61 protein-coding genes and 1 tRNA gene (2 of these 62 running past the window's edge) are annotated in these 56,307 nt (G+C 52.2%); 23 read left to right on the plus strand and 39 right to left on the minus strand.

Going from position 1 to position 56,307, the window contains the following annotated elements:
• On the plus strand, positions 1-31 hold the end of the coding sequence (locus CBW65_RS23560; protein ID WP_269768026.1) for a CynX/NimT family MFS transporter. Its footprint begins 1,214 nt before the window's first position; 31 of the gene's 1,245 nt are visible here — the last part of the coding sequence; the start codon falls outside the window, past its left edge; its stop codon occupies positions 29-31.
• A 95-nt stretch (positions 32-126) separates the two neighbouring features.
• Positions 127-2,010 (plus strand): lamin tail domain-containing protein, encoded by a 1,884-nt coding sequence (locus tag CBW65_RS23565; protein WP_198299711.1) that lies wholly within the window; start codon positions 127-129, stop codon positions 2,008-2,010.
• Between the two features lie 72 nt (positions 2,011-2,082).
• Here the strand turns inward: CBW65_RS23565 and CBW65_RS23570 are convergent, their stop codons facing one another.
• Both CBW65_RS23570 and CBW65_RS23575 read right to left on the minus strand, forming a co-directional pair.
• A complete protein-coding gene (locus tag CBW65_RS23570) occupies positions 2,083-2,751 on the minus strand; it encodes an NAD(P)H-dependent oxidoreductase (RefSeq protein ID WP_087458995.1) in 669 nt (222 codons plus the stop codon).
• Between the two features lie 23 nt (positions 2,752-2,774).
• Positions 2,775-3,068, minus strand: a complete 294-nt coding sequence (locus CBW65_RS23575) for a putative quinol monooxygenase (protein ID WP_087458996.1) — start codon at positions 3,066-3,068, stop codon at positions 2,775-2,777.
• A gap of 112 nt (positions 3,069-3,180) precedes the next feature.
• On the opposite strand from CBW65_RS23575, the gene CBW65_RS23580 reads away from it, so the two are divergent.
• Positions 3,181-3,537 carry a hypothetical protein gene (locus CBW65_RS23580; RefSeq protein WP_157722153.1) on the plus strand — a complete coding sequence of 119 codons (357 nt, stop codon included), beginning with the start codon at positions 3,181-3,183 and terminating at the stop codon, positions 3,535-3,537.
• 48 nt (positions 3,538-3,585) lie between these two features.
• On the opposite strand, the gene htpG is transcribed toward CBW65_RS23580, so the two are convergent.
• Positions 3,586-5,460 carry a molecular chaperone HtpG gene (htpG, locus tag CBW65_RS23585; protein ID WP_087458998.1) on the minus strand — a complete coding sequence of 625 codons (1,875 nt, stop codon included), beginning with the start codon at positions 5,458-5,460 and terminating at the stop codon, positions 3,586-3,588.
• Positions 5,461-5,609: 149 nt separating this feature from the next.
• On the opposite strand from htpG, the gene CBW65_RS23590 reads away from it, so the two are divergent.
• Complete coding sequence (locus CBW65_RS23590; RefSeq protein ID WP_087458999.1) at positions 5,610-6,182, plus strand: TetR/AcrR family transcriptional regulator; 573 nt, start codon at positions 5,610-5,612, stop codon at positions 6,180-6,182.
• An 82-nt stretch (positions 6,183-6,264) separates the two neighbouring features.
• Positions 6,265-8,358, plus strand: a complete 2,094-nt coding sequence (locus CBW65_RS23595) for an MMPL family transporter (RefSeq protein WP_087459000.1) — start codon at positions 6,265-6,267, stop codon at positions 8,356-8,358.
• 570 nt (positions 8,359-8,928) lie between these two features.
• On the opposite strand, the gene CBW65_RS23600 is transcribed toward CBW65_RS23595, so the two are convergent.
• Together CBW65_RS23600 and CBW65_RS23605 are read right to left on the minus strand one after the other, a co-directional pair.
• Entirely contained in the window at positions 8,929-9,150 is a 222-nt protein-coding gene (locus tag CBW65_RS23600; RefSeq protein WP_157722154.1) for a hypothetical protein, read from the minus strand.
• A gap of 157 nt (positions 9,151-9,307) precedes the next feature.
• Complete coding sequence (locus CBW65_RS23605; RefSeq protein WP_157722155.1) at positions 9,308-10,006, minus strand: hypothetical protein; 699 nt, start codon at positions 10,004-10,006, stop codon at positions 9,308-9,310.
• A gap of 435 nt (positions 10,007-10,441) precedes the next feature.
• Between CBW65_RS23605 and CBW65_RS23610 the strand changes: the two genes are divergently transcribed.
• The 3 genes from CBW65_RS23610 to CBW65_RS23620 all read left to right on the plus strand — a co-directional run bounded on the left by CBW65_RS23610 (position 10,442) and on the right by CBW65_RS23620 (position 13,628).
• Positions 10,442-11,620, plus strand: coding sequence for an FAD-dependent monooxygenase (locus tag CBW65_RS23610; protein WP_087459003.1), 1,179 nt, complete (start codon positions 10,442-10,444; stop codon positions 11,618-11,620).
• A gap of 27 nt (positions 11,621-11,647) precedes the next feature.
• The gene (locus CBW65_RS23615) at positions 11,648-12,475 is read left to right on the plus strand and encodes a YwqG family protein (RefSeq protein ID WP_087459004.1); all 828 of its coding nucleotides are present in this window, start codon (positions 11,648-11,650) and stop codon (positions 12,473-12,475) included.
• Between the two features lie 70 nt (positions 12,476-12,545).
• The gene (locus CBW65_RS23620) at positions 12,546-13,628 is read left to right on the plus strand and encodes a hypothetical protein (RefSeq protein WP_087459005.1); all 1,083 of its coding nucleotides are present in this window, start codon (positions 12,546-12,548) and stop codon (positions 13,626-13,628) included.
• Between the two features lie 44 nt (positions 13,629-13,672).
• Here CBW65_RS23620 and CBW65_RS23625 read toward each other — a convergent pair whose 3' ends face one another.
• From CBW65_RS23625 to CBW65_RS23635, 3 genes are all read right to left on the minus strand, one after another.
• Positions 13,673-14,167 carry a hypothetical protein gene (locus tag CBW65_RS23625; protein WP_157722156.1) on the minus strand — a complete coding sequence of 165 codons (495 nt, stop codon included), beginning with the start codon at positions 14,165-14,167 and terminating at the stop codon, positions 13,673-13,675.
• A gap of 165 nt (positions 14,168-14,332) precedes the next feature.
• Positions 14,333-14,668, minus strand: a complete 336-nt coding sequence (locus tag CBW65_RS23630; RefSeq protein WP_087459007.1) for a hypothetical protein — start codon at positions 14,666-14,668, stop codon at positions 14,333-14,335.
• A 24-nt stretch (positions 14,669-14,692) separates the two neighbouring features.
• Positions 14,693-15,982, minus strand: coding sequence for a helix-turn-helix domain-containing protein (locus tag CBW65_RS23635; protein WP_087459008.1), 1,290 nt, complete (start codon positions 15,980-15,982; stop codon positions 14,693-14,695).
• Positions 15,983-16,163: 181 nt separating this feature from the next.
• Here CBW65_RS23635 and CBW65_RS23640 point away from each other — a divergent pair, with 181 nt between their 5' ends.
• The 6 genes from CBW65_RS23640 to CBW65_RS23660 all read left to right on the plus strand — a co-directional run bounded on the left by CBW65_RS23640 (position 16,164) and on the right by CBW65_RS23660 (position 20,015).
• Entirely contained in the window at positions 16,164-17,447 is a 1,284-nt protein-coding gene (locus tag CBW65_RS23640) for a helix-turn-helix domain-containing protein (RefSeq protein ID WP_087459009.1), read from the plus strand.
• 11 nt (positions 17,448-17,458) lie between these two features.
• On the plus strand, positions 17,459-17,590 hold the full coding sequence (locus CBW65_RS25235; protein WP_269767981.1) for a hypothetical protein: 132 nt from the start codon (positions 17,459-17,461) through the stop codon (positions 17,588-17,590).
• Between the two features lie 229 nt (positions 17,591-17,819).
• Complete coding sequence (locus CBW65_RS23645; RefSeq protein WP_087459010.1) at positions 17,820-18,245, plus strand: hypothetical protein; 426 nt, start codon at positions 17,820-17,822, stop codon at positions 18,243-18,245.
• 17 nt (positions 18,246-18,262) lie between these two features.
• Positions 18,263-19,078, plus strand: a complete 816-nt coding sequence (locus tag CBW65_RS23650; protein ID WP_087459011.1) for a hypothetical protein — start codon at positions 18,263-18,265, stop codon at positions 19,076-19,078.
• A gap of 65 nt (positions 19,079-19,143) precedes the next feature.
• Positions 19,144-19,599, plus strand: a complete 456-nt coding sequence (locus tag CBW65_RS23655) for a hypothetical protein (protein ID WP_087459012.1) — start codon at positions 19,144-19,146, stop codon at positions 19,597-19,599.
• 26 nt (positions 19,600-19,625) lie between these two features.
• Complete coding sequence (locus tag CBW65_RS23660; protein ID WP_087459013.1) at positions 19,626-20,015, plus strand: hypothetical protein; 390 nt, start codon at positions 19,626-19,628, stop codon at positions 20,013-20,015.
• Between the two features lie 1,455 nt (positions 20,016-21,470).
• Here the strand turns inward: CBW65_RS23660 and tnpC are convergent.
• The 6 genes from tnpC to CBW65_RS23695 form a co-directional block, all read right to left on the minus strand.
• Positions 21,471-23,069 (minus strand): IS66 family transposase, encoded by a 1,599-nt coding sequence (gene tnpC, locus CBW65_RS23675; protein ID WP_087456260.1) that lies wholly within the window; start codon positions 23,067-23,069, stop codon positions 21,471-21,473.
• Positions 23,070-23,127: 58 nt separating this feature from the next.
• A complete protein-coding gene (gene tnpB, locus CBW65_RS25440; RefSeq protein ID WP_087456259.1) occupies positions 23,128-23,484 on the minus strand; it encodes an IS66 family insertion sequence element accessory protein TnpB in 357 nt (118 codons plus the stop codon).
• Positions 23,478-23,789 (minus strand): IS66 family insertion sequence element accessory protein TnpA, encoded by a 312-nt coding sequence (tnpA, locus tag CBW65_RS23685; RefSeq protein WP_087456258.1) that lies wholly within the window; start codon positions 23,787-23,789, stop codon positions 23,478-23,480. The genes tnpB and tnpA overlap by 7 nt, the downstream gene beginning before the upstream one ends.
• Positions 23,790-24,006: 217 nt before the next feature.
• Positions 24,007-24,147, minus strand: coding sequence for a hypothetical protein (locus CBW65_RS24485; protein WP_157722157.1), 141 nt, complete (start codon positions 24,145-24,147; stop codon positions 24,007-24,009).
• Between the two features lie 122 nt (positions 24,148-24,269).
• Positions 24,270-24,830, minus strand: a complete 561-nt coding sequence (locus CBW65_RS23690) for a hypothetical protein (RefSeq protein ID WP_157722158.1) — start codon at positions 24,828-24,830, stop codon at positions 24,270-24,272.
• 875 nt (positions 24,831-25,705) lie between these two features.
• The gene (locus CBW65_RS23695) at positions 25,706-26,089 is read right to left on the minus strand and encodes a hypothetical protein (RefSeq protein ID WP_087459016.1); all 384 of its coding nucleotides are present in this window, start codon (positions 26,087-26,089) and stop codon (positions 25,706-25,708) included.
• Between the two features lie 273 nt (positions 26,090-26,362).
• Here CBW65_RS23695 and CBW65_RS23700 point away from each other — a divergent pair, with 273 nt between their 5' ends.
• Positions 26,363-26,575 (plus strand): hypothetical protein, encoded by a 213-nt coding sequence (locus CBW65_RS23700; protein WP_087459017.1) that lies wholly within the window; start codon positions 26,363-26,365, stop codon positions 26,573-26,575.
• 57 nt (positions 26,576-26,632) lie between these two features.
• On the opposite strand, the gene CBW65_RS24670 is transcribed toward CBW65_RS23700, so the two are convergent.
• From CBW65_RS24670 to CBW65_RS23720, 3 genes are all read right to left on the minus strand, one after another.
• A complete protein-coding gene (locus CBW65_RS24670; RefSeq protein ID WP_198299712.1) occupies positions 26,633-26,893 on the minus strand; it encodes a hypothetical protein in 261 nt (86 codons plus the stop codon).
• 279 nt (positions 26,894-27,172) lie between these two features.
• Positions 27,173-27,364 (minus strand): DUF4177 domain-containing protein, encoded by a 192-nt coding sequence (locus CBW65_RS23710; RefSeq protein WP_087459019.1) that lies wholly within the window; start codon positions 27,362-27,364, stop codon positions 27,173-27,175.
• Positions 27,365-27,589: 225 nt separating this feature from the next.
• A complete protein-coding gene (locus tag CBW65_RS23720) occupies positions 27,590-27,826 on the minus strand; it encodes a helix-turn-helix domain-containing protein (RefSeq protein WP_087459021.1) in 237 nt (78 codons plus the stop codon).
• Between the two features lie 180 nt (positions 27,827-28,006).
• Between CBW65_RS23720 and CBW65_RS23725 the strand changes: the two genes are divergently transcribed.
• Complete coding sequence (locus tag CBW65_RS23725) at positions 28,007-29,023, plus strand: helix-turn-helix domain-containing protein (RefSeq protein ID WP_087459022.1); 1,017 nt, start codon at positions 28,007-28,009, stop codon at positions 29,021-29,023.
• A gap of 501 nt (positions 29,024-29,524) precedes the next feature.
• Positions 29,525-30,181: a hypothetical protein gene (locus tag CBW65_RS23730; protein ID WP_087459023.1), complete on the plus strand. Its 657-nt coding sequence runs from the start codon at positions 29,525-29,527 to the stop codon at positions 30,179-30,181.
• A 110-nt stretch (positions 30,182-30,291) separates the two neighbouring features.
• Here the strand turns inward: CBW65_RS23730 and CBW65_RS23735 are convergent, their stop codons facing one another.
• The 4 genes from CBW65_RS23735 to CBW65_RS23750 all read right to left on the minus strand — a co-directional run bounded on the left by CBW65_RS23735 (position 30,292) and on the right by CBW65_RS23750 (position 32,277).
• On the minus strand, positions 30,292-30,501 hold the full coding sequence (locus CBW65_RS23735) for a hypothetical protein (RefSeq protein ID WP_087459024.1): 210 nt from the start codon (positions 30,499-30,501) through the stop codon (positions 30,292-30,294).
• A gap of 99 nt (positions 30,502-30,600) precedes the next feature.
• Positions 30,601-30,697: transfer RNA gene (locus tag CBW65_RS23740), tRNA-Sec, on the minus strand.
• Positions 30,698-30,819: 122 nt separating this feature from the next.
• Positions 30,820-31,281: a cupin domain-containing protein gene (locus CBW65_RS23745; protein ID WP_087459025.1), complete on the minus strand. Its 462-nt coding sequence runs from the start codon at positions 31,279-31,281 to the stop codon at positions 30,820-30,822.
• 78 nt (positions 31,282-31,359) lie between these two features.
• Positions 31,360-32,277, minus strand: a complete 918-nt coding sequence (locus CBW65_RS23750) for a DMT family transporter (protein ID WP_087459026.1) — start codon at positions 32,275-32,277, stop codon at positions 31,360-31,362.
• A 111-nt stretch (positions 32,278-32,388) separates the two neighbouring features.
• On the opposite strand from CBW65_RS23750, the gene pdxR reads away from it, so the two are divergent.
• Positions 32,389-33,939 carry a MocR-like pyridoxine biosynthesis transcription factor PdxR gene (gene pdxR, locus CBW65_RS23755; protein ID WP_087459027.1) on the plus strand — a complete coding sequence of 517 codons (1,551 nt, stop codon included), beginning with the start codon at positions 32,389-32,391 and terminating at the stop codon, positions 33,937-33,939.
• 14 nt (positions 33,940-33,953) lie between these two features.
• Here the strand turns inward: pdxR and CBW65_RS23760 are convergent, their stop codons facing one another.
• The 4 genes from CBW65_RS23760 to CBW65_RS23775 all read right to left on the minus strand — a co-directional run bounded on the left by CBW65_RS23760 (position 33,954) and on the right by CBW65_RS23775 (position 37,619).
• Positions 33,954-35,162, minus strand: a complete 1,209-nt coding sequence (locus CBW65_RS23760; RefSeq protein WP_087459028.1) for a Bcr/CflA family multidrug efflux MFS transporter — start codon at positions 35,160-35,162, stop codon at positions 33,954-33,956.
• Between the two features lie 169 nt (positions 35,163-35,331).
• Positions 35,332-35,757 (minus strand): GNAT family N-acetyltransferase, encoded by a 426-nt coding sequence (locus CBW65_RS23765; RefSeq protein ID WP_232463403.1) that lies wholly within the window; start codon positions 35,755-35,757, stop codon positions 35,332-35,334.
• Positions 35,758-35,764: 7 nt separating this feature from the next.
• A complete protein-coding gene (locus tag CBW65_RS23770) occupies positions 35,765-37,252 on the minus strand; it encodes a methyl-accepting chemotaxis protein (protein ID WP_157722159.1) in 1,488 nt (495 codons plus the stop codon).
• A 163-nt stretch (positions 37,253-37,415) separates the two neighbouring features.
• The gene (locus CBW65_RS23775; RefSeq protein WP_087459030.1) at positions 37,416-37,619 is read right to left on the minus strand and encodes a hypothetical protein; all 204 of its coding nucleotides are present in this window, start codon (positions 37,617-37,619) and stop codon (positions 37,416-37,418) included.
• A 131-nt stretch (positions 37,620-37,750) separates the two neighbouring features.
• On the opposite strand from CBW65_RS23775, the gene phnD reads away from it, so the two are divergent.
• Genes phnD through CBW65_RS23790 form a run of 3 tightly spaced genes read left to right on the plus strand, consistent with a single transcriptional unit; the run spans position 37,751 to position 39,901 of the window.
• The gene (phnD, locus tag CBW65_RS23780) at positions 37,751-38,662 is read left to right on the plus strand and encodes a phosphate/phosphite/phosphonate ABC transporter substrate-binding protein (RefSeq protein ID WP_087459031.1); all 912 of its coding nucleotides are present in this window, start codon (positions 37,751-37,753) and stop codon (positions 38,660-38,662) included.
• 32 nt (positions 38,663-38,694) lie between these two features.
• Positions 38,695-39,465 (plus strand): phosphonate ABC transporter, permease protein PhnE, encoded by a 771-nt coding sequence (phnE, locus tag CBW65_RS23785; RefSeq protein WP_087459032.1) that lies wholly within the window; start codon positions 38,695-38,697, stop codon positions 39,463-39,465.
• A 31-nt stretch (positions 39,466-39,496) separates the two neighbouring features.
• Positions 39,497-39,901, plus strand: a complete 405-nt coding sequence (locus CBW65_RS23790) for a DUF2203 domain-containing protein (RefSeq protein WP_157722160.1) — start codon at positions 39,497-39,499, stop codon at positions 39,899-39,901.
• A 44-nt stretch (positions 39,902-39,945) separates the two neighbouring features.
• Here CBW65_RS23790 and CBW65_RS23795 read toward each other — a convergent pair whose 3' ends face one another.
• From CBW65_RS23795 to CBW65_RS23835, 9 genes are all read right to left on the minus strand, one after another.
• Complete coding sequence (locus CBW65_RS23795) at positions 39,946-40,188, minus strand: hypothetical protein (protein WP_087459034.1); 243 nt, start codon at positions 40,186-40,188, stop codon at positions 39,946-39,948.
• Positions 40,189-40,279: 91 nt separating this feature from the next.
• A complete protein-coding gene (dtd, locus tag CBW65_RS23800; protein WP_087459035.1) occupies positions 40,280-40,729 on the minus strand; it encodes a D-aminoacyl-tRNA deacylase in 450 nt (149 codons plus the stop codon).
• Positions 40,730-40,751: 22 nt separating this feature from the next.
• Positions 40,752-42,917 (minus strand): RelA/SpoT family protein, encoded by a 2,166-nt coding sequence (locus tag CBW65_RS23805; RefSeq protein WP_232463573.1) that lies wholly within the window; start codon positions 42,915-42,917, stop codon positions 40,752-40,754.
• Between the two features lie 94 nt (positions 42,918-43,011).
• Positions 43,012-43,524: an adenine phosphoribosyltransferase gene (locus CBW65_RS23810; RefSeq protein WP_087459037.1), complete on the minus strand. Its 513-nt coding sequence runs from the start codon at positions 43,522-43,524 to the stop codon at positions 43,012-43,014.
• A gap of 13 nt (positions 43,525-43,537) precedes the next feature.
• Positions 43,538-45,922 (minus strand): single-stranded-DNA-specific exonuclease RecJ, encoded by a 2,385-nt coding sequence (recJ, locus tag CBW65_RS23815; protein ID WP_087459038.1) that lies wholly within the window; start codon positions 45,920-45,922, stop codon positions 43,538-43,540.
• Between the two features lie 95 nt (positions 45,923-46,017).
• Positions 46,018-46,893 carry a protein translocase subunit SecF gene (gene secF, locus CBW65_RS23820; protein ID WP_232463407.1) on the minus strand — a complete coding sequence of 292 codons (876 nt, stop codon included), beginning with the start codon at positions 46,891-46,893 and terminating at the stop codon, positions 46,018-46,020.
• Positions 46,890-48,134: a protein translocase subunit SecD gene (secD, locus tag CBW65_RS23825; protein WP_087459040.1), complete on the minus strand. Its 1,245-nt coding sequence runs from the start codon at positions 48,132-48,134 to the stop codon at positions 46,890-46,892. Before secD ends, secF begins: the two co-directional genes overlap by 4 nt.
• A gap of 96 nt (positions 48,135-48,230) precedes the next feature.
• A complete protein-coding gene (locus tag CBW65_RS23830) occupies positions 48,231-48,920 on the minus strand; it encodes an HD domain-containing protein (protein ID WP_087459041.1) in 690 nt (229 codons plus the stop codon).
• A 68-nt stretch (positions 48,921-48,988) separates the two neighbouring features.
• Positions 48,989-49,246 (minus strand): post-transcriptional regulator, encoded by a 258-nt coding sequence (locus CBW65_RS23835; RefSeq protein WP_232463408.1) that lies wholly within the window; start codon positions 49,244-49,246, stop codon positions 48,989-48,991.
• Between the two features lie 151 nt (positions 49,247-49,397).
• Between CBW65_RS23835 and spoVB the strand changes: the two genes are divergently transcribed.
• Positions 49,398-50,981 (plus strand): stage V sporulation protein B, encoded by a 1,584-nt coding sequence (gene spoVB / locus CBW65_RS23840; RefSeq protein ID WP_157722161.1) that lies wholly within the window; start codon positions 49,398-49,400, stop codon positions 50,979-50,981.
• 34 nt (positions 50,982-51,015) lie between these two features.
• On the opposite strand, the gene CBW65_RS23845 is transcribed toward spoVB, so the two are convergent.
• Together CBW65_RS23845 and CBW65_RS23850 are read right to left on the minus strand one after the other, a co-directional pair.
• A complete protein-coding gene (locus CBW65_RS23845) occupies positions 51,016-51,702 on the minus strand; it encodes a DUF421 domain-containing protein (protein WP_232463409.1) in 687 nt (228 codons plus the stop codon).
• Between the two features lie 92 nt (positions 51,703-51,794).
• On the minus strand, positions 51,795-53,960 hold the full coding sequence (locus tag CBW65_RS23850; protein WP_198299713.1) for a sensor domain-containing diguanylate cyclase: 2,166 nt from the start codon (positions 53,958-53,960) through the stop codon (positions 51,795-51,797).
• 291 nt (positions 53,961-54,251) lie between these two features.
• Between CBW65_RS23850 and CBW65_RS23855 the strand changes: the two genes are divergently transcribed.
• Complete coding sequence (locus CBW65_RS23855) at positions 54,252-54,650, plus strand: TIGR04086 family membrane protein (RefSeq protein ID WP_087459045.1); 399 nt, start codon at positions 54,252-54,254, stop codon at positions 54,648-54,650.
• Positions 54,651-54,707: 57 nt separating this feature from the next.
• Here the strand turns inward: CBW65_RS23855 and yajC are convergent, their stop codons facing one another.
• The 3 genes in view from yajC to queA are tightly spaced (at most 29 nt apart) and all read right to left on the minus strand, a layout consistent with a single transcriptional unit that may run on beyond the window.
• The gene (yajC, locus tag CBW65_RS23860) at positions 54,708-54,968 is read right to left on the minus strand and encodes a preprotein translocase subunit YajC (RefSeq protein ID WP_087459046.1); all 261 of its coding nucleotides are present in this window, start codon (positions 54,966-54,968) and stop codon (positions 54,708-54,710) included.
• 29 nt (positions 54,969-54,997) lie between these two features.
• The gene (gene tgt / locus CBW65_RS23865) at positions 54,998-56,119 is read right to left on the minus strand and encodes a tRNA guanosine(34) transglycosylase Tgt (protein ID WP_087459047.1); all 1,122 of its coding nucleotides are present in this window, start codon (positions 56,117-56,119) and stop codon (positions 54,998-55,000) included.
• A 16-nt stretch (positions 56,120-56,135) separates the two neighbouring features.
• Positions 56,136-56,307, minus strand: partial view of a tRNA preQ1(34) S-adenosylmethionine ribosyltransferase-isomerase QueA gene (queA, locus tag CBW65_RS23870; RefSeq protein ID WP_087459048.1) — the final stretch only. Its footprint extends 851 nt past the window's final position; 172 of the gene's 1,023 nt are visible here — the last part of the coding sequence; its start codon lies off the right edge, out of view — the gene reads right to left on this strand; its stop codon occupies positions 56,136-56,138.

The following is a 56,307-nucleotide window of genomic DNA, read 5'->3' on the forward strand; positions in this document are numbered from 1 at the left end:
TGGTGCCGGACGCGATCGTAAAGTATCATAAATGCCTGCGACTATTTTCGCAGGCATTTTTACATATTTAAAACAAATCCAATGTGTGATACGGTATGGAGATAAACCATGCTGAGAGGTGTACTCATGAACCTGTTTCGACACGCACTGCCGAAAACGATTGCCCCGTTCCTGATCGCAACGCTTGCGCTCACTGCCGCCCCGGCACCGACGTACGCCAATTCGTACACCGTGCCCAAGCTTTTGATCACCGAAGTCACGCCCGATACCCAAAAGGTCGACGGCACCACCGGCACGCCGGACGCTTTTGAATTTATCGAGCTGTATAATAACACGAACTCATCGATCAACCTGCGAAACTATCGCATCATCTATGAAACGCCAACCGTTTACAACTGGACGATCACCACAGACAAATACATCCCGGCCAAAGGCACCTTTGTCGTCTGGATCAAATCGGACGATACGGCGACCTTGGCAGATTTTAACGCCAACTACGGCACTGCGCTTACTTCCAGCCAAGTCTTCACCGTCTCGGCAGCCGGGATGGCCAACACGGCCGACCGCACGATTTCTGTCGCGGCGTCCGACAATGTCAAAATCAGCACGCTCAGCTATGACGTCGATGATGTAGCGGAAAACATCGGCATTCCCTACCTCTATCCGACCGACGGCACTAACAAAATGCGCAAGTTGACCACCGACAAGCGCCTTGCCTCTCCAGGTTCTGTGTTCACCGGCCAAGTGCCCCCGGCGACGTGGGATGACATCGACCCGGCTCGTCCGACCGGCGTCACAGCAAAGCCCGGCAGCAATCAAGTGACGCTAAACTGGAGCGCCAACACCGAGTCGGACCTCGCTTTTTACCGCGTGTACGTCGACGGCGTGCATTATCACACCTATCGCAAAGAAACGAGATCGGCTGTGGTCACCGGACTGAACGATGAGCAAAACTACACGTTTGAAGTCGCAGCCGTCGACACCTCCAACAATCCGTCAGTCAAAACTGCGATCAGCTCCGCGCCGCTGTCGATCCCGGTGACGCAGCAGTCGGTCGTCGGCACCCCGAGCGGCAGTTTCCCGGAATACAGCACCTTCTTCAGCAAAAGCACCTCCGGCCCGCTCGTGCCCGCGCTGGCCCAAGACCTCGTTCCGCAAGGCATGACCTATGCAGCGTCGAAGAACTGGCTCCTCGTCTCCCATTACCGCGAAGACGGCAAGTCTTCCATGCTCACCGCGATCGACGCAGCGACGGGCAAGCTGGTCAAATCGATGACCCTGTACAACCAAAACGGCACGCCGAGCACCGGGCATGTCGGCGGCATCGCAGCCACCGGTACTGATGTCTGGGTCACCGTCGGCAGCACCTTGCGCCGCATTTCCCTGCAAGACATTGTCAGCGTCCCGAACCGCGGCCGCGTCTACTTGGGTGACTACGTCACCTTGCCGGCCAAAGCATCGTTTGCCATGTTTGCGGACGGCATCCTCTGGGGCGGCGAGTTCTACGAAGCCAACAACTACCCGACCGACACCGCCCATCACAAAACCACCCGCTCCGGCGCGGTCAACCATGCGTGGATGGTCGGCTATCAGATCGACCCGGTCACCGGACTCCCAACCGGCAAAACGATCAACTCCGCCACCCCGGCGACGCCCGATTACGTCCTCTCCATCCCGGACAAAGTCCAAGGCGCTGCCGTTGTGGCCGGCGGAAAATTTGCCTTGAGCTCGTCTTACGGCCGTGCCAACAACTCCAACCTCTGGTTCTACCAAGACGTGCTGAGCCAATCGCCGCACTACTACTCGACGATCAACGGCACCTCCGTCCCGTCCTGGTTTCTCGATACGACGTCCCGCACCTCCGCACTCGTATCCCCGCCGATGACCGAAGGTGTCGCCTTCTACAATGGCTACCTGTACACCCTCTTCGAGTCGGCCGCCACCCAATACCTCGACGGCGGCAAATACCCGCTCGACAACATCATGCAAGTCAACGTCACCGGCCTGTAACCACACAAAAACCCGACCTTCCGCGAGGAAAGTCGGGTTTTCTTATAATGTATTGCTTCTTGCAATCTGCTCCTACCGAACCCACTCCACCACATCTTCCATCGCCTGACGCGACTTCGGACGGCCGGGGTCTTCGGCACGGTAGCCAAACGCGACCATACACGCGATGCTCAAGTTCCCTTTCAGCACGCCTGCATCTGTCAAAATCTCCTCCACAGCCGCCCGGTCGAAACCTTCCACCGGGCAGGAGTCGATTCCGATCAGTGCGGCTGCCGTCATCATATTGCCAATCGCTATGTACGCTTGACGGCACGCCCACTCGAAAAACAGCCGGTCATGCTCGTTCAGCTTGAATTCGTTGTCCTGGAAGTTCCGATAGATCTCCTGAAAACGCCCAACGACCTCCTCCGGCATCTGATGCACCTCGCGCATCATATGCTGGATGAACGCCGAATCTGGCAGCAAGTCGCCTTTCGTACGCGCCAAAACGATCACAAAATGGCTCGCCGTCGGCAACTGCCCCTGTGCGCCCCACGAAACAGGCTTCAGACGTTCGCGCAGCTCCATATTCTGCACCACGACAAATTTCCATGGCTCAAATCCAAACGAGCTCGGCGACAACCGCCCCGTTTCCAGCAAAAAATTGAAATCCTCATCGGAAATCTTCTTCGCCGGATCAAACGCCTTGCACGCATGCCGAAACTGATAAGCCTCTAAAATCTGCTCTTTCGTGACTGCCACAACGTTCAGCCTCCTCAGGGAGCTTATTTTTTCTCAACCGCGTCAAACAGTTCCACCCGCGTCGGTTCTGCCAATAACTCCGGCACGGCGCTGATAAAGCTTTGGAAATGAGCGGTCTGGTTGTGGAAATCAACCGCCGCCTGATCCTTCCACTTTTCCACGATCACAAAGGAATTGGGATTCCCTGCTTCTTCGAACAACTGATAGGCCAAGTTGCCTGCTTCCGCCTGCGACCCTGCTACGATCCCCTTGGACAGTTCGAGGTATTCCTCGCGGCGTTCCGGCTTTACTTTGATGTACGCATGGATGATGATCACGCTCAACTCCACCTTTCGTAAGTTCCTGCATTATTATTTTGCGGCAACTGGTAAACATATGCAACCGCACGTGGTACGATAGTAAGCATCATCACGGAGGAGTTGGATGCTCTTGAAAAACAACCTGATCCTGCTCGCGGCAGGCATTGTCCTTTTTCTGCTCAACGAATATCTGCTCAAACCAAGCACCGCCAACACATTCGTCCACGGACATCTCAACGACGTCCTGATCATCTGGGTCTTCATTCCCTTTGTAAACGTGCTGCTCTCCCTGTATCGCAAACGCAATCTCCGCTTCGAATCCCTGCTCTCCTGCATCGTCTTGACCTTGGGGATCGGCATCACCTGGGAATATCTCATCCCGCTCTTCACTTCCAACGGCACCAGCGACCCGATCGACATGCTGATGTACGTCATCGGCGGCGTAACCTTCTGGCTGATGCACAAAACGCTGGCCCGACGCACTTAAAAGACAAACAGCACCCGCGCAGGGTGCTGTTTTTGTTGCCGAGTAAGCTTACACCATAATCTTGCAAATATCGTTCGTAAACTCCACCGGGTCTTCCACCTGCAAGCCTTCGATGAGCAGGGCTTGGTTGTAGAGCAGAGCGGTGTACAGATTGAGCTTCTCTTTGTCGTTTTCAAAAGCGGCCTGCAGCGACTGGAACACATCGTGCTGCGGGTTGATCTCCAGAACTTTGCTGGCCTTTACGCCAGAGCTGTTTGGCATCGCGCTCAAGATCTTCTCCATCTCAATCGTCACATCGCCTTCGGTCGTCAAGCAGACCGGGTGCGATTTCAGACGCTTGGAGGAGCGGACGTCAGACACTTTGCCGGACAGTTGTTCTTTCATGTAGGCGAACAGCTCTTGATTCTCCTGCTGTTCTTCCTCCGACTGGTTCTCCTCCGCTTCGATGCCGAGGTCGCCGCTGGAGACGTTTTTGAACCATTTTTCCTTGTAGTTGCGCAGCGACTTGATCGCAAATTCATCGATGTCGTCCGTGAAGTAGAACAGTTCATACCCTTTGTCGAGCACCACTTCCGCCTGCGGAGACTTCTCGATGCGCTCGATCGATTCCCCGGTCGCGTAGTAGATGTACTTTTGCTCCTCCGGCATTCTCGACACGTATTCGTCCAGCGTCACGAGTTGCTTGTCTTTCGAAGAGTAGAACAGCAGCAGGTCCTGCAGCGTGTCCTTTTGCGCGCCAAAATCGCTGTAGACGCCAAACTTCAGCTGGCGGCCAAACGAGGTGTAGAACTTTTCGTAGTTCTCCCGCTCGTTGTTCAGCATGCTCTGCAGGTTGCTCTTGATCTTGCTGGCGATGTTTTTCGCGATCAGCTTCAACTGGCGGTCATGCTGGAGCATCTCGCGGGAGATGTTCAAAGACAGGCTGTCCGAGTCGACCATCCCTTTGACAAAACTGAAGTGGTCGGGCAGCAGATCGGAGCACTTGTTCATGATCAAAACGCCGTTCGAGTACAACTCCAACCCTTTTTCAAATTCCTTGGTATAGTAGTCGTACGGCACATTTTCCGGGATGAAGAGGATCGACTGGTAGGTCACCGCCCCTTCCACGCTGAGGTGGATGTGCTTCAGCGGCTTGTCCCAGCCGTAGCGCTTCTCGTTGTAAAACGTCTCGTAGTCCTCGGGAGTCAGCTCGTTTTTGTTCTTGCGCCAGATCGGCACCATCGAGTTGACGACCTGTTCTTCCTGGTAGTCTTCAAACTCGGTGTCGCTGCCTTCCACCGGACGTTTGCCGGAGAAGTCCATCTTGATCGGGTAGCGGATGAAGTCGGAGTACTTTTTGATCAACGCTTTCAAGCGGTACTGATCGAGGTACTCGTCGTAGTTCTCGTCTTCCGTGTTGTCCTTGATCTTCAAGACGATCTCGGTGCCGACCGAGTCTTTTTCGCCCGGTTCGATCGTGTAGCCTTCCGTGCCGGTCGAAGTCCACTTGTACGCCTGGTCGCTGCCGAGCGCACGGCTGGTGACGGTGACTTCATCAGCCACCATAAACGCGGAGTAAAAACCAACACCAAACTGCCCGATCAGATCGTGGCCGTCTTGCGCTTGATGTTCTTTTTTAAAGGCCAAAGAGCCGCTCTTGGCGATGACGCCGAGGTTGTTTTCCAGTTCCTCCGCCGTCATCCCCACGCCCGTGTCGCGGATGGTAAGTGTGCGGTTGTCATTGTCCGGGGTGATCTTGATGTAGTAGCTGTCGTTATCGAAGACCAACTGCGAGTCGGTTAACGTTTTGTAGTAAATCTTATCGATGGCATCGCTCGCGTTGGAGATCAACTCGCGGAGGAAAATCTCCTTTTGCGTGTAGATGGAGTTGATCATCATTTCCAGCAGTCGTTTGGATTCGGCTTGAAATTGCTTTTTTTCCATGTCCATTCTCCCCTTTGAATCGTGAACGTTCTCCACTTGTTAGCACTCTGACAAAGCGAGTGCCAGTAATTTTTTTATAACATCTCACCCTTTTTATGTCAATATAGAGGAAGAACAGAGATTGTGTATCAGATCCAGGAGGTGCGCCAGTGGCACGGGAAAGAAAGTTTACGACAGAGCAATTATTTGAAGAAGTGCGACATCAGCTGCTCGCGCATGGCTACGAGAGCCTGACCTTTGGGACTCTGGCTGAGAAACTCGAAGTCTCGCGCGGTACGCTGTACAAATACTATCAGAACAAAGAAGATCTCATCTCCGACTACATGACCTACGAAGTCGACAAGGTGCTCGACCAGTTCCGCCAGATTCCCGAACAAGACGGCTTTGCGGCGCAGTTTGACTATCTGATCGACGTGATCTTCCAACATAGCATGATCCATCAGATCATGAGCCGTGTCCATCAGATGCCCCGTGAAGCCAACCCGCAAGCGACAGAGAACCAGAAAAAGATCGACGAATTCCATCACAGCTTATATCAAATGCTCCACGGTTTTCTCCAACTGGGACGTCAAGAGCAGTTATTGAACCCCAATCTGCCAGACGGACTGATTCTTGGCATGATTTTCCAGACGATCAACATCCCCAATCATTTTGGCATTCCGCATGAGGAGTGGATTTCCTCGATCAAAGAGATGCTCCGCCACGGAATGCTCACCAAATAGTAATTGACACTTGTGTCACCTTCGCACATAATAATGGTGACACAAGTGTCATTTTTTAAAATAAGAAAGGTGGACCGTACCGGTGAAGACCTTCCTGCGCAAGATCACCGACTATACAAGCACCCGCAAAGGCATGTGGACCACGCTGGCCCTTTGGCTGGTCATCACGATGCTCTTGGCCGTTTTTGTGCCAGGTGCCAAAGAATTTGAAGTATCCAATGTTGATTCCCTGCCGGAAGACGCCCCATCGGTCATCGCTCAACTGAAACTGGATGAGCAGTTCCAAGGCAGTGACGAGATCCCCGCCCTGCTTGTCTTTCAAGCCAAAACAGGAGAGCTACAGACGACAGACGTCTCCGCCGTGCTGGACGACATTCGCGCGAAAGGGATCGAAGGTCTGGAATCGATCATCTCCTTCGCCGAACTGCCGCCACCAGCGGCTGCCGGCTTTTTCTCGGAAGACAAAACGACCGCCGTCGTGCCGGTCACCTTTAACTCGGAGCTGGAAAACAGCGAGTTGCGCGACCGGCTCGAACAAGTTCACGCGGTGGCTGAGCAATCGACCGGCGTGACCACCTACATCACCGGCCCGGCCGGCATCGCCGTCGACACGCTGGACCTGTTCTCGCGCGCCGACATCGTGCTGCTGCTCTCGACGGTCGGACTGATTCTGGTGCTTTTGATCGTCATCTACCGCTCGCCGCTTCTCGCCCTGATTCCGCTGGTCGCTGCGGCGTTTGTGTACGAAGTCGTCAACCAGCTGCTCGGACTGTGGGGACTGGCCGGGTTGGAGATCGCCTCCCAGTCCTCCTCGATCATGTCGATCCTGCTCTTTGCAGCGATCACCGACTACTCGCTGTTCGTGTTGTCGCGTTTCCGCGAAGAATTGAAACATCACGACAGCAAATTCGACGCGATGAAGTTCGCGATGCGCGAGACGGGTCTCCCGGTCTTCTTCTCGGGCGGCACCGTGCTGATCGCCATGCTCGTGCTGTTCTTCGCAGAGTTTGGCGACTATCGCAACTTCGCCCCGATCTTTGGGACGGCGATGTTCGTGATCATGATCGCCTCGGTCACCTTGGTGCCCGCCCTGTTCACGCTCTTCGGCCGCAAATCGTTCTGGCCGAAAGTCCCGAAAGTGGGCGATGAGCTGATCACCCGCAACTCGCTCTGGAGCAAAGCCGGCCGTTTTGTCACCAAAAAGCCGCTGGTTTCCGCGCTGGCGATCCTGCTCCTGCTGGTCTTGTCCGCCTCCAACCTGTTCAATCTGAACTACGAATTCGACACCATGAAATCGTTCCCGGCCGACATGCAGTCCCGCGTCGGTTATGAAATCCTCGAAGACAAATTCGAAAAAGGCGACTTGGCTCCGACAACGGTGCTGTTCCAGTCAGATGCGAAGCTGTCGCCAGCCGACCAAGACAAACTGCGCGACCTCTTGGCCGACCAGCCCCTGGTGAACTCCGTCCGCGCGGGCGGCGTCACCGAAGATGGCCAAGCGGTGAAGTACAGCCTCACCTTCGCCGAAAGCCCGTATGCGGAAGAGACGATGGACGCCTTGGAGCAAATGCGCGATGATGCGCCCGCCCTGGTCAAGCAAAGCGGTTTGCAAGGCACCTTGTATTTCGCAGGCGAAACGGCGAACCAAGTCGATGACCGTTCGATCAACAACCGCGACCTGATCGTCATCGTACTGCTGGAGACGGTGCTGATCTTCGGGATGCTGATCTTCATCACCCGTTCGCTGAAAGTTCCGTTGCTGATGATGGGCACGATCCTGCTGTCCTTCCTGTCGGCGCTTGGACTCGGCATGTTCCTGACCGATCTCATCTTCGATATCGATGCGGTCAGCAACCGCGTACCGCTCTACTCCTTCGTGTTCCTCGTGGCGCTGGGGATCGACTACAACATCATCCTGATCTCCCGCTACATGGAAGAGCGCCGCAAACACCCGGTCAAAACAGCGGTCGAAATCGCCGTCTCCACCACCGGCGGCGTCATCTCTTCCGCCGGCTTCCTGCTCGCAGCGACATTCGCCGTGCTGATGACGATGCCGATTCAACTCCTGTTCGTGTTTGGCTTTATCGTCGCGATCGGGATTCTGCTCGACACGTTCCTGATCCGCGGGATCTTGATGCCGGCATTGCTCATGCTGTTCGAGAAAGAGAAATCATGATGCGTAGACCACCCTGTCACGTCATAGGGTGGTCTTTTTATGTCAAGATAGAGGGTATCAGGAGGTGTTGAAGATGAAAACAATTCAAACAGACGTCTGCATCGCAGGCGGCGATGTCTCCCAAGCACGCCTCCGCCGCGTGCAAGAGCTGCGCAGCGATCATCCGGCTGGTAACCATCATTAAGAAAAAGCCGAAAGCGTAGGATCGCAGAACATTGTGCAAAAGGACTTATGGATCGACGCGGGAACCGCCATCGCACTGAAACGCGTCATATGTACACCGTTCAACAACTCTGTTCGTATCAGAGTGTCACGAAGCGGTAATACCTTATTGCCGTAGGAAAGGCCAGGATCGTCGGCACCGGCAAGTGAAGGAGCAAATTCCGGCAGTGTTTCAGCAACGCAAAAAGGTATACGGATACCGCCGCATTCAGATGGTGAGGAACGAATACAACGAAAACGAAACAAGCTGACGCCTGTTGCGTACAGACGTCAGCTCATAGCCTAGCTAGGTGTTTTTTCTCTGTCTACAAATTGGGGTCTTGACCAAATCTCAAGACTTTCCTTTGTTTATCTCCTCTCACGGACAAACTCAACAAAAACCGGTTGCTCATTCTCTTTTTGAGTGTACGTGATGATGTAGGATTCGTTTTTGACGATCTGGTTCCATTCGCTTCGGTCTTCCATGAGTATTTTGACTTGTTTGTCCTGCATGTAATTCGGATTATAGCCGATGATCTCCAGTTTGCCTTGCGTCTCTACCTTATCGATCACTGTAAACATTGATGTCATTGATGTCATCCTCGGTCCGGGGATCAGAAAAATCCAAATCAATGTACAGACTACGACGAGGGGACCGATCACCTTCCAAGAGATTTTCATCATTACGTCAACTCCAATCAAAAATGAAGAAGGCAAGCCTGTTTAGGCTCACCCTCTTATGGGTCGATTAATACCAGATGGCTTTGGGAACGGTAGCCTCGTCCCAGGTAAGGCCGTTGACATTAAGCGTCAGCGGTCCGATATTCAGCCCCAAAGCTCCGGTCGGAGACGTGTTGTGGGCGTATTTGCCAAGGAGAGATGTGCTTCTGTCCCAGTTCGTGTTCGCTGTCTTCGCGATAATGTTCATGGAGGTCCAGCCGTAATCGTAATAATCCATCTTGATATCAACATTCCAACCAACTCCGCCATAACTCAAGTCGGAAGGACGCCCTCCGCAATCGCTCAACCACCAGTGATTGCCGCTCCACACGTACTTCCCATAGTGGTTGCACGTATAGCCGCCATTCGTGTACGGGTCAGCATCAAAGTCAGAGTTGTAAGCCATCCCCAGTTTGTCTGTCAGTTTCACGGTGCCGGCATTTTTCCATTCCCAATTCATGGTGATGGTGAACCGTCTTTTCTTATCGGATTGCATCGTCAGATTGGAGGTGGTGATGCTGAGCGAAAGGTCGGACGTGCTGATGGTTCCTTCCGGTGCAAGACCTCCATCATTGTTCACCTGCTCAACGAGAACTCCATCCTTATCGAACTTGAATTCTTTCTTTTCCGTGCCCACGTACCCGACTACGCCTTGGTCGATCAGGTACTGCTTTTGATCCGCTTGCATCCCTTCCAGTACTTCAGCAGGGAAGCCGACTTGTTGCAACTTGCGGTCTTCGTTACTGGATCTTTTTACCTTACTGGTAAGGGTAAAGCAATCAAGTAAACCCGTCAATAAGTTTTTAACACTTCCATCCATGTCGTAATACGTATTGTTGATGCTCTGTTCGTTTTTATTAAAAAATCTTATAAATGCGCAGGGTCAATCCTGGCTTATTTCCTGTACTCGTATACGAGAGGTCTCTCCACAAGTTGTGGAAATCCCTAATGAACCCTTGCAGTTCAAAGTATGGCGGAGAGGACGGGATTCGAACCTGCGTGGTTTCACGCTGTGTGCGAATCTTCTTGACGTGCTGATAGAACCGCTCAATGCACCATGTGCATCCCGATGATGTTCCTCGTCGCGTTTGGGATCGACCACCCTGTCACTTCAAAGGGTGGTCTTTTTATGCCAATATAGAGGTAACAGGAGGTGTTGGAGATGAAATCAATTCAAACGGACGTCTGCATCGCAGGCGGCGGACCGGCCGGGATGCTGCTGGGACTTTTGCTTGCCAAGCAAGGCGTAAACGTGCTGGTGCTGGAGATGCACAAACAGTTCGAGCGCGAATTTCGCGGCGAGGTGCTGCAAACGCGGTTCGTGCAGATGATGCAGCAGCTCGGCTTGTGGTCCGAATTGGAACAGCAGACGCACGTTCGCCTGGCTGCTCATGATTACTATCGCGGGGAAGAACGAATCGCCCGCGTGGAGTTTGCCGATCTGAACGCGGAAGTGCCGTTTGCAGCGTGGATGCCTCAACCGGTGCTGCTTGGGTATCTGCAGGAAAAAGCGCAGGCCTATCCGTCATTTTCGATGTGGTTTGACGCGCAGGTGAAAGAGCTGCTCCAAGACGACACCGGGTATAACGGGGTGCTCGTGGAACATGCGGGCGAACAGGTGGAAGTGCGGGCCCGCGTGACGATCGGTGCCGATGGGCGATTCTCAACGATCCGCCGCCTCGGCGGGTTCGAGTATGAATACGAACACCATGAGAGCGACTACCTCTGGTTCATCTGCAACATGCCTTCCGACTGGCCGGCCTCAATCCGTCTCGTGATGACAGAGCAGCGCAACTACATCCTCTTCCCTCGCTACCCCGATCAACTGCAAGCGGGCATCATGCTGCCGAAAGGGCAGTGGAAACAGATCACCGAGCGGGGCGTAGACGCACTGCGGGAGGAACTGCGGGCAGCCACCCCAGCGCTGGCCGATTTCGCCGAGACCTTGAGCGACTTCAAACCGTTTCATCTGCTGCAAGCCCGCCAGCATTTTGTCAAAGAGTGGGCCCAAGACGGTCTGCTGCTGATCGGCGACGCCGCGCACTGTGCCCTGCCAGCCGGAGCGGTCGGCGTATCGCTTGCCGCAGCAACCGCTATCCTCGCCGCGCAAGTGATCACCGAAGCGCTTGCAGCAGGCGATGTTTCGAAAGAGCGTTTGAGCCGCTTGCAGCAGCAGCGCGAAGCCGAAGTGCGCGAGATCCACCAGACCCAATGGCGCATGGGCGGACGTCCCCCGCAACCGGGTAGCGGCAAGCAGCCTTTGCCCAATTTTGCGGCCGGGTTGAAAAAAGTCTTCGTGATGGAGAAGGCTCTGCCGGTGCAAAGTGGATATACTTTCTAGTGTAGTTGAAAAAGGAGGGTACATACATTGCAAAACCGCATCGAGCTGCCAGCAGCCTTAGAACCCTATCGCGGCGTGTTAGAGAAAACAACTCGTCCATTTCTTCAAATCAAAGCAACGAGTGGAACGACCTCCCTTCACCACAGCAAATTTGGCGGCCATCCCTATCTCCCGAAGACCGCCGAGCATCCGAAAGATAAAAACGGCCAGCCGATGATGCTGTTGGCACAGCTTAATTTTGAAGAGCTCCCACACCTGGACCCCATGCCGAAACAGGGGATCTTGCAGATCTTCATCCCCTTTGCAGACAGTTTCTACGGCCTCGATTTCGACAATCAAATCGACCAAAAGAACTTCCGTACCGTGTATTACTCAGACGTTGTTACCGACGAGTCGTCGCTTGTAACCGATTTTTCGTATCTGGATGACGTTGAAATTGGTCCCGTTCCTTTTTCCGGCGAATACACACTTAGCTTCCAGTTACAAGCAGAGCCGGTCAGCATGAACGACTACCGTTTTGCGAGCCTCACCGACGACGCTATCAACTTCGAAGACGCTGTAGAAGTTGACGGCGAAACGGTAGACATGTGGGACGTGTGCGCCGAACACCTCTCCGGGATCGGGCATAAAATCGGCGGCTATCCAGGCTTTAATCAGGAAGACCCTCGCGATGACGAAGGCGCATACTCCGGCTATGAGATCCTCCTGCTCCAAATCGACACCGACTACGATGAAGAAGAAGATGAAACTGACATCATGTGGGGCGACTCCGGGGTGGCGAACTTTTTCATCAAGGAAGAGGATCTGCGGAACCTGGACTTCTCGAAGGTGTTATATAACTGGGATTGCTGTTAAATTTCGTGACAGGAACCTGCAACTTCGTACCGAAATAGTAGGTACACATGACACAAGGAGATGGAGTCCGATGCGCACCAGTCAGACCCGTGCGACTGCCAGATCAACAGCCCCTGAACAATCGAAACAGCTCAAGAAAGAGCCTGCCCAGTCTGCCGCGATCTTGCAAATGCAAAAAGCGTTCGGAAACCGTGCGACTATGCAGTATCTCCAGTCGAGAAGCACCGCCAAGCCGATCCAGCGCGATCTGGAGAGCGAAGAGTACAATACGGACAACGAAGACAACATCAAGAGCGCCAAAACATTTTTTGCAAACTACAACACGGCCGTTCAACGAGCCTATGAATATGTTCTCTCCGTCCCGAGTCTGGGAGCCTACGCGAACTTAGACGGGTATACCCAGCTCTGGATCACCAAATGGAACAAATACCTCAACAATGAGAAGGTCGACCTGATGGCTGCCACGTTTGGATACGTGATCGAGTCGTTGGTGAGCACAGACGGTTCCACTTTTGTTCCATCTCCACCGGCCAATTGTACAGTCCTCACCCAGGTCACCTATGGCGGCACGCGTCCCGACCTCGTCCTGCGCCCAACGACAGGCGGAGGGGACATCGCCTGGCTCGACCTCACCGCTTCGAACAGCGCCGAGCATATCTATGACAAAGAGGGCTGGCGTGATAAGGTAGAGATCTTTGCCGAGGCGACGTATCCCTCCCTGAATCCCGGCTCCCTCTCCTTCATGAAGCAAAACAAAGACAACCTCGGCACGCTCGACCAAGAAGAAGTCAAAAAGCGTCTGGCCATCGCCCAAGAAGCCTATCGAGTCCGCAAAGCCGAATGGCTCGAACTAGGCCAAAACTTCACCTATACCACCCTGAAAGACGAAGTCGCCAAAGTCAAACCCCTCCCGGTACAAAAACTAGATGCCCGAGTCCGTCAAAATTTCATTCACCAACATCTCATGGAATACTTCGGCGCAGAGCTGGGCATCAAGATGGTCCCCAGCGTTTTGACCGCCTTAGGAGTCGACCCCAAAGGCTGGCATTTCACCACCGGCTTCAGCGTCAGCGAAAGCGCCGGCGAGTCCTGGCTCGTTGACCATCCATTGGCCGTGGAAACTGAGGATACGGAGATGAAAACAGAGGAGTAAAAAGGAGCAGCTGTGAGCTGCTCCTTACTAGTAGGATGGACGTTCTATGCGGACTGGCATTGACAATTCGATGTGAGTCCCTCCACCCGTTCCACAGTAGCAGCGATCTGCCGGGCCATGCTCTCCGTATCGTCCAAAGCTTGCTGCACCGTGCCTCTCAAATTGTCAATAGAAGCAGACAAGCGCTCATCCACTTCCTGAATCTGTTTCGATAGCCGTTCATCCACTTCCCGAATCTGCTGTTCCAGCCCATCAATCCGTTTCGACAGCCGCTCGTCCACTTCCTGAATCTGCTTCGACAGCCGCTCATCCACTTCCTGAATCTGTTTCGACAGCCGCTCATCCACTTCCCGAATCTGTTTCGACAGCCGTTCGTCCACTTCCTGAATCTGTTTCGACAGCCGTTCGTCCACTTCCTGAATCTGTTTCGACAAGCGTTTCTCACTTGCTTGAACCGCGTTGTGCACAACATCATGCACGTACACTTTCATACGCTCTTCACTCTCACGAATGGCATCACGCACCGTGTTGCTTATCATACTCCCGATCTCCATAAGGAGCTTTTCATTCGTCACAGGCTGCACCTCCCATTTGTTGCTACTAGAGTAGCACTACATTGGAAGGTTAAACAATCACCCAAATAATAAACAACAAGAATCGGATAGTCACTCAACAAACACCTCTACAATTGCCATCCATTTTGCTTACTCAACAGCCTCCCAAGTAAACAAACCATCCTTCACTAAATAGACGTACCCGTGCCATTTTTCAAATTGCCCCCCTGGAACCTCCTGCAGCTTGCTTCTATCTTTGATAATCCACTTCTCATGCGCTTGAAACGTCTTGTCCACATCAAAAGTCACTTCAAGCGCAACAACCTCATCACTTTCCGTGACCGTCACCACTTTCAGATTGCCCCAACCTTGTGTTTGAGGAAATTCACGGTACAAATAATCCACCGGATCTTCTCGCGGGATCAAAAACAAAACAACAATGACAACAACCAGCAGACCCGCCAGTGCGAGTAGCCCTTTTTTCACGGATACCACCTCATACCTATCTTCTCACAAAATAATCCCTCGCGTTTGCAGTTGCCCCATCAAAAAACGGTGCAGCCGCTCCATCCCCTCAAACGCTTCCCGATCTTCCCCTCTACCACTCAGGAATCGGCATATCTCCAGCATGACCTTTTCAAACTCAGCGACCTTCCCATGTTGCTCAAAAATGTTGGCCGCATTCTCCAGATGCCGCATACCTCGCTGCTCATCCTTGCGATGAAAATAGACACTCGAGAAAACACGATGCACGTGCCCCACTACATGACTCGTATCCTGCAGACCCATCCTCGCTTTGTCAGCATACACCCACGCACCGTCGTACTCCCCATGCTCCAAACAGAGGAGAGCGGTATCGGCGTACACCTCCCCCGCCTTTGACTTACAGCCGTCCTGCTCGTACTGTTCAGCCATCTTCAGCAGTTTTTGCAGCGACCCCTGCCAATCGCCCGACTCCCGCTGAAGCAAGATCAATCGGCGTTGCACCTCCTGACGGTCTTCTTGATTCGCCCCCTCTTCAAAAAGCCGGCATGCCTTCCCCGCATACTCTTCAGCCAGTTCAAACCTCTTCGCCCGGTCACAGAGCTCCGCCAAGCGTAGATACGTTCTCCCGCGATCTTCACCCTTCCCTTGATTAAGCAGCAAAGCCTCTTCATAATATTTCACCGCCTCTGCAGCCTTCCCAATTGTCTCGTGCAATGCGGCCAACTGTAGCAAAATCTTCGCCTGCACATCCGGGTCGATCTCTTCCTGTTTCCGCAACTCATCCCATGCCCGGTTGGTGTGATACAACGCGATTTGAAATTCGCTCTTCAGCATCCCGACCTTCCCTAAATACAACAGGACAAGCACCAGCAGATGATCATCAACCCCGTTATTCACCATCTGATGCAACAGATTCAGCCCACTTTCCGCTTCCTCCACATTCCCCAGTCCAAGATGACAACGTACAAGTTCCAGCATCAAATTCTCTTTTGCGATCCGATGCTGCTCCACTTGCAACAGGCTTTCCAAAAGCGAGACCGCAGTCCCATACTCCTTCGCCCGCATCATCCCCATGGCCAACTTGTACTTACTCGTATACTCCATCTCCAGATCCACCTCTTTCAAAAGGTGTTCCAGCGCCACCTCCAGCCGGTTCGCCAGACCGACCAGCATTTTATAAGAAGGCCGTGCACGGTCGCTTTCGATTTGACTTATCATACTAGCCGTGCAAATTCCTTTTGCAAGCTCGATTTGCGTCATGCCTTTTCGCAGTCGCAGTTCCCTAATTCGTTGTCCAAGGGACGATGTTGACATCTCCGACACTCCCTTCTGATCATTCCAGCATGATTATAAGAGAGTGTTGTTGATTACATCAATTCTTAATGTAAAGTATAAAACTGTACAAGTTACAGAAATTTGTTATGATCATTGCCGATTTATGACTGTTTCTATATAATATTCACCAAAATCTAATAATCGGGCGAGTGATATAGATATGCAGGAATCATTAGGTCAACGAATCCGAAAGCTGCGAAAAGAGAGAAACCTATCACAAACCGACTTAGGCAATCTGGTCGGTGTGACAATCTCTTGGATCAGCACAATTGAGCAAGATCGAGCAATGCCATCTGCTGAACTTGTAAGCAAACTAGCAGACGCTCTCAAAATTCCGGTTCGAGAGCTTCTGCAAAATGAAGAGCAGCACATGGAGATCGTAAGCAGAATAAAACTCATCGAAGTACTTATAGAGAAACATCGAGCAGCAGATGCGGAAGAGATTATTAACGGTTTGTTGGATCAAACCGACCTTTCCGAGACACAAAAACATACTCTTTCAATCCATCAAGCTGAAATTCGACTCCAACAAAAACGATTTGATGAAGCCCATAACATTCTTCGACCACTGATCGAACATCTTGAAGCGCTAAACTACCACGATGCATACATCATGGCCTGGATCTATAACATCCTTGGGAGTGTTCAATACTCGAAACAAAAGTACTACGAAGCCCACGCCAACTACACAAGAGCAAACATTCTAATTAACCGATTCGTAGACTTCGACTTACTTGCTGCAAAGATCTCGTACAATGTTGCATTGGCTTTGCTCCGACTCGATAAATCACAAGAAGCAATCCCTTATCTTCAAGCAGCAGAGCGTTATTACGAGCAAACAAATGCTCTCACGAAACTGGCCGATACACTGTTTACTCGCGGCATCGCTTATAAAAATGCCAAAGACTACGTGAAAGCTTCCGAGTGCTTTGATCAGACAAAGGCAATTTTGAACGTAATCGACCATGACCGTCTCTCCGTCATCGTCCAACACACTGTGGCTACAGAAATCACCGTTCGTGAAAATCCAACCCAAGCACTGAGCGAGTTAGAAATCTGCCTTAACAAAGTACGAGACCTAAAAGACCATCCACGGCAAATACTCGTCCACGCTAAAATCGCCTATGTCCAAATGGAACTCAACAATTTTCAAAACGCCAGTACTCACATTGAGCAAGCTGAGAACCTAATCTCCGACCACGCGGTTCAAGATACTCCTGAAGTAGCCGAATTTTTCAGAATAAAATCAATATACTATTTCCGAACAAACAACTACACTCAATCTGTAAAATGTGCCTACTACGCCGCAGCTGAATTTGATAAAATGCAATTAAGAAAGGATAAGGCACGCTCCCTGCAAGTAGCGATCCTTTCCTATAAAGCAATGGGAGAGTTTGAGAAGGCTCTTACGTTGGCGTTAGAGTGTAATCCCTACTTTAACTAGGAGATGAAGATATGAAAAAAGTATTTGCTGTTTCACTGCTTTTACTCGGAATTACATTTGGAATCATTGAAGCGAATGAAACTGCTGTAATCGCCTACGACGACCTTCCCGGACCGCATGCAATTTACGCAAATGGCAACTGAGACCGATAAATTTATTCGGTCTTTTTTGTTGTCTTAAATCGACCAATCCACCTAGTCATACTTAAGCCCAACATGACTTTGGTGGATTTTCTTATCCCTCATGCAGTTTTATCAACAAAAATACACCTATTGACACATTTCACCAATTGGTATAGAAATGTAAACATACAATCATAAAACTCAACCTAAAAATTCTATTCTAAATATACGAAGGGGGTGATCATGAAAAATGCTCGATGTACTCAGTAGCAACTGGTTAAAATCAACAATGGCAGGATTGGCTTTTGCAACTATTGTAACAATATTGTCTTCCGGATGCGGAGAACAAATAAAGATCGATTCTTCCCCAGGAAATACTTCGACAGTGCAACAAGATGTGTATGCTTCCATCACTCACAAAGTTACGGGTTCCGTGGCTACATTCCAAATAAGCTTCTTAGGAAATAGCATCAACAAGATCAATTCATCAGAAAAAATAACTGCGGAAGTTCTAAAAGAACACTCCAATGAAAAAGTGCCTGTTCAGTTAGCCCAGGTAAGCAATACAGAGTACACTGCCGAAGCAACACTATCAAAGGGAACTTGGAATTTGACGCTTCATGTACAAAACGAAGGGAAGTTAACTTCATTTTCCGATACTTTTATTGTTGAATAGAAAAAGGAGGCATCATAATGAACTTTAAAAACTTAGCGGTGTGTAGTGTAGCATTAGGCTCTTTGCTTCTCCCTGTGGCTGCTTATGCTGACTCTCCCAAATCGGCACACCTTCAGGGCAAAGTCTATCGCCAGTTGGTTGCTCATGGTAACAACGTTTCGTCTGACACGCTTGCTACTTATGCGGTGTTAGCAGATCAAGATAATAATTTTAAGTATTTTGTGCATTCAGATGGCACTGTAGATGTCATCCGAATCTATCCGGCACTCTCCGGTATGGTATATGTAAATGGACAACAAGTACAAGTGAATAACGATGGCAGCTACTCTGTGGATGTTCAGCCAGGAAAAGCACTTGTCGAATTTAATGCCCAAGGTAAATTGCACAAAAGTAAAGTTCTTGACGTAACTTCGAAAAGCAACCTGACTGTTGATTTAATTGAAACAGTGCAAATGTCAGACGTTCTCGCTCCTATGGAGGAACCAATTTCCATTCCCCAATCAGTAATCGGTAACGAAGCTGTAGACGGTGGTGGTGGCTCTTACCCCGGTCAGACTTACAGCGGACAACCCGTATACACAGGCAATCATGTTCACTGCAACCGTTTTAACGGGATTGCATCCGACCATCGTTACTGGTCTTGGAAAACCGATTGGTCAAAAGCTATTGCCGATTTCGTTGGCAGTGACTGTGATGCTGCATTAATCGCATACGGTTGTCCACTTCCTCCTACTGCGGATAATCTGTGTGATGGACTCAACGCACAAGGAAATGGTGTTCATGACTGCTCCGACGCAAAAGGCTGGCCGAATACTGCATGGTGGCGTAACTAAGATCGTACCGGTGAAGGGTCTCAATCCCTTCACTTTTCAATTTTTCAGTTAGGGGATAATTACAAATGAAAACTTCGATCGGATATATATTCCTGTTGATATTTCCACTCTATTTTCTAGGATGTTCTGATAATAATGACTCCCAACCTAAAACCGGTGTAATTGCTGCTTATGACCCAAATAAACCAACATCCTTCTCCTCACCCAAAAGTGACATTGAAAAAGCGACCCAGGCAATCAAAGATTTTCAATTAGGTCTTGAAAAAGCAGAGTCCTCTGTTAAAGATGGGGATGTCAAAAAGGCAGCCGAATCCCTAGCTTCACTTCGGGGTGCTTTTCATGGAGTTATTCACCCAATCGCTTTACAAACAAAAGGTGAAGCTTTTACAAATCAGCTTCATGGGCAATTCATTGAGTTGGAAGAATCTATTTCAAACAATGACATTACGAATACAACGAGGTTATTGAAAGTAAATCGCGAAAATATACATAACCTATCGGAGGAAATAATCAACAAGTGAACCTAACAAACCTTGGAGGCGGTCCTATGAACAAAAGAGCAAATAAAATTGGCATTTTCGCGTTTTTATTGCTTTTAGTCTTTGGATGCTTGATCTACTGGTATTATGTAATTAGTGACCTACGTGGCCAATCTGAACTCGAGTCACAAATCAATCATCTTGTGGCAATCAAAGATCAAACTGAGATCTTGCGAATTGCTCAGGATTCTAAAACTGCTGACTTTATTAATCAGTTACCGCCTGACACGAAGTGTGAAAAAACAACCGATGCTCAAGGAAAACTAGAAGACGGCTCCTATTATTACTCAACGTTGCTCAATAACCGGCCCTTAAGTGTCTACTTGGAAAAGACCCCTTCAGGTTCTGGTATTTTGGATATTCCAAAATGGAAAGTCATAAAAGTTGTACTAAGATAGAGTAACAATTATTACAGTGATTTTATGTAGCCGCTCAATTTCCGTGGCGAGGAATAAGAGCGGCTTTCTCATTTTCGTTTACGGGGACCTCGAAGCTCGATTGTCGTATACTAGGCTTATGCTGCTACAGCCGATGGAAAATGACCAAAAGCTGACGTTCTTGCCTGTCAAAGGTTGACGGATATAATGACCACCAAACATATCCACATAGAAAAAGGACGCTTCTGTATGACGTGCCACGGCTCGAACAGTTGCACCAGAGTCATCCCCCAAAATAGCATAATTATTTTATCAAATTATCATCTCGAAAATTAGAGAACTTTTTCGTAAGGAGCACAGTTTCTGCTGAACTTCAAAATGGATGCCCAGATTCCAATGGCTCTAATCCTAGTCGGACAAAATGAACTGTGAGATCGCCTTCAACTCCAGATGTTTACTGCCATTCGGATAAGAATTGATCTACAATGCAAACTGGTCCACTACGACCGTGCCCAATTTGGAGCATACATAGCTCGTCATATAGGGTATGCGGGCGTCAGCCGGGACATTTTCACTGATGGAAGCGCCGCTTACGCGGTCAACTTCTCCGTCAACTCTTAGACAGCAGAGCCTGTCAATTTACGGACATTATAGTGTAGCAGTAACAAAATGAATCTTGTGGTGGACTGGAAAGAAAAAAGCATCCTAGAAGCTTTTTTCGAAGTTTGGTGTGACGAACAACATCGAGAGGAGCTTTTCAGATGCATAATCAGTTTGTCAAGTTGAAATTTGCAGAAAACGTCGTCCAAAGGACGGTCGTGGATCAGAATGACGATTTGTTGATGATCGTTACAACAAAAGGTCTCCACACTTGTTCTGATTATGGAGGAGGGGAAGTATCGTTGCATGATCGGCGCAAACATCAGCAGCCCGAGTTTATTCTCATAGCCACATTGTTATTGAACAAGAATGAACACCTAAGTTTACTTATTCAACACACTGTTAACACTCAGCAAAAATGCCAACCCACTCTCCACTGCACTTGTGGTCAAGATTCTTTTATTTTCGTTGAATTCAAGGGAGATGTTTGCTCCTAACGCTACGCTCTTAAGCATGAGCTCGGTTGTATTTACTGGAGGTCGACCAGCAATCACGTTCAAACCTTTGACAACAGAGGAAATGATTTTATAAAACCAAGTTTTCCTGTCCATCAATAATTTATGGTTTAACTGCACCAAATCTGGTTAAAGTGTTGTTTCAACAAATTCACATTTCTTGTCAATTTCCTTCGATGTTAATTCCGATTTTATCAATCCACAAAAGTCTTTCGACAGATCATGTCCGGCGTCAGCTTACAATAGTGCGTGAGGATGCAAACGTCGTAAGCGTAAAACAGTCCCCACCTTGTGTCGTTTGCCGAAAGGTGGGGACTGCTTGAAAGATATTCATCGTAAACAAAACACGAATAACCTTCAGCTACGCAAGAACTGAAGGCGATTCGTGCTTTTTATTAAATACTCGGCAGATGAGCGGCAGCGTGTCCGACCACGGGAGCAAGCGATCCAGCTCATGGTGATCATGAGGGTTCGCAAGGTTGGGCAGGGTCTCGAAGAGATAGGTCAGGTAGACCAGCGGATTTACCCCGTTCGCCTTCGCCGTCTCGACAAGACTATAGATCACAGCGCTTGCCTTTGCGCCGCGTGGAGTATTGGCGAACAGCCAATTTTTCCGTCCAATCACGAATGGTTTGATGGCGCGTTCACTTCGGTTGTTGTCGATCTCCAAACGCCCATCGAGCAAAAACGCCCCCAATGCTACCCATTGGTTCTGGCAGTACTTTATGGCCTGCCCCAGTGCGCTCTTCGGTAACGCGCGGGATTTTTGAGTCTGTAGCCATACCGAAAATTCCTCCAGTATGGGCCGACTACGCTCCAAACGGGCCGTGTATCGTTCTTCCGGCGAGGCATCTTTCATCTCGCGTTCGATCGCGAAAAGACGATTGCAGAACTCGAGCCCTTCTTTCGCGGTTACAGCTGCGGTTCGGCTGGAGGCCGGCAATGCTTTCAGAGCCTCGTCGAACTTGCGGCGAGCATGTGCCCAACACCCGACCAGGGTGACGTTAGGGATCTTCTTATACCCCGCGTATCCGTCCACATGCAGGTAGCCGTGAAACTCGGACAGGAACTGTCGCGGGTGTTCGCCTGCTCGTGTCGGCTGGTAGTCATACACGATGATCGGATGACTGTTGCGCCCGGTACGGTAAAGCCAGAGATACGATGTGCTCTTGGCTGCCCGACCCGGTTCACGCAGTACTTGCAGGGTCGTTTCATCGGCATGCAGAATGTCTTGCTTCAGCATGTGCTCTCGCATACGATTCTCCAGCAGGCTCAGCCAGCGGTCAGCTGCATAGATCATCCAGTTGGCCATCGTTTGTCGCGACAGGTTTACTCCGAGAAGCATGAGTTGCTGCTCCTGACGATACAAGGGCAAGCCTTCCCCGTACTTTTGATTCATGATAAAAGCCAATGCGGATGGGGAAGCCAAACTGCCAGGATATACAGGTTGCGGCATGGGAGCTGTCAGCACGGGAGTGCTGATCTCCTCACGCTCACAACGGCGGCACGCATACACATAGCGAACATGCTTCAACACTTTTACTTGAGCCGGGATGATTTTCAGCTCTTGGCGAACCTCCGTGCTCATTTCATGGGTGGGACCACCGCAGCACGAGCAGACCTGCTCGTCTTCCGAGAGACGGTATTCCACCGTTTCAACCGGCAGGTTTTCAAGCAACTCTTCTCGCTGTCCACGTTTCTTCTTGCGGACGTATTGAATCGTTTCTGCGGTCGGCTCTGGCACGGCAGTGGAGGATTCGGATTCCGCTTCGTTGAACAGTTCCAACTGATCCGCGTTTGTCCGCTCACTTGAGGCACCGAAACGCTTCTGTTGGCTGAGACGAAACTGTTGTTCCAACCAGTTGAGCTTAGCTTTCAACTCTGCGTTTTGTATTCCAAGTTGTATGTTCTGTTTTTGAAGTTCTTCAATGGTGGTTGGGATGGCTATTGTAGGTTTCATACTTTTTTCTTCGCCTTGAAGCTCTCATTCTCCTAGTGAGAACAAGAATTTTTTCATACTAAATCACCGTCTGTGCGGTGAGTTTCGGGTGTGCCTTTCGTTGCTGAAGCGACAAGCCATCCAGAAGCCACCGCAACTCTCTTCGACTGATCTGCATCGTTGGACCAGATTTCTTTTGCGGCCATTGGAAGGTTCCTCGCTCTAAGCGGCGATAGTAGAGCCAAAAGCCGTTATGCTCCCAGTGCAGGATTTTAAGTTTGTCTCGTTGCCGATTGCAAAAGACAAACAGGCATTGGGAGAATGGATCCAGTTCGAAACTCTCCTGAACCAAGGCGGCCAAACCGTCTATCGACTTGCGAAGGTCCGTGTGGCCGCTGGCTATGTAGACACGAGTTATGTCGGTTTCGTTTAACATATCGTTTGCAAGGCAAGGACGACATCCGCCAACAGGTCTCGATTGAAACCTGGCTTGACTTCGATCACGGCAGAGCCAATTTTGACCTGCAAGCAGGAGTCGGTTTCGTTACTTGGCTGTTGGTCTGCGCAGACCTCCAACCAGCGAGGTGAAGGCATCTCAGTGTTGGAGAGCTTGCGCAGCCAATAGTAGTACTGGCGAGAATTGATCTGATGAGCTGTACACCACGCCGCTACACTTTGACCGCTGGCGCGGCAGTCAGAGATTCGAGATTCCCATACAGCTCGAAGCTCGCTTCGAGTCATAAAAAATTCCTCCTCATTTCCGTCTGAGGAGGATTATCTCATGCTCTATGTTTCGTGTGGAGGTGGGGAGTATTAGACGCTTACCAAACGTCGATAGCCGTTTTCAGCTCATCTTGTGCAAGTAGCATCTCGTGTGCCAGGCCATCTCGGTCGAAGTCATCCTTTGCCGTGCCTTTCTTCTCGATCACCGCCCACGTACCGTCTGGAAGCTCGAAGATCAGCCCTGCCCGATCGACGAGGTTTCGAAGTGCTGCTCAATCTCCTCCATGAGCAGCTCCGTTTTCTCTTTCATCTCCTTCCGCTGTTCCTTCAGTTGGAGATAGTGTTGGATGCGATCTTCTATAGTTCCAAAGCTCATCGGGTCGAATCACCTCCTTTCAAATTCACAAGCGATTGGGAAAAGGCGTCTATTCTTACAAAAGAAAAAGCACCCAGGTTGGGTGCCAGTTGGTGGTTTCAGAGGATTACTTCTAGCCGAAATTATTCCCTTCTCTTGTTCGGATCATTGAGATTTTGTTGTTTTTTCTTAAGCTGGTGATACAATCGAATATTATTGCTTAATTCCTCTGTGACTTTTCCCAAAGATACAATTTCTGGTCTTTCAGAAAAATTTAAACTACTTAGTGGTGCTAATCTAGGAATTGTCTCAAACACCTCATGGGTTGTGTCTTTGATAACCTCTAGAGAAACTGATTTTTCCCCCTTCTCATCAGTTGACGATCTTTCCATTATAACTTCCATGAACTTCTTCAATTTGTCATCTTGATTCTCCAAGTGATCGGTAAGCTGTTGGAAATACTTTGCCAACTCTTCCATGTTATTTATAGATATTTCTTCTAACAACTTGATGTCTTCAACAGACGAACTTAAGTTATCTGCAATGTTTTGCATTTGACGAATATTTTTGTTCTGCCCGGCTACATCCCAAAATGTGAAAAGAATTGCAACAACTGCTAGGATGATTGAAGAAATTGTTGCGGCGAAGTTGTAATTCGCAACTGATTGATCGTCAGTAGAAAGCGAAAAAGTCATTGCTACCATCACAATCAACACCATAATGATAGCGCAATAACGAAGGTGCAGTAAGTATCGTAGTTTTGTGAACTCAACTTGCTCAGACGAATAATCTCTCTTTACCAAAACCCCTCACCCCATTTTCTCATGATTACAAATCATACATGATAACATAGTAATTTGCACCACTTTCTTGAGGTGAGTTAAATAACATAAAGACCACCTGCCTTGATCGTCGCTCATCTGCAAGCGGTCTATCCATCGTTTATTCCTTCTGGCGACAGTTTACCACGGGTCAATTGCTACAGCAAAACTGTCCAAAATATCCGAACTTACCAAAGTGTAAACCTAAACACTAGAATTCTAGAGAAGGATCATCGAGCTCTAAATTCAAACTTATAGCTCGAAAATCAAAGCGCGAGGAGCATACATATTGTCTGCCTATCGAGATATCTTCGTTTTCAGTGTAGCGCAACATAGCAAGGTTCCATGTCAATGGACAGTTTGAATTCGACGAAATTGGCCAATTAAAATCGTCAGTCCACTAAATCGCGTAAGGCTTACGCTCCTCCTTTCAAGACATTCTGAGAGATCGTGTGGATAAGGGAGATCGACTCAAGAATTAGGGTGTTTAACCCAGAACATACAGAGCACCTATTCCTCATTGACTGATAGCACTATGACAGCGAAGGTGAACTTTAATGTGTGTATAAGAGACCGCCTGCGATCGCACGACGCGATTCAACAAGCGGTCTATGCATCGATTATACCTTGTGGCGACAGTTTACCATTGGGCAAATGCGGCATGCAATAACTGTCCAAAGTGTCCGATCTGTCAGAAATGTAAACCAATATCTCATATCTCAGCAATTGAAAAAGCACTCCAGTGGGAGTGCTTTTGTTCACTTCTTGGTCGCGCTCTTTATGTAATTGCTCAAAAACTCATTAGTAGATTTCCAACTCTCTAACAGCATTTCTTTCTTCGAGTACAACCATGACGTGTTTTCGTCTTTCGCTGTAATCACTTTTTTCAGTTCAAATTTATACTCATCATAGGCCGTTAAGAATCCGTCGATCTCGTAATGCGACAAGTCCTTTTCATGCTTCATTCGATTTAGTTCCACATAACTTTGGTGGGATAGAACCAGGTAGTTCATCGCAATGCTAAACCTCTGATCCCCATGATTATTGTGCAATGCTTCGTACGCTTCATACGCATCCCAAAAAGCGGCACGCATCAACTCCTGCATGTAACTTACATCGTACCACATTTGTTTCTCGCTCACTTCTGATTCTCCCCTTTCGTTTCGATACCATATTTCGGCGCAAGGGACAATTATCCTGCACCTACGTACCAATAGCCGCCTCTAGCGCCTTAATCAGATATAATCCGAGTTCTTCTCCACCGTACAGCTCTACAGCCGGTGCAGTCTCATGGAGACAGTGCTGCTCGACCAACTCGGTAGCCATCATCACACCATAAAAATAGTATCTAGACTCAAGATCTGCATTACAAAATGTGGTAAAGTATATCAATACTCAAAGGAGGTGACATCTCAGTGGCTGACAATATTACAATTTCAAGAAATCGCTTTGACGTTGCAATGGAATTGACAAATCTGTACTTTTCAACGAAGACCCCTAAATCCCCCGAAGAAATCAAGGAAATCTTTACTGATTTCTTTATGACTGTCAGCTCCATTAGTGTAGTTTCTACCTCAAACCTGCCGCACTTCCTGCCCGATGATGTGAAGAAAAAACTTGGTCGCTAACCACCCCACCGGGTGGTTTTCCTTTTGGCAATAGAAATAGCACCCTTAGCGGGTGCCTTAAAGTGTGTAGTACGAACTTCTTTTCAATTTGATAATTTCGATCATTTTCGTGACTGCTTCCTGTTCGCTTGACGCTTCAATTTCTCTCCATTCATAACGCACCTTGGTCCGATAGAACTTACCATTGCAAAGATAAGTTCTATCGTCCTTTTGGACGACCCCAACTTCCCATTCCTCAGTATGACTCATGTGAAGCGAATCTTGACGCTCTACGATAGATAGATAAAATTTAATCTCTTGGGGTTCCAATGTATCCACCATCCTTCTCCTAACAAATCACCCAAAATCAGGAGTTTCCCTCCATGCCATCACACACCCCACCGCACGCCCACACAACCCTTTTCCTGCGCCACAAGTGCTGCAAGAGAAAGGGGAGCCAAACTAATTGAACGCCAACTGATCACCTATGGCGGTCTATCAATCGTTTATTCCTTCTAGCATCGGTTTCGTCCATAGTGTCCGATCAGTAAGAAGTAAACTATAACACATATCCCTGTAATTGAAAAAAGCACCCCAGATTGAGGTGCTTCGTGGTTGCTATTTCTTTTCGAAGATAGCGATGTTGCAGGAAGTTTCTCCACCATCATCTGCTTGCGGGACAAGACTGTGGAGTCTCCACCCTTCCGCACTCATTGTGTTGAGCAAGGTCTGGAACTCCTTTTGCGGAGTTGGATCAATCAAGGTTTTGACCTTCTCGATCTTGTATTGCTGCGCTGGGAATTGGCCCATTTCTAAATCCTCCTTCCAGCATTCAGTATCACCCAAAAAGTGTCGCGACCCACACAGTGCCCACCACAAAACCTAATAAAATCTGGAGCTTTATAAAGCTGATTTTGGATTTCGTCCTTGATTCACTATAAATACCTTGAATCAAATCCAATAGCTCGTCAATCTCGAAGATGAGATCACTTTTCGCTTCCTCATTGTACCCGGTCAAATTGAAGGTGGAAAACATCAAATAACATCACTCGTATATTCCATCTCCAGATCCACCTCTTTCAAAAGGTGTTCCATCGGCACCTCCAGCCGGTTCGCCAGACCGACCAGCATTTTATAAGAAGGTCGTGCACGGTCGCTTTCAATTTGACTGATCATGCTAGGCGTGCAAATTCCTTTTGCAAGCTCGATTTGCGTCATGCCTTTTCGCAGTCGCAACTCCCTAATTCGTTGTCCAAGGGACGATGTTGACATCTCCGACACTCCCTTCTGATCATTCCAGCATGATTATAGGAGAGTGTTGTTGATTACATCAATTCTTAATGTAAAGTATGAAAGGTAAAGAAGTTACAGGAATTTGCTATGTGTGTTGCTGATTTATGATCACATCTCTATAATATTCAATAAAGTCTAATAAATCAGGTGAATACTATAATGGACGAAACATTAGGACAGCGAATTCGACGATTACGTAAAGAGCGCAATCTCTCGCAAACGGAACTTGGAGCTTTTGTTGGGGTGACGATCTCATGGATCAGTACCATCGAACAAGATCGGGCAACGCCATCAGCTGAACTATTGAATAAATTTGCAGATGCCCTCAATATTTCTCTCAGAGATCTAATTCAAGATAAAGACAAACATTTGGAATTACAAACCCGGATCAAATTAGTCGAGGTATTGATTGAGACAAACCGTCCGGATGAAGCAGAGGAACTTATAGTAAAAATACAGGCCCAAGAGGTGTTGACCGAACTAGAAAGCATAAAGCTGATCGTATTTCTTGCTGATTGCAGATATCTACAAGAGCGTTACCAAGATGCTTTGTCAACTCTTATCCCATTAATCACAAATCTCGAGTCTTCCAATTTCCACGATGCCTATGTGTTGGCTTGGATACGAAACAAAATCGGAAACAACTACACCGAACTACAAGAAACAGAAAATGCCCTCTACAGCTACAAACGCGCCTATGATTATATAAACCGGTTCATTGAATTCGATCATCTTGCTGCGTATATCTCCTATAACGTAGGTCTAACGTTACGCCGAAAAGGTTTTATCCGTGAATCGCTCTCCTATATCGAAAAAGCCGGAGAGTATTATGAGAAAACGAATGACATAAGAAAACTGGCAGATGCATTATTTGTATTAGGTATCGCCCACAAAAACACGAACGACTTTCTCAAAGCTTCTGAGTACTTTGATCAAGCCAAGACCTTGTACCAAACACTCAACAATACTTCCTTGTTCAGCCGTGTCCAGGTAACTGTTGCCTCATCCATTACGTACAAAGAGAATCCCGAACAAGCGATCCAAGACCTGCTTCGATGTGCCGACCAATTCGAAAAGGATCGCTATCCAGCGGGAGTTGTATTTGTTTACGCCAAAATCGCTGAGATACTCTTTGTATCAGTACGTCAGCAAAGCCTACGAACTGGTGACCTCTAATAGTCTGGCACCTACACTTGAAGTCGGGGAGTTTTATGCAGTCTACGCAAAATACTTTTTTACGATTCAGAACTTTGTTCAAGCACATGATTTCGCTATAAAATCTTCTAACATCTTTGATATAATAGGATTTGTAAGAGACCAAGCTGCAGCTCTCCAAATTGCGGTCAACTCGTGTCGTGCAATGGGGAACTTAGATGAAGCTCTTGACCTCCAAACCAAACGGAGTGAGCTTTTTGAATCTCTAGCAAAGGTGTGAAGATATAATGAAAAAGATTTTTGCAATTCTTGCGTTTTGTGGAATGATCGCTCTCGTAAGTGAGTTTGTCTCTCCTACATATTTAGCAGCTGATTTAGACCCAAAACCGCACAGCATCGTTAGTTCTACAACATTTTAATTATGTAATTTCACTGCACCCTCGCGGTGCATTTTTGCTTATTAAATGAAGTTGTAGAGTCCAAACAAGAACATGTACATAAACAAAGTTCGGAGGAACAACCATGTACGAAAACAAAATTTATATTGCACCAAATTACACACTGGATGAGTGTAAACAGCTATTTTTCAACTTGACAGTGAGCAGTGATAATGACACGTGGGAAGAGGCATTGGAAATCTTTAGCGATAGAATGGACGCTCGATTTTTTGACGCTATTCAACTCCTACTAGAACAATGCCACAGAAAAGGACAACAATGGCAACATAATCTAAGTTTTAGTATTATGGCTTTAAATTGTCTTCTAATCGAAACACTTCAACAATTTTACGAAGGGCTTGAGTCTACACCTTCTCGAAGAAATCAAGACGCATTTAGAAAATTCCTACGTCGAAGTGTGCATTTTAATTTTCCAAGAGCAATTGCGGACCAATTTTACGGAAAAATAAGATGCGGGATTCTACATCAAGCCGAAACAAAGGATAATGTTGCCTTGTCTTTCACTAATTTTGGTCCAATGGTTGAATATACGGAACATGGATGGTTAGTTTTCAATGTAAATTATGTGACCGAAGCTCTGATAAAAGAGTACGTTGACTACTGCAATAGACTACGATTATCCAGCGAAACAGAGCTCCGGCAAAACTTTATTAATAAAATGATATACATCACTACAAAAGCCAACTCCCAAAATGCTCAAGTTTTTCCAAGAAGACCGTAGTTAAACATCGCAAAGACCAATCAATTACAATAACCTTTAGTCCTTGAAAACAAAAAAACCAACCAAAAAGGTTGGTGTTGTTAATGATTCGGTTGCCTTGCCTTGAGTACCTACACTAACTGGCGCGCCTTTGCATTCTCTCCACCAAGAATCAAGACAACCGTTGCAACAAGAATGGTAGTTTTTTTCATAAAGAATCCCCCCGATTTCGTTTTCTTCTTACCGATTTTCTCTGATGCACGTTTCTCTGCGATGTCAACAGATAATAGTGCGGAAAATGTGGCAAGAGCGAGGTCTTCAGCTACCAGAAGAAAAATCATATAGGAGAGAGTCGGTACTGACCCGACTCCAGTTAAGGTCTTATCTAATCATAGCCCCGCGGTATAAGTCATGTGGCTAATCACTACTATTAATCCATTTGGCGGAAGCACGTGGGAATCGAACCCACCCAGCCGGGTCCACCGGCCGCACATGGTTTTGAAGACCAGGAGAGACACCAGTACTCCATCTGCTTCCATGTGAGAATAGAATCATTATAACCTATGAAGGGACAAGTTCAAACCCCTTTTTTGCTGGAATGTTTTACAAACGAGAGGAGTGAAGGGACACCCCTCCCGACCATTCCATCAACCAATAAACTACGCCTCTTCACCCGGCCACGTAACTTGCGGCTCGACGATCTTCCCGTCTTTCAGCGTGTACTGTCCCAAGCTACCTTGCTTCGCCTGAATCACGATGTAATGCAGCTCTTCCTCCGAGTTATTCCGCCACGCTCTTACACCTTCAGTCCCTACTCGGATCGCAGTGCCTTCGCGTACATCAATCACTTCGCCGTCGATCAAAAACTGGCCGACGCCTTTCGTGAAGATATAAAGCTCTTCATTCTCAATATGCTTGTGCGAATACGGAACCCCTGTCCCCGGGAACAGCTTCCCAAAACTCACTTCCATCCCGGTCAGGCCGAGCAGGTCATTCAAAAACAGCTTCCCCGGAAACTTATAAGGGCCGACTTCGAACTTGTATTTTCCCAGATCTTCAAACGGTCCGGCATCGACCAGCGTATAGTTGGTGCCTTTTTTCGCTTCCAATTCATTGGACATCTGCGAAACGCTCCTTCGTGAAACGAGAATGTTGGAACCAGCAACAGAATAGCACACTCACAATCCCGCATCTGTAACTCAGCTAACGAAACTCCGATCCTTCCCTCGCATCTCCTGCAACAGCTTCTTCCAATCCACCCAGTTCACAATCGCCACCGCCACCAGCACGACCACTCCGCCCAACGCCGACAGCACCGTAAACGCTTCACCCATCCACAGCGCACCAACCACCATCGCCACCACCGGCGAAATATAGCTCCACGTCGAAGCCATCAGCGGATTGGTTTTCGCGGTCAACAGATAATATAACCCCCAGCCCAAAATCGACCCGACGAAAATCAAAAACACCAGCGACCCAAACGCACCCCACGGGTCGGTCACTTCCGCGAACGACTCGCCGCGCACCGCCGAAGCGATCAACAGCCCCACGCTGCCAAACAGCATCTGAAACCCGTTCGCCACCCACGGCGACACGCCTGCCGCAAACAGCTTCCGCGTCTCAAGCGCTCCCCAGGCGCTAAACACCTGCGCCAAACCTGCGATCACCACCGCAAACAAAAAGATCCCGCTCGCCTCCACCGTGCCTTTGCCCACGATCAGATACACGCCGAGCAGCCCCAGCAACAGACCGGTCACTTGCGTCACGTGCAGCTTTTGCCGCGTTTGCAGCGCGCCGAGCAGACACACCAGCACCGGCGTCCCTGCATTCAGCAGCGCAGCCAGATTGGACGGGATGTACTGCTCCGCCCAATACATCACGCCAAAAAAGATGGTGGTCGTGCACAGCCCGATCTTGAACATCTGCCGATACACCTTCCACTGACGGGGAAACTCAAACTTCCGCCACGCCAAAAAGCCCAGCAACAGCACCCCTGCTCCGCCAAACCGAATCCCTGCAAACAACAAAGGCGGCCCGCCGGCGACAATCCCCAATTTGATCGCTAAAAACGTCGTGCCAAAGATCAAACAGATTAGGACATAGCAGAATACATACATCCCTCTTCACCCCAAACCGTTATAGTGTGTTATACTTTCACCAAGGAAATTACCACGGAACACACCATAACAGTCAACGGTGTTTTAGAACACTTCAGGAGGCTTCCCACTATGCAGATCGACCTGCAGCGTCAAACCGGCCTGTCCTATGTCCAACAAATCAAATCAGCCATCGCCGAGCGCATCCGCTCCGGCTTATTAGCAGAGGGCAGCACCCTGCCGTCCGTCCGCAAACTCTCCAAACAGCTCTCCGTCAGCCTGATGACGGTCGTCCAAGCGTACGACGAGCTCGAAAAAAGCGGCTTGATCGAACGCATCCAAGGCAAAGGCACCTTTGTAAAAACCCAACTCGGCCAGCTATCAGAAAATCCGGCAGACGACTCCCCCACCCGACCCAAGAAACAAACCACCAACTCTTCCCCTCAGCTCAAAAACGACACTAGCTACCAATGGCAGCTCGCCGTCACGGACTACCTGCCCCGCGCCCAAGTCTGGAACTTTGACCCGCAAGGCCCGTTCCCCGGCGGCATCAACCTGTCGACAGCGATCATCGACCCGGACCTGCTGCCCCATGCCGAGCTCAACAAGGAGCTGGAAAAAGCGCTTCGTGAGTCGCCCCATCTCTTGACGCGCTACGGCCCGATCGAAGGAGATCACGAGCTCCGCGAAGAGATGGCCAGCTACCACCGGGAGCGCGGCATGAACGTCACCGCTGAAGACGTGCTGATCACCAGCGGCGCCCAGCAAGGCATCGACCTCGTCGCACGCTGTTTCGTGGGCCGTGGCGACGTCGTCATCGTCGAAGCCCCGACCTATCCGTCGGCACTCGATGTCTTTCGCGGACGCGGTGCTACGATCATCCCCGTTCCGGTCGACGGGGATGGGATGCGGCTCGACATCCTGACCGCCTTGTGTGACGCGCATCCGCCGAAGCTCATCTACACCGTCCCGACCTATCACAACCCGACCGGCACGGTGATGAGCCTGCGCCGTCGCCAACAGTTGCTGGAGATCGCGGAGAGCTACCACTGCCTGATCATCGAGGACAACCCGTGGGGGGACCTGACGTTTGAAAATTCGCCTCCGCCCCCGTCCCTGATGCAGCTCGAAGCGGACGGCCATGTCATCCACCTGAGCGGTTTCAGCAAAACGATCGGCCCTGGCTGCCGCATCGCCTGCCTGCTCGCCAAAGGCACCGTCCTCAAACGGCTCGTCGGCGCGAAATCGACGGTGGACTTAGGTTCGCCCCTGCTGACCCAGCGAGCCGTCTTGGCCTACCTTCGCTCCAAGCACGCCAAGACGTTCCAGAAGAAACTCTCGCAAGCCCTGCTCCCGAAGCTTGATGCCGTGCTCGCCACGCTGCAGGAATACGCTCCGCCGGGCGTGCGCTGGACGGTGCCGCTTGGCGGGGTCAACATCTGGATCACCTTGCCCGAACAGCTCCGTGCCGAAGAACTCCTCGCGGCGTCACGCACCCAAGGCATCACCTTCCTGCTCGGGTCGGCCTGCTATCCGGGCGAGCCGGAGTTTAACCACCTGCGCATCTCTTTTGCCAACGCAAAAAAAGAGGAGCTGCATCGCGCCGTGCGTACACTGTGCGAGACGATCTCCTCTTTGCTGCAACAGCCCCGCGGCAACCGGGGGCAGGAACCTGTACTGTAACCCTCGGCTGGGGATTATGCCTTCTTCCGTGCCAGCAGCAGATAGCAGAGCACTGCGCCCACTTCGGCCACCGCGATGATCACGCCCATCGGAATCGCCGTCTCGCTGCCGCCGATGCCGACCAGCGGCGCGACCAGCCCGCCGATGATAAACGTCAGCACCCCAAGCATTGCAGAAGCGGTCCCGGCCGCATTGCCTTGATCTTGCATCGCCAGTGAAAAACTGGTCGTGTTCACGATCCCGACGCTTGAGACCACAAAGAACAACGGCACCAGCACCGCCCACAGCGCAGCCTGCAGCAGCAAAGCGATCAGCAAAACCATTCCGCCCAACAACGCCAGCGCCAGTCCGGTGATCAGCAGCCTCGAATCGCTCACCCGTCCGGACAAGCGTCCGGTCACCTGCCCGGCAATGATGATCCCGATTCCGTTCATCGCAAAGATCAAGCTAAACGTCTGCGGCGTCACCCCGTAAATATCCTGCAGGACAAAAGGCGACCCGGAAATGTACGCAAACATCGCAGCGGTCACCAGCCCCGACGCCAGCGCATACCCCATAAACACGCGGTTCTTCGCCAACTCGCGGAACGTTTTCATCGTGCTCTGAAACCCGCCCGTCACGCGGCGATCCGGCGACAGCGTCTCCGGCATCCCGAACATCACCAGCGCCAGCATCACCACGCCGATCAGTCCGAGCACGATAAACACGCCTTCCCAGGACGTGAACCGCATCATCTGCCCGCCAAAGATCGGAGCCAGAATCGGCGCCGCCCCGTTGATCAGCATCAAGAGCGAGAAGAACTTGGTCAGCTCCGTCCCCGAATACATATCGCGCACTATCGCCCGGGAAATGACGATCCCGGCCGCTCCGGCCACGCCCTGAATGAAGCGCAAGATCACCAGCGCCCAGACCGAAGGTGCCAGCGCGAAGGCGATCGACGATACTGCATAGACCAAGAGCCCGATCAACAGCGGCATGCGCCGCCCCCGCACGTCGCTGACCGGTCCTGCGACCAACTGTCCCAGCGCCAGCCCGAGCAGGCACGCCGTCAAGCTGAGCTGCACCATCGACGCGCTCGTATTCAGATCATCGGCCAATGCCGGCAGCGCAGGCAAATACATATCGAGCGACAACGGCCCAAACGCCGACAGCGAGCCCAAGATCACCGCCATCCAATACCTGCGCGTTCGCGCAGGCGTTGCCACCGTATCCGTACTGTTCATCCCCAACAACTCCATCTCCAAAATTACTTGTCGCAACAACTATTCGCTATGATCCACATAAATCCCTTTCTAGCTATTCTACACGATCGACTCCAAAAAAAGAGTTCTCAACCCGCTCGGGTTAAGAACTCTTTTCCGCCTGCTCACGTACAGCCAACATACATCCAACCTACAGCCACTTCATGTAATGATAATGCGTGTGTCCGGCCGGGAAGTCTTCAATCTTGCCAAACACCTCGTAGCCGTGCTTTTTATAGAAGTCCGGAGCTTGGAAAGAGATCGTGTCGAGTTCAATCAGACGCGCGCCTTTCTCCCTCGCCTTTTCTTCCATCTCTTGCAAGAGACGGCTGCCGTGCCCTTGCCCGCGCAGCTTTTCGTGGAGCCAGAGGAGCTCAATTTTTAAGCGCCTCCAGTACATCATGCCGACGAGTCCGCCGACGATCTCGCCCGACTCGTCGCGCAACACCAGCGAGAAATTTTCTTGCGGAGCCTGCGCGTCTTCCGGCGCTGCATGTTGCTGATTGTAGGCGACCAGATTACGCGCGATCTCGCGGGCTGCCTCTTGATTCCACTCTGCGTCCATGACAAAAGCCATCACTCGCTCACTCCCCGTGCATGTTTTTGGCGATGCCTTGCAGTTGGTCGGCCAGCTTGGAAAGCGCGGCTGCGGAAGAGACGATCTCCGCCATCGAGGCGATCTGCTCTTCGGTCGCCGCCGACACGTTTTGCGCGGCCGAAGCCGAAGTTGCGGAGATCTCCCAGATCTGGCGGATCGCGCTGACCACGCGCTCCACGTCGTCCATCATCTCCTGCGAGGAATGGGAGACTTCCTGCACGCCGCCTGCCACTTCAACAACGGAGCGGCGGATTTCATCAAACGACTGCCCAGCGCGGTTGACGACTTCGATGCCGTCTGCCACTTCTTTGGCGCCCGCTTCCATCATCGTGATCGCGCTGCCCGTCTCCGCCTGAATCGCTTCGATCAGCGCAGAAATCTTGCTCGCCGACTGACCGGACTGCTCGGCCAATTTACGCACTTCATCGGCCACCACCGCAAACCCGCGCCCATGCTCACCAGCCCGCGCCGCCTCGATCGCAGCGTTTAACGCCAGCAGGTTGGTCTGTGCCGAGATGCCGGTGATCACTTCGACGATCTGCCCGATCTCCTGCGAGCGGTCACCGAGGCGCTGCACCCCTTCGGTCAGTTCACTCATCCGCGAGTTGATCGAGTTCATCTGGCGCACGACCGTCTGAATCGCCACGTCCCCGGTGCTGGCCAGCTCTTCGGTGCGGTCGGCGTTGCTGGCGACCTTTTGCACCTGCTCCGTGATCATCGTGATGTTGCCGGAGATCTCCTGAATCGCTTCCGAACTCTCTTCGATCGAATGCACCTGGCGCTCCGCCCCGTGCGACAACTCATTGATGGTGCTGGCGATATGCTCGGTCACGAGGTTGGTCTGTTCCGCTCCGGCGGTCAGTTGCTCTGCCGAAGTGGCCACCTGCATCGCGCTTTCGCCGAGATGCGCGACCAGTTCTTCCAAACGGCCATTGGCCTGCGACAACACCTGTTCGTGCTGCACCAGCTCTTTGCTGCTGCGCTCCCCGAGCCGGGTCTGGGCGATCATTACGCCCGATACGATCAGGAACATCAGGTTCAGCACACCAAAGTTGGTCGTGTTGATCGCTTCAAAAACAGCATGTCCGGAAAAATAGAACCAGTTCGTCATGATCACCCCAAGCACCATGGCCAGCACCAGCGGCCGGAAGTTGTGGTACAAGGAAACCAGAGCCAAACTGAAGTAGACGACCAGATAGTTTGACATCTGACCGGTAGAGTTTACGAGCAAGAAAGATAGAATATACAAAAAAATCGGGATGAGGTACATGATCTTATCGACGAACAGGCGCTTCCAGACCAACAGGGTCAAAATGACGCCAATCAAACCGCCCAGGCCGGTCACCAACTTGATCGTGTCCGGATTGACACCGATCGCAATGATCGCGACCGCTGTAAACACCAAGACAGCCCACAGCAATTTGCAAAGCAGCACATTGCGCTTGTGCAGATATTCTAATTTTTTCTCATGCATGCTTCTTTTCCCCTTCGAACGTAAATTAATCATAATTTAGTGAAATATAAATTGACCGCTTGTGTCATGTTCAATTGTAGCTCTATTATAAGCTGAAGTGATTGTTCCGACAATCTTTTTTCCCAAGAAAAAGCACCGCCTCAGTTGCAGGCGGTGCTTGGGGTCAGCCATTTTGTTGCGATTGGCCGGACTGGTTGTTTTTCTTATGGTTGGGCGTGAGGTCAGGCTTCAACGCCTGCACCATGTTATCCCAGATCGTCGTGTCCTCATCGCCTGGCACCGACATGTCATACGGGACGTTGACGTCTTGTCCCATCATCACATCTTCGGTCGGAAATTGGTTCTTGCCGTTCTTTTGCTCTTCCATTTTGTGTAACCTCCTTAGTGGGCAATTCCTTCTATAGAATCGCCCAAGGGAAGCAAGTTTGATTCACACGCCCACTTTTCGGTATAATCACTTGTGGAGAGATACCCCCTTGATGGGAATGGAGGAACATTATGAAAAGAAAGAGCACCTTATCGCTGATCCTGATGCTGGTGATGGCGTTGGTTATCGTCGGCTGCGGAGGCGGCACTTCTGAGCCGAAGCAAGAGGACAATGGCCAAAACGCGGCCCCCGCAACATCGCTCAGCGTGGGCTTGATCCCTGCTGAGACCAAGATTTCGCCGGAGACGCTGGAGAAATTCCGCGCGTACTTAGAAAAAGAGACCGGCCTGAAAGTGACGATGAACAACTATCCTGACTACAACGGCGTCGTCGAAGCACTGAACTTTAACAAGCTTGACGTGGCCTACCTCGGTCCGCTGACCTATGTCATCGCCCACGAAAAAGGCGGTGCCCAGGCGATCGTTGCCAAAACGGCAAAAGGCGTGCCGTTCTACTATTCCTACATCCTGGTACATAAAGACTCGAAATACAACACGCTCGAAGACCTGATCGCCGACAAGCAAAACGTTGATTTTGCATTTGGCGACCCGAACTCGACGTCCGGCTCGCTGATCCCGGGCATGGAACTGAAAGCGCGCGGCGTCTACCGCGGCAAGCAGGACTCCGATTTCAAAAGCATCACCTTCACCATGGCGCATGACGTGACGGCGCTGTCGATTCAAAACAAAAAAGTCACGGCCGGCGCCATCGACTCCGCTTATTATGACAAACTGGTCGAAAAAGGCACGGTCGACGGCACGCAGTTTAAAAAGATCTGGCAGTCGGAGAAACTATTCCAGTACCCGTTTGTCGTCAAGAAAAACATGGATGCAGCGACGATCGAAAAGCTGCAGACCGCGTTCCTGAACCTGAAAGACCAAGAAATCCTCGACGCCTTCGCAGCGGACGGCTTCGTGAAAGCGACGCACCAAGATTACGAAGCGATCGAAAAAGCGGCTAAGGCGGACGGTCGTCTCCAATAATCGGGTCGCAACAAATCGGACGGTGATCTCAGATGTCCTACTTTTGGCGGAAAAGAGTGCGGCGAATGTTTTATTTCGCCGTGCTCTTCTCGCTTCTCGTGTGGAGCATGTTAGCCACGGGCGTCGACTTCAGGCAGTTGCTGGGGCTTGGCAGCACGTGGAGCTTTATCGCCGGACAGTGGTTCCCGCCGCAGTGGGATGTCTTGCAGGAAGCGCTGAAACAATCGGTGCTGACCTTGCAGATCGCCTTTGTCGGGACGACGTTCGGCTTGCTGTTTGCGCTGCCGTTCTCTTTTGTGGCGGCGCGCAACACACCGCTGCCCAAAGCGGTGCATGGGATGGTGCGCACGTTCCTCAGCTTTCTGCGCTCCGTGCCGGAGATCGTCTGGGGCCTGATCTTGGTGCCAACGATCGGTCTAGGACCGTTTGGCGGGGTGCTGGCAATCATGCTGCACAACATCGGGGTGCTTGGCAAACTGGTCGCCGAAATGATCGAAGCGTCCGACAAGGAGCCGCAGCAGGCGATCATCGCCACCGGCGGCAATCGGCTGCACGTCCTCGGGCTTGCAATTCTGCCGGATATTATCCCGCACATCTTTTCACAATACTTTTATCGGATGGAAGTGGCGACCCGCACCTCGCTTGTGCTGGGCTTTATCGGCGCAGGCGGGCTTGGCAACATGCTGTTTATCGATTTTAAAGTGTTTGCCTATCAGGCGGTGGCTGTGGAAGTCTTTGTGATCATGCTGCTCGTCATTTTGATTGATGCAATTGGCGGCTTTGTCCGCAAACGAATGCTGTAAGTTTAGGGTAGGAGAAAGGAGCAGACCCTCCATGACCGCGAAACGTTATTTTACGGTGCAGGAAGCGAATGCGCTGGTGCCGGAACTGGAGTCCCTGCTGCGCGAACTGCAAGGGATGAAGCGCGAGATTCAGCGCCGCCACCAGCAGCTTCAAGAGGCCAAGCTCCAATTTGCCGGCACGGTGTCGGTGAGCAGTGATGCTTTCTTCGCAGAAGAAGCTGAGCTGGAATTCCTCATCTTCAGCGCCAACTCGCTGTTGGGACAGATTCATGGCACCGGTGTGGAGATCAAAGACATCGACACCGGGCTCTGCGACTTCTATGCGCTGCGTGAAGGCGTTGAAGTCCTCTTATGCTGGCGGATGGGCGAGCCGGAGATTCGCTATTGGCACGGACTCTATGATGGCTTTATGGGCAGACGAATGATCGATTTCTAAATACGCCAAACAGCCGGATTCCCCTCGGGGAGCCCGGCTGTTTTTTATCCGCGTGCGGCTCTGATCTTAAGCTTTGTGATGCGTCCGACCGGCACTTTCAACTGGGAGATGCGCAGCCCTTCGTGCTTCAGCTCTTCGACGAGCAGATGGCGAAAATACACATAGTCCACTTCCAGCGTATCCCGCTGCCCGTCCAGCAGGTCCTGCAGCCCGCAGCGCAGTGCATCGTCGAGGAACAGTTCCAGCTTGAGCTCTTTGATCTTCGTCTTCCCGCTTCCCTCTGCCACGAAACACCCTCCTTTTTTCACATACCTACTCGTTTGCCTAACAAAAAAGACCGCCAGGTTCGGCAGTCCGTAGGAATCAAATAAGGAAAAATTAAAAGGTGCGCTTGCTTTCAAGAAGCAGGGTGACCGGGCCGTCATTGACCAGTTCGACGTCCATCATCGCGCCAAACACGCCCGTTTCCACCTGTACGCCAAGTTGGCGTGCCTTGTCATTAAACGCTTCATATAATTCATTGGCAAAATCGGGCTTGGCCGCATCCATAAAGTTGGGACGGCGGCCTTTGCGACAGTCTCCGTACAGGGTGAACTGCGAAACGGAGAGCAGCGCTCCGCCGATGTCGAGCAGAGACAGGTTCATCTTGCCGGCTTCGTCTTCGAACACGCGCAGGTTGACCACTTTATCAACCAGGTAGTCGACGTCTGCCATCGTGTCGTCGTGGGTGACGCCAACGAGCAGGACGAAGCCGCGTCCGATCTCCCCTGTCACTTGACCTTCGACGGTGACTTTGCCGCGGGAGACCCGCTGTACTACGATTCTCATCAGATTACGCTCCCTGTTCTGCCTATTGCATGATCCGGCGCACCGTGTAGATGTCTTTGATCCGCTTGATGCGCTCGACGACCGAATGCAGGTGGTCGACGTTGCGGATGTTGATCGTCAGCGAGATCGTCGCCATCTTGCGCTTGTCAGCGCGTCCGGAGACCGCAGTGATGTCCGTCTTCGATTCGGCGACGGCCATCATCACTTCGTTGATCAGGCCGCGGCGGTCGAGCGCCGTGATCTCGATCTCCACGCTGTAGGAGACGGTCGGTGCGCTTTCCCATTCCACTTCGATCAAGCGGTTGTCTTCATTTTCCTCCACTGCATGCAAATTCGGACAGTTTGTGCGGTGCACGGAGACTCCGCGCCCTTTGGTGACAAACCCCTGAATTTCATCGCCCGGCACCGGGTTGCAGCAGCGGGAGAAGCGGATCAGCATGTTGTCGATGCCTTTGACCTGCACGCCAAGGTTGCTTTTCTTTTTCTTCTTGGGCTCTTGCTTCACATCCGGGATCATCTCGATCTCCGCCGGCGGCGTTTCGCGCTTGATCTTCTCGACGATGCGGGTGATCACCTGATGCGCCGAGAAACCGCCGTAGCCGACCGCAGCCAGCATGTCGTCGACCTTGGTGAAGTTAAACTTATTCGCCACTTCTTCGAGGTTCTTGTCGGTCAGCCATTCGAGGTTGATGTTATGTTTCTTCGCCTCTTTTTCGACGCTGTCACGTCCCTTGGAGACGTTCTCCTCGCGCTTCTCCTTCTTGAACCACTGGCGGATCTTCGACTTGGCCTGGGAGGACTTGACGACCTTGATCCAGTCGAAGCTCGGGCCGTAGGAGTGCTTGCTGGTCAGGACTTCGACGATGTCGCCCGTCTTCAGCTTGTAATCGAGCGGCACGATCTTGCCGTTGATCTTCGCGCCGATCGTGCGGTTGCCGATGTCGGTGTGAATGCGGTAGGCAAAGTCGATCGGCACCGAGCCTGCAGGCAGCTGAATGACGTCGCCCTTCGGTGTGAAGACAAACACTTCATCGGCAAACAGGTCGAACTTCAGCGTCTCCATGAACTCTTGGGCGTCTTTAAAATCCTGCTGCCATTCCAGGATCTCGCGGAACCAGGCCAGCTTTTGCTGGAACGACGCGTCTTTCGCTTGGGCGATGTTGCCTTGCCCGCCCGCTTCCTTGTCTTTCTCCTTAGAAGCCGGACCTTGCGTGCCCGCCTGCTCCTTGTACAGCCAGTGTGCCGCGATGCCGTATTCGGCGGTGCGGTGCATCTCCCACGTGCGGATCTGGATCTCCAGCGGTTCGCCGCGCGGGCCGATGACGGTGGTGTGCAAGGACTGGTACATGTTGGCTTTAGGCATGGCGATAAAGTCTTTGAAACGGCCCGGCATCGGCTTCCACATCGTGTGGACGATGCCTAAGATCGCATAGCAGTCTTTGATCGAATCCACGATGATGCGGACGGCAAGCAGGTCATAGATCTCGTTGAATTGTTTGTTAAAGTTGACCATCTTGCGGTAAATCGAATACAGGTGCTTGGCGCGCCCGGAGATCTCCGCCTTCAGTTCCAGCTCGTTAAATTTTTCTTTGAGTCCGTCGATGACTTCCTGCACGTATTCTTCGCGCTCTTTGCGCTTTTTCGCCATCAGGTTGACGATGCGATAATACTGTTGCGGGTTCATGTAGCGCAGTGCGATGTCTTCGAGCTCCCACTTCATCGTCGAGATCCCGAGACGGTGCGCGAGCGGCGCGTAGATCTCCAAAGTCTCGTTCGCCGTCTTGACTTGCTTTTCAACCGGCTGGTGCTTCAGCGTGCGCATGTTGTGCAAGCGGTCGGCCAGTTTGATCAAGATGACGCGGATGTCCTTGGCCATCGCCATGAACATCTTGCGGAGGTTCTCCGCCTGCGCCTCTTCTTTGGAGTTGAACTTGATTCGTTCCAGCTTGGTGACGCCGTCGACCAGCGTCGCCACTTCCGGGCCGAATTGCCCGACAAGTGTTTCTTCGGTGACGTGCGTGTCCTCCACCACGTCGTGCAGCAAAGCTGCAGAGAGGGTCACCGCATCCAGTTCGAGATCGGCTAAGATCTCGGCAACAGCAACCGGATGCATGATGTACGGCTCGCCCGAGGAACGGGTCTGGCCCCGGTGAGCTTCTTCGGACATATCAAAGGCGCGGCGAACCATCGCCACATCCGCTTCGGATAGATATTTGCCGATCTTTTCGATCAAGCGCCCGATGCCCACCAGATCAACCACCCCCGTTGCTGCTTTGTCCGAATTAGTACTGGACGAGTGAGAAGACGTCATACCCGTTCAGCTTCTCCCGTCCGTTGAGATACGACAACTCAACCAGGAAGCAGACGCCAACCACTTGGGCGCCTAGGCTTTCCACCAGTTGAATGGTCGCTCCGATCGTCCCTCCTGTCGCGAGAAGGTCGTCGGCGATGATCACACGCTGACCCGGCTGCACCGCGTCTTTGTGAATTTCCAGCGAGTCTTTGCCGTACTCCAGCGAGTAGTCGACGGAGATGGTCTCATGCGGCAGTTTGCCCGGCTTGCGGATCGGCACGAAGCCTTTGGAAAGCGCATACGCCATCGGCGCTGCCAGCACGAAGCCGCGGGACTCCGGACCTGCGATGATGTCAGCGTTGCGCTCAGCTGCGAATTGCGAAAACTGGTCGATCGCGGCGCGGAACGCTTCGCCGTCGTTGAGCAGGGTGGTGATATCTTTAAAACGAATCCCCGGGGACGGGAAGTCGGAAATCACGCGGATTTTATCTTTGAAGTTCATCTGGTTAGTCCTCCTACGCTCGCACGGCCATATGCTCGGCGAGCCATTGTCTCATAGTGTCGGAAGAAGCGGAAAGCAGCAGATCGCCAACATGTTTCAGCGCCTGCACACGCTTCTCTTGCTCCTGATAGTGCTGCGATTCTGTCAAGGCGCGCTTCGGAGCGTCCATTATCACATAATACGTGTCATCTTGGTGATTCGCAAACCCTAATTCGGTAAAAACTTTCAGAATGTGTGTCAGACTCACCGGATTCAAGGGGCCTTGCATGACCGACAAGAGCTGCTCGACCGTCCCCTGCCCCTGTTGACGCAGCACGCGAAAGACGTATGCAAACGCCTCGCGCTCCGGCAGCCCGTCGAACATCGCCTGCCGCAGCCAGTTCTGATCGCTGTCCCCTTGGATGAAATGAATCCGCTGGGTGGGGATCAGCGCTTGCAGTGAATTGACAAACGTTTCGATGTGCGCAGGCAGATCGTAGTAGACGACATTTTCGGTCGGCTCGTCTTCGCCTGCGACGTGACGCCATTCGCCTGAGAGTTCCACATGGTAGAGGCGGTATTTGCCCTCATTCCAAGGATACCCAAACAGGCGTTTTTCGATCTCTTCCACGTTGTTTTTTTGGAAGCAAAGCACCGTCAATTCTTCTTTGCGCACTTCCAGCCAGGCGAACTTGTCACGGCAGCCGCGCGAGTCGAACGACTGCAGCGGGCTTGGTCTCCAATCGCCAAGCACCATCTGCAGGCTCTGCCGTCCGCGCCACTCGTTGACGGCGAGCTCGCCGGCCAGATCGATCGACGCCAAGGCGTCCAACAGATGCTGCTCTTCGCTTCGGCGAAAGGCGATGCAGTCGAGCTGACGTCCGTTTTGCCGCACCCGCAGCTGCAGATGCGCGGCGTCTTTGCCGACCACCCGCGTGCTTTCCAGCGCCAGCCCCCGCACGGCAAAGCGCGGCGACGGATTGCCAAAGCCAAACGGCGCCAAAGCCTGGATCTGCTCGACGAGGCGCAAGTCGACGTCGCGGAGGTCAACCTCCATGTCGATGTCGAGCGCGGGCGTCATGTCCGCTTCGGTCAGCACTTCCGCGGCGATCTCGTTGAGGCGTGCGCGCAGTTCATCGAGTCGGTCCTCTTGCAGGGACAAGCCCGCTGCCATCTTGTGCCCGCCGTAGTGGTCGAGCAGATCGGCGCAGCGGGTCAGCGCCGCATAGAGGTCAAAGCCTGCGATGCTCCGGGCCGAGGCCTTGCACTTCTCATCGCTGATCGAAAAGACGAGCGTCGGGCGGTGGTAGCGCTCGACGATGCGCGAGGCGACGATGCCGATCACGCCTTCGTTCCAGCCGCGGCTGGCGACGACAAGCACGCGCCCGTCCAGCCAGTGCCGGTTGGCTTCGATCAGCTCCGCCGCTTCCTCAAAGATCGTCTCACAGAGCGCCTGGCGCTCCTGGTTGCGATCCTCCAGAAACTGCGCCAGTTCGCCCGCCTTAACCGGGTCCTCCGTGGTCAAAAGTTCCACCGCGTAGGTCGCCGAATCGAGCCGTCCGCTGGCATTGATGCGCGGGCCAAAGGAAAAGCCGATGTGCCCGGCGGTGATCTTCTTCTCCGTCAGCCCCGCCGCTTCGATCAGCGCCTTGATGCCCATGCGCGGCGACTCGTTCATCTTCTCCAAGCCAAACAAGGTGATCAGGCGGTTCTCGTCCTGCAGCGGGGCCAAGTCGGCCACCGTGCCCAAGGCCGCCAGATCCAAAAATTCATCGGGCAGCCGCCCGTATAACGCCTGCACCAGCTTGAGCACAACGCCAACACCGGCCAGCATCGAGTCCGGATAGGTGCAACCCGGCTGCTTCGGGTTCAAGATCGCATAAGCGTCCGGCAGCACTTCAGGCGGCGTATGGTGGTCGGTGACGATCAGGTCCAGTCCAAGCGAGTTGGCCAGCGCCACCTGCTCGACCGCCGAGATCCCGTTGTCGACGGTGATCACCAGTCCATAGCCTTTTTCCTTCGCCTGCTCGATCGCCGGACCGTTCAGGCCGTACCCTTCCGAAAAGCGGTCGGGGATATAATAATCGACTTGGGCGCCCAACTCCCGCAAGGCGAGATACAAGATCGATGTGGCGGTCGCGCCGTCCGCATCGTAGTCGCCGTAGACCATCACCTGTTCCTGCGCGTCGATCGCCCGGCGAATCCGCTCCACCGTCTTGTCCATATCTTTCATCAAAAAAGGATCGTAAAAGCCGCTGAGACCTGGGTACAAAAAACGCTGTGCTGTCTCTGTCGACCGAATGCCGCGGCGCCACAGAAGTTTCGCCAGAATCGGTGGCACGCCCAGCGCTTCCGCCAACTTCTGCACATCTGTATCTGCCGCCTCCGACACGACCCAGCGTTTCGTCTGTTGCATCATTAAAAATCCTCTCTATATGACGATATACATAATTTTTATTATAGCAAGAAAGCCGCCGGGTTCTCCACCCTGCGGCTTTCTTTTTCGGAATAAAACTATGCTTTTTTCAGTTCGCGGCTCTTCCAGGCCACCCAGAGCTGGGAAGCGATAAAGATGGAGGAGTACGCGCCGGTCACCAGACCGATCAGCAGCGCCAGCGAGAAATGCTTGATCGCAGCGCCGCCGAGCAGATACAGCATGCCCGCCGAGAACACCACGGTGAGGACGGTGTTGATCGAGCGTGCCATCGTCTGCCAGATCGAGTCGTTGACGAGATTCTCAAGATCGGATACGGTCTTGACCTTGTAGTGCTTGAGGTTCTCGCGGATCCGGTCGAAAATGACGATCGTATCGTGGATCGAGTAGCCGACGATCGTCAGGATCGCCGCGATAAACGTGATGTCGATCTCGAAGCGGAACAAAGCAAAGATCGAGACAACGACGAGGACAACCTGCAGGACAGAAATGACGCCGGCGATCGCAAAGCGGTATTCAAAGCGAACCGCCATGTACAGGATGATCCCAAGCGATGCGTACAAGATCGCGTAAATCGCTTTTTCAGCCAGTTCGCGCGCCACAACCGGGTCGATCGAGGAGATCTGCGGGGCGGCGTTCTTGTAGTTCTTGTTCAGGTACTCGTTGATCTGGTTCTCTTCTTCCGGCGTGATCTTCTTGGCGATCCGCACGACCGCGCCGTAGTTCTCAATCTCTTGCACAGCCGAAACTTCAATCGTCTTGAGATTAGCTTCGAACTTCTCGGTAATTTCCTTTTCCGTGAACGCTTGTCCAACGTTAAACTGCACGCGGGAGCCGGCTTCGAAGTCGGTGCCGAGGTTCAGGCCCATCAGGAGCATGATCAGGATGCCGGCGATCGAGATCAGAATGGAGAAGCCGAAGTACCATTTGCGGTTCTTTACGATATCAAATTTCACTTCGCAGCCCCTCCCTTCGCTTCTCTCGACGCGCCGTACCACCATTTGTTTTTAATGATGTTGGAGCGGACGAGCAGTTGCATCAGCAGGCGGGAGATCAGCACGGCGGTGATGAACGTCGCCAGAACGGAGATGATGTGCGCCACTGCAAAGCTCTTGATCTGGCCGGTGCCGAACCAGTACATCAGGATACCGGCGATGATCGAGGTGATGTTGGCGTCGATGATCGTCGGCATCGAGCGCTTCTGACCCATGATGACGGCAGACAGCGTCGATTTGCCATTGCGGAATTCGTCTTTCATCCGCTCGGTGGCGATGATGTTTACGTCGACCGCCATACCGATACCAAGCACAAGCGCCGCCAGACCCGGCAGGGTCAGCGTGATGCCCATGAAGTTGACAGTCGCAAACAGCAAGTATGCGTACATGACCAGCGCGATCATCGCGATCAGGCCCGGAAGACGGTACCAGACCACCATGAACACAAAGATCAGGATAAACGCGATGCCGCCGGCCATCATCGTCATGTCGAGCGAGCCTTCGCCCAGAGACGGAGATACGCCGAAGGAGGAGATCTCTTTCAGCGGGAACGGCAGGGAGCCTGCGTTGAGCAGGTTCGCCAGCTCAGTCGCTTCTTTTACGTCCTCTTGGCCGTTGATGACCGCCTTGCCATCATAGATGACGACTTGAATGGTCGGTGCGGTGATGATCTTGCCGTCCAGCTCGATCGCAACCGGCTGGCCGAGATAGTCTTCCGTGATTTTCTTGAACTTGTCCGGATCTTTAAACTCGACCGCCACCTGCGGAGCGCCGGTGTTCTGGTCGGAAACATACTTCGCATTCGGCTTCAGGTCTTTACCTGTTGCCAGCACCGTGGTGCCATCGGGAGCCAGGAAGCGGAGCTGTGCGGTCTGCACGAGCAGTTTCTTCGCTTCACTCTGATCAAACACGCCCGCGAGTTGCACGCGGATGCGGTTCGCCCCTTCTTTTTGGATGTTCGGCTCGGAGACGCCTTCTTTGTCGATCCGGCGCTCGATCGCTTTGATCGTCGAGATGACGCCTTCATCCGTTACTTTTTCCCCTTCGGGTGAATCTTGCACTTCATACAGAACGTCAAAGCCGCCTTGCAGATCGAGTCCGAGCGTTATGCCTTTCCAGATTCCCTGATAAGTCGGAACCGCGAGGGCAAAAAACAGGACCACGATCAAAAGGAAGCCAACGAAACGACTCCACTTGATCATGACAATCCTCCTAAATAGTCGTTGAATTAGCTCATCTTAGTATATCTCCTAAGCTATTAATAGGTCAATGAAGAAAGGATCCCAGCAAAAAGGGGCCTACAGAATGTCGGCCCCGTTAATGTTTAATCGAAAGCGGGCATCCAGCATTTTCGCGGCCCGTTGGCACATCAGCATGCGCTCCATAAATATTTCAAAATACTCCATCACCGATGAAATCGTATTGTCGATCTCGATCTTAAGCGTCACTTCGCGCGGCTCCGCGCTCACATGGAGGAACGAAGACGTTGCGGCGTAGTTGACCCGGTCGTGAATATCGAACTGCGACACGTCGCGCCGTCTGACCCGCGTGCGGTGCACGTCCGACTTGTCGGCGAGGATCAGCGCCGCCGCGATCGTGTTGACCGCTTCGCCGTACTGCTCCTCATGGTTGCCGACCGCACCGACGATACAGGCGACTTCATCATACGGCATCCCGATGCCTTCTAAGATATGAAAACACATGATCGCGCCGGCCTTGCCATGGTCATGACGCCCGGTGATGTTCCCGATGTCGTGAATGTATCCGGCGATCGCCGCCAGTTCCCGTTCACGCTCCGAGTAGCCGAGCAACTCCATCACGTTCTCCGCGATGTTGGAAACCAACGTTACATGGCGGAAACCATGTTCGGTAAAGCCCATCGCTTTTAAAAATTTGTCGGCCGACACGATATACTGCTGAATCTGCGGCAACTGCTTGATCTCAGCCAGCGTGATTCGCTTGTTCGTTTTGGTTGGCGTTTCCTGCATCCGTTCTGAGCCCTCCCATCGTGCTGTCAGTGTCCCGACTATTGTGCGCGGTGGGAGGATTTTCTATGCTATTCGCCTTTCAAGGTGCGGACCATCAGCCAGTTCATGAAAGCGTGCGCCTTCAGCGACAAGACATCGTTGACAAGCTGGTGCAAGGGAGGAAGGCCGCGCTTGTATTTGCCGGACACACACTCCCATACGTCCTCGCCGGTCACCTGTTCGTAGCCGTGCAGATTCAGCTCTTCCGCCTTGCTGATGCAAAGCTTGCGCACAACCTCATTTAATTCCGCTTCATCCATGGCAGGCGCTGTGTGCTCTTCATTCATCTTTGCGCCCTCCTCCCACTTATTCTGTAAATTTAACTGCTTGCACCATTTCGTGAAAGGGTCCCCTAAATCCTCTTTTTGGACTACTCCCTGCATGTCCGGCATAGAAGTGAAGAAGAAGACAACCTGTACGGAGAAGGAGAGGGACCTTTTGAGCAAACAATCCTTTTTAAAAGGAGCAGTCATCCTCGTCGCAGCCAGTCTCGTGACCCGCGTCCTCGGTTTTGTCTACAAGATCTTCCTCTCCAGGCTGATCGGCGCCGAGGGCATTGGTTTGTTTTATACGGTTTTTCCGATCTTGATGTTCTTGATCACCTTGACTACAGCCGGTCTGCCGATCGCGATTTCCAAGCTGGTCGCCGAAGCGCTGGTCGACGAAGACACGCGGCGGGTCAAGCGGATCGTCACCGTCTCGATGAAGGCGGTGATCACGCTGTCGGTCATCTTTACCGCGCTGATGCTGGTCCTGGCGCCGTGGATCACCGCCAACGTCCTGACCGACCCCCGCGCCTATTATACCTTGCTCGCCATGGCGCCGATCATCGTGATCATCGCCATCTCTTCGATCCTGCGCGGCTACTTCCAAGGGCTGCAAAACATGACGCCCAACGCCGTCGCCTCGATTTTCGAACAGGTCGCCCGCATCGGCGCGGTGCTGGTCTTTGCCACCTATCTGCTGCCGTACGGCCTTGAATATGCAGCAGCAGGCGCGATGATCGGCATGGTGATCGGGGAGCTGGTCGGCCTGCTCTATCTGGTCTATACGTACTACTCGCGCTATTCCTTGCGCAAAATGCCTCAGGTCGCTCCCAACAAGCCGCCGGAGCCGTTTCGCAAAATGCTGTCCTCGGTGCTGGAGATCGCCATGCCGGTCACCTTGTCGCGCATCGTCGGTTCCATCGCCTACACGTTGGAGCCGATTCTCGTCACCCGCTGCCTGGTGATGACCGGGCTGTCGGCTGCGGTGGCGACCACACTGTACGGGCAGTACTCGGGGATGGCGATTTCGCTGTTGGTGCTGCCGACCGTCTTCACCTACTCGCTGCAGACCACTTTGGTTCCATCGATTTCGGAAGCGGTGGCGGCCGGTGATCAACTGGTCGTGCAGCGCCGCCTGTACCAAGCGTTTCGCTTGACCGCGCTGATCGGCTTCCCAACTTCGGCGATCCTCACCTTGTATGCGACCGAACTGTCCCATGCGATTTTTAATGACAAAGCGGTGGGCCCGATCCTCGCGATCATGGCGCCGGTCGGCTTCCTGCTCTATTTGCAAGGGCCGCTCTCCGGGATTTTGCAAGGGTTGAACCGGGCCGGTGTGGCGATGCGCAACTCGATCATCGGCTCGATCCTGAAGCTTGGGATCATCTACTACCTCGTCTCCAATCCCGCGTACGGCATCGCAGGCGTTGCCTGGTCGGTCGTCATCTCGGTCACCGTCGTGACCATCCTGCACTTCCTGTCGGTGACGCGCTTGCTCGGCTTCTACGTCAATCTCGTCGAGACGGTGAAAATTCTCATCGCCACATCGCTGCTCAGCGTCTGGCTGCTCGAGTTCCGCAACTTCTCGCAGCTGAACGACGTCTGGCTGATCACCTACGGCACGATCTCCGGATTCGCCTTGTATTTCTTCGTGCTGAACATGATGGGCGTGGTGACGTTGCACACCGTCTCCAGACTGCCGAAAGTAGGCAAGCCGCTGGCCGGCATCTTGCGGCTCGTTCCCTTTTTGCGCTAACGAAAAACCGTCTCAGCAGCTGAGACGGTTTTTGTCATTTGTCATCATAGGTGTCCACATAGATCTGGCCCTGGTTGTCGATCGAGCAGTAAAACACTTTTTTAAACTCACGGAGCCCGGCTTTTTGCAGCTCGTTTTTCAGCCAAAAGCGGGTCTTCCCGATCTTCTCCAAGTTCTCATCCATCACATATCCGTCCACGATCAGCGGCAAGGGCAGCCCGGTGCGCGGCACGGCAAGCCCGATGTCCTCGGCAGTCAGCGGCCGCTTCTCCGCTTTCGGGAACACGCTGAGCTTGCCAGTCGTCTCCAGAATGGCAAATTCCACATCGGAGACGGACGCCACATTTTTATCGCGCAGTTGCGTCATCAGGTCGCTGAGCGAATAGCGGGTGCGGCGCATCTCGTCATCGCGGATCTTGCCGTTGGCGATGAGCAGTGTCGGCCGCCCGTCGACGAGATTGCGCAGCGAGATCGATTTTAAAGTCAGCCACGACATGCCGATCTGCAGCAACACCAGCGTGCCGATGATCAGCATCCCTTCACCGATCGTGATCTCATGGTCCATCAGCGCCGTCGCCGACACTTCGGCGATCATGATCGAAATGACCAAGTCAAAGATCGAGAGTTTGCCGATCTCCCGCTTCCCCATCAGGCGCATCGAGGCGAGGGTTACAAAGTAGAACAAGGTGATGCGCAAGAGAAGCCCCCAGAAATGTTCCACCCCTGTTCCCTCCTTTCGTACACATCGTTCACACATCCTGTCTTTGCTAGTATGAACAAAAGCATCCCCTCCATACCCGGAGGGGATGCTTTTTATGCTTTCGCCTGCTGCTCCAGCCAGCCGGAGGAGAGGCGCAAAAACATTTCGGCGATCTGCGAGACCAACTGCTGCCCTTCTGACACGTCATCGGGGAAGACGATCACATCAGCCCGCGAAACGACGCGCACCAGCACGTTGTCGCCGACTTTGAATTTGTGGCAGGCGACCGCTTTTTGCAGCCGTTCCTGAATCCGCAACACTTCTTCGCGGTTCACACGCGGCACCAGCAGCAAAAATTCATCGCCGCCATAGCGCGCCGCGATCTCACCGTGGCGCACGTTTTCTTTGATCAGCACGGCGATTTCGCGCAGGACCATGTTGCCAACTTCGAAGCCAAACGTGCGGTTGATGTTGGTGAACTCGGCGATGTTGATAAAAATCAGCGCGAACGACGTTCCGCTATCCTTGCTCTGCGCCATAAACTCCTCGACCATTTTGATCCGCAGGTAGTGGTAGGTGTAGAGGCCGGTCAGCTTGTCGACAAACAGATGGGTGTCAAAATCGGGCGTGTAGACGGCGACTTTGTCCCGGCCGCGCTGTTTGGCGCCCCAGTACATCGCCTGATCCGCTTTTTCCAGCAGTTCTTTTTCATTCTGGTCGTGGTCGGGGTAACTGGCCACGCCGACGGAGACGGTCACGCCTTGCACGGTGTAGCCTTGGTACTGAAACTTGTGAAAATGCAGCTCGCGGCGAATGCCTTCGACGACGCCTTTCGCTTCGTACAGCGAGGCGTCGAGCAGCAGCGCGAACTCTTCCCCGCCGTAGCGGGCCACAACTCCCTGCTTGCCGACCGCCTTCTGGAGCACTTGCGCCACTTGGCGCAGCACTTCATCGCCGACGACGTGGCCGTACGTATCGTTGTATTTTTTGAAATGGTCGATGTCGAGGATGGCGATCGACATCGGCCGAACTTCCGCCTTGGCCTGCTCGAAACGGCGGGACAGTTCCTGATAGAAAAAGCGGTAATTGTAGAGCCCCGTGCCCGGGTCGCGCACGCTCGCTTCCTGCAGTTCGCGGTAAAGCGAGGCGTTTTCGATCAGCACCCCGACTTGGGCGGCGAGCACGGTGATCAGTTCGATCTGTTCCTCCGTATAAGCATAGGAGCGTGCCCCGTAGCAGGTGAGCACGCCCACCACCTTGTCACGCGCTTTCAGCGGCACGACGAGGAAAGACTTGAATTCTTCATGCTTCTCGGTGATCCGCTTGTCTTTCATCGTGTCCGGCACCGATTCGACCTGCTTGCTCTTCACGGCGAGCGAGGTGATGCTGCTTTCCGACAGGCAGAAGCCCGCTTGGGGCATCAGTTCCGGATGGTGTTGACCGTCGATCCAGACCGGCATCACCCGTTCGTTTTCCACCACCCACAGGACGGCCGACACCGACGGGGTTAATTTGCGCACCGATTCGGTGATCGTGCGCGATATATTTTGCAGATCAAATTCGCTCTGCAGGCGGTTCACCACTTCGTGCGCCTTGTTCGTCAATTTGATCTTGCGGTACAGCTTCAAGACCTGTCCGAACAGCACCAGCGGGATCATCATCAACAACAGCGACGGCGCATCCCCGTCAAAGGCCAGGATAAACACGGCAAACGGGATGCAGATCAGAAAGTTCATCGAATCGGAAACAAAAATTTTCAGGAAATCGCGCGGCGATACTTCGTCGCGGCGCAGGATAAATAAAGTGTGTACCAAGAGGTGGTTCATCACCATGTACATCAGTGTCACCGGCAGCAAAATCAGATAATCCATCGTTTCGGCCGAACCGGTTAGCCGGGCCGCCTCACCGCCAAGCCATACGAAGACCCCATAGGCGGCAAACGTGCTGATTGCGTGCTGGGCGCCGTTGAACAAATGAAGCAGCGTCCCCCGGTGGTTGCGCTTGATCAAAGGGGCTGCGACGACTGCGATGGTGACGAGCGGCGCGGCAACATGCGGGCCAAACAGCATCATCACCGCCAGTGTCACGCCGTATGTCAGCGACCCGTAGCCGCTCCCGAGCGGAATCTGCACCGACTCGACAAGCAGATAGAGCAGGAGCAACAAGATCAACTGTGGACGGAGAAACGAGTCGTAGTGGTCAAAGGCTGCTGTCAGGAACAAAAATGCGGCAAAAGCGAGCACTGCATACTGATACAGTTTTACCGCCGTCAATCTCACATTCAACCACCCCTCCATCACCCGATACAAAAACTGTAGGTAAGATAGTTCCACTAAAAGTTCGAAGATTCCTTCTCATTGATCTAAAGGAATTTTCACAAACGTTAAAAAGCCCCCGCTGGGAGACGGGGGCTTAACCGAGTGCTGCGATGACTGGTCTGTAGACTGCTGTAAAAAATCTTCATCGTCTGCTGCGACTCTTGCTGCGACTTCGGTCACTTTCCATCATGTCCGCTGGTACAAGCGAATATACATAGAACGACAAAATGGGACTAGGAGGTGCTCGTTTTTATGAAAAGCAAACCCCTTGCGGAGTACGCGCCGAATTTTGGCGGTATGCCCGTGCTGTATGGTCTGATTGCATCGTTTATCACCGCATTTGCTTCGATCCTGATCACGACGTTCGTCATGGGCTGGACTTCGGTTGCCGAAGCCAATCTCTCCTCGATCACCTATGTGTTAAACATGGTATCGGTGCTGGTCGGCTCCCTGCTGGCGGCACGCCAAGCTGGCAATCGCGGCTGGTACTACGGCGGTTTGACCGGGCTGTCGTACGCGGTGATCGTCACCATGCTCGGCCTCGTCGTTGTCAGCGGCCCGGCATTCAGCATGAACACGGTGTTCCAGGATCTGCTGATGATGCTCGTCGGCGCATTCGGCGGGATGATCGGCGTCAACCTGCGCAAATAGCTGCTCCAAAACAAAGCCCCCTCGAAGATCGAGGAGGCTTTTTATGTATCGTGATTGCTAGTCTTTGATGATGTGGTTGACCGCCGAGCGCTCAAACGTCATCTTCTGGTTGTCGCTAACGGTCAGGACAACCGTCTTTTCTTCGATTGCTACTACCGTGCCGTGCAGGCCGCCGATGGTGATCACGCGGTCGCCGCTCTTCAGCGCGTCGAGCATGCCCATGCGCTCACGCTGACGCTTTTGCTGCGGGCGGATGATGAACAGCCAGAAAACTACGAAGATCAGCAGAATCGGTGCTAATTGTGCCAAGAGTTCCATTTTGTCTTATCCCTCCAATCTTTCTATCATTACATATTATAGCCGTAAGACTCATAAAATGCATGCTTGTACTCTAAAAGTCTGTCTTCATCGATCGCTTTTCGAATATTGTCCATCATTGTGACGAGGAAATGGACGTTGTGAATCGAGGTCAGACGGATGCCAAACGTCTCATCGCACTTGATCAGATGGCGGATGTAGGCGCGGCTGTAGTTCTTGCAGGTGTAGCAGTCGCAGTTCGGATCGAGCGGGCCGAAGTCGCGGGCATAGTTGGCGTTGCGCACGACCACTTTGCCGACCGAAGTCATGCAGCTGCCGTTGCGGGCGATACGGGTCGGCAGTACGCAGTCGAACATGTCGATGCCGCGAATGACACCTTCGAACAGATCGTCCGGAGAGCCAACGCCCATCAGGTAGCGCGGTTTATCTTTTGGCATCAGCGGCGTGGTGAACTCCAGCACTTCGTTCATGATTTCTTTCGGCTCGCCAACCGACAAGCCGCCGACCGCATAGCCCGGGAAATCAAGTTCGAGCAGTTCTTCCGCGCTCTGTCTGCGCAGTTCCTTGTCCATCCCGCCTTGGATGATGCCAAACAGCGCCTGCTCATCGGGACGCTGGTGCGCCGCGATGCAGCGTTTCGCCCAGCGCGTGGTGCGCTCCAGCGAGTCTTTCAGGTATTGGCGGTCGGCCGGGTACGGCGGGCACTCGTCAAACGCCATGATGATGTCCGCGCCGAGGTCGTTTTCGATCTCGATCGCTTTTTCCGGGGTTAGGAACAGCTTCTCGCCGCTGATATGGTTGCGGAACTGCACGCCTTCCTCGGTGATCTTGCGCAGGTCGGACAAGGAAAAGACCTGGAAGCCGCCGCTGTCGGTGAGAATCGGGCGATCCCAGTTCATGAACTTGTGCAAGCCGCCCGCCTCTTTGACGATGTCGTGGCCGGGACGCAGCCACAAATGGTATGTATTGCTCAAGATGATCTGCGCGCCAATGTCCTTGAGCTCTTCCGGGCTCAAGGTCTTGACGGTCGCCAAGGTGCCGACTGGCATAAAGATCGGCGTTTCGATCACGCCGTGCGGGGTGTGCAGACGCCCGCGGCGCGCACCTGTATGTTTTTCCGTTTTCAAAAGTTCATAGCGGATTGCTGCCATGCTGACTAGTTCCTCCTCAGTAAATGAACATCGCGTCGCCAAACGAGAAGAAGCGGTACTCTTCCCGAACTGCCTCCGCATAGGCACGAAGCACAGCTTCGCGTCCGGCGAGCGCCGATACGAGCATCACCAGCGACGATTTCGGCAGGTGGAAGTTGGTGACCAGCGCATCGACCACCGTAAACGCC

The organism is Tumebacillus avium (assembly GCF_002162355.1).
GTDB classification, from domain to species: Bacteria; Bacillota; Bacilli; order Tumebacillales; family Tumebacillaceae; genus Tumebacillus_A; species Tumebacillus_A avium.

What these genes read in the sequence shown, in the direction of transcription:
- CBW65_RS23565 (WP_198299711.1), top strand. Translation starts at nt 127, where the DNA reads ATGAACCTGTTTCGACACGCACTGCCGAAAACGATTGCCCCGTTCCTG.
- htpG (WP_087458998.1), bottom strand. Translation starts at nt 5,460, where the DNA reads ATGGAAAAAAAGCAATTTCAAGCCGAATCCAAACGACTGCTGGAAATG.
- CBW65_RS23600 (WP_157722154.1), bottom strand. Translation starts at nt 9,150, where the DNA reads ATGACATCAATGTTTACAGTGATCGATAAGGTAGAGACGCAAGGCAAA.
- CBW65_RS23610 (WP_087459003.1), top strand. Translation starts at nt 10,442, where the DNA reads ATGAAATCAATTCAAACGGACGTCTGCATCGCAGGCGGCGGACCGGCC.
- CBW65_RS23620 (WP_087459005.1), top strand. Translation starts at nt 12,546, where the DNA reads ATGCGCACCAGTCAGACCCGTGCGACTGCCAGATCAACAGCCCCTGAA.
- CBW65_RS23625 (WP_157722156.1), bottom strand. Translation starts at nt 14,167, where the DNA reads ATGATAAGCAACACGGTGCGTGATGCCATTCGTGAGAGTGAAGAGCGT.
- CBW65_RS23635 (WP_087459008.1), bottom strand. Translation starts at nt 15,982, where the DNA reads ATGTCAACATCGTCCCTTGGACAACGAATTAGGGAACTGCGACTGCGA.
- CBW65_RS23640 (WP_087459009.1), top strand. Translation starts at nt 16,164, where the DNA reads ATGCAGGAATCATTAGGTCAACGAATCCGAAAGCTGCGAAAAGAGAGA.
- CBW65_RS25235 (WP_269767981.1), top strand. Translation starts at nt 17,459, where the DNA reads ATGAAAAAAGTATTTGCTGTTTCACTGCTTTTACTCGGAATTACATTT.
- CBW65_RS23645 (WP_087459010.1), top strand. Translation starts at nt 17,820, where the DNA reads ATGCTCGATGTACTCAGTAGCAACTGGTTAAAATCAACAATGGCAGGA.
- CBW65_RS23650 (WP_087459011.1), top strand. Translation starts at nt 18,263, where the DNA reads ATGAACTTTAAAAACTTAGCGGTGTGTAGTGTAGCATTAGGCTCTTTG.
- CBW65_RS23655 (WP_087459012.1), top strand. Translation starts at nt 19,144, where the DNA reads ATGAAAACTTCGATCGGATATATATTCCTGTTGATATTTCCACTCTAT.
- CBW65_RS23660 (WP_087459013.1), top strand. Translation starts at nt 19,626, where the DNA reads ATGAACAAAAGAGCAAATAAAATTGGCATTTTCGCGTTTTTATTGCTT.
- tnpC (WP_087456260.1), bottom strand. Translation starts at nt 23,069, where the DNA reads ATGAAACCTACAATAGCCATCCCAACCACCATTGAAGAACTTCAAAAA.
- tnpB (WP_087456259.1), bottom strand. Translation starts at nt 23,484, where the DNA reads ATGTTAAACGAAACCGACATAACTCGTGTCTACATAGCCAGCGGCCAC.
- tnpA (WP_087456258.1), bottom strand. Translation starts at nt 23,789, where the DNA reads ATGACTCGAAGCGAGCTTCGAGCTGTATGGGAATCTCGAATCTCTGAC.
- CBW65_RS24485 (WP_157722157.1), bottom strand. Translation starts at nt 24,147, where the DNA reads ATGAGCTTTGGAACTATAGAAGATCGCATCCAACACTATCTCCAACTG.
- CBW65_RS23690 (WP_157722158.1), bottom strand. Translation starts at nt 24,830, where the DNA reads ATGGTAGCAATGACTTTTTCGCTTTCTACTGACGATCAATCAGTTGCG.
- CBW65_RS23710 (WP_087459019.1), bottom strand. Translation starts at nt 27,364, where the DNA reads ATGGGCCAATTCCCAGCGCAGCAATACAAGATCGAGAAGGTCAAAACC.
- CBW65_RS23720 (WP_087459021.1), bottom strand. Translation starts at nt 27,826, where the DNA reads ATGTCAACATCGTCCCTTGGACAACGAATTAGGGAGTTGCGACTGCGA.
- CBW65_RS23725 (WP_087459022.1), top strand. Translation starts at nt 28,007, where the DNA reads ATGGACGAAACATTAGGACAGCGAATTCGACGATTACGTAAAGAGCGC.
- CBW65_RS23730 (WP_087459023.1), top strand. Translation starts at nt 29,525, where the DNA reads ATGTACGAAAACAAAATTTATATTGCACCAAATTACACACTGGATGAG.
- CBW65_RS23735 (WP_087459024.1), bottom strand. Translation starts at nt 30,501, where the DNA reads ATGATTTTTCTTCTGGTAGCTGAAGACCTCGCTCTTGCCACATTTTCC.
- CBW65_RS23745 (WP_087459025.1), bottom strand. Translation starts at nt 31,281, where the DNA reads ATGTCCAATGAATTGGAAGCGAAAAAAGGCACCAACTATACGCTGGTC.
- CBW65_RS23750 (WP_087459026.1), bottom strand. Translation starts at nt 32,277, where the DNA reads ATGTATGTATTCTGCTATGTCCTAATCTGTTTGATCTTTGGCACGACG.
- pdxR (WP_087459027.1), top strand. Translation starts at nt 32,389, where the DNA reads ATGCAGATCGACCTGCAGCGTCAAACCGGCCTGTCCTATGTCCAACAA.
- CBW65_RS23760 (WP_087459028.1), bottom strand. Translation starts at nt 35,162, where the DNA reads ATGAACAGTACGGATACGGTGGCAACGCCTGCGCGAACGCGCAGGTAT.
- CBW65_RS23765 (WP_232463403.1), bottom strand. Translation starts at nt 35,757, where the DNA reads ATGGCTTTTGTCATGGACGCAGAGTGGAATCAAGAGGCAGCCCGCGAG.
- CBW65_RS23770 (WP_157722159.1), bottom strand. Translation starts at nt 37,252, where the DNA reads ATGCATGAGAAAAAATTAGAATATCTGCACAAGCGCAATGTGCTGCTT.
- CBW65_RS23775 (WP_087459030.1), bottom strand. Translation starts at nt 37,619, where the DNA reads ATGGAAGAGCAAAAGAACGGCAAGAACCAATTTCCGACCGAAGATGTG.
- phnD (WP_087459031.1), top strand. Translation starts at nt 37,751, where the DNA reads ATGAAAAGAAAGAGCACCTTATCGCTGATCCTGATGCTGGTGATGGCG.
- phnE (WP_087459032.1), top strand. Translation starts at nt 38,695, where the DNA reads ATGTCCTACTTTTGGCGGAAAAGAGTGCGGCGAATGTTTTATTTCGCC.
- CBW65_RS23790 (WP_157722160.1), top strand. Translation starts at nt 39,497, where the DNA reads ATGACCGCGAAACGTTATTTTACGGTGCAGGAAGCGAATGCGCTGGTG.
- dtd (WP_087459035.1), bottom strand. Translation starts at nt 40,729, where the DNA reads ATGAGAATCGTAGTACAGCGGGTCTCCCGCGGCAAAGTCACCGTCGAA.
- CBW65_RS23805 (WP_232463573.1), bottom strand. Translation starts at nt 42,917, where the DNA reads ATGGTTCGCCGCGCCTTTGATATGTCCGAAGAAGCTCACCGGGGCCAG.
- CBW65_RS23810 (WP_087459037.1), bottom strand. Translation starts at nt 43,524, where the DNA reads ATGAACTTCAAAGATAAAATCCGCGTGATTTCCGACTTCCCGTCCCCG.
- recJ (WP_087459038.1), bottom strand. Translation starts at nt 45,922, where the DNA reads ATGATGCAACAGACGAAACGCTGGGTCGTGTCGGAGGCGGCAGATACA.
- secD (WP_087459040.1), bottom strand. Translation starts at nt 48,134, where the DNA reads ATGATCAAGTGGAGTCGTTTCGTTGGCTTCCTTTTGATCGTGGTCCTG.
- CBW65_RS23830 (WP_087459041.1), bottom strand. Translation starts at nt 48,920, where the DNA reads ATGCAGGAAACGCCAACCAAAACGAACAAGCGAATCACGCTGGCTGAG.
- CBW65_RS23835 (WP_232463408.1), bottom strand. Translation starts at nt 49,246, where the DNA reads ATGAATGAAGAGCACACAGCGCCTGCCATGGATGAAGCGGAATTAAAT.
- CBW65_RS23855 (WP_087459045.1), top strand. Translation starts at nt 54,252, where the DNA reads ATGAAAAGCAAACCCCTTGCGGAGTACGCGCCGAATTTTGGCGGTATG.
- yajC (WP_087459046.1), bottom strand. Translation starts at nt 54,968, where the DNA reads ATGGAACTCTTGGCACAATTAGCACCGATTCTGCTGATCTTCGTAGTT.
- tgt (WP_087459047.1), bottom strand. Translation starts at nt 56,119, where the DNA reads ATGGCAGCAATCCGCTATGAACTTTTGAAAACGGAAAAACATACAGGT.